The organism is Kribbella steppae, assembly GCF_004342025.1.
Lineage (GTDB): Bacteria > Actinomycetota > Actinomycetes > Propionibacteriales > Kribbellaceae > Kribbella > Kribbella steppae.
Map to the genome: position 1 here is coordinate 57,672 of NZ_SLWN01000019.1, position 53,626 is coordinate 111,297.

Sequence of the window (53,626 nt, forward strand, 5' to 3'; positions counted from 1 at the left end):
GGCGGTCTTCTTCCCGCGGGCGTGCTGCTTCTCCACCGCGCGCTCCGACCCGGCGTGCACGGCCTCGTCGAGTCGGTGCTCGAGGTCCGCGATCTTCCCGGCGGTGGTGTGGATGTTCACGGTCTCTCCCATAATCGGGCAGCCTAACCGGGTACGCGCCCCTACGTGCTGTGACGTCCGCCGCAGCTCCGCGGCTGAACCCGCGTCACGGGTAGGTTGCCGTGCGTGGCTGACCCGCATGTCGATGACCTCATCCGCACGATCAACCAGCTCGTCGTGGCGGACACCAACGGCCGGTCGATGGCCTCAGGCAACCAGTTGCCCGGGGTGACGAACAGCAACCAGAGGACGCTCAAGGCGCTCGCCGAGAGCCTCGACATCCCGGCGAGACTCGCGCCGAGCCCGGTGGCAGTGGTCAATCGAGGCTCCGGAGAGGCGTACGACCAGCGGCCGGCGATCCGGGCTGCCTTGACGGAGGTGGTGGCGAGCTGCGCCAACACGCTGGAGCCTCAGAGCCCGCCGCCCGAAGCGGCCGACCCGAACGACCGTAGCCGTCTCGGCATAGCCGTCAGCAGGGCGTATGCCGCGTCCGCGACGCCGCGGCTCTTCCCGAACGGAGGGCGGGACGACCTCGGAGTCTTCTCGCAGCCGGTGCTGGAGGGGGACACGGCCGCCGCGCGGGCGCTCGCAGTGGCGATTGGCGCGCGGACCGCGCAGCGCCACGAGAAGGTGCTGACCGCTCTCGTGGGCGCCGGCCGCGGTGCTGCGGCTCCGGCCGCCGCCCGGATGTTGCTGGACACGAAGCCAGGCTTCGCCACGCTGCCCGATCCCGAGCAGGAGGCGGTCGTGGGGCTGGTCGCTCAGCAGCTCGAGACCACCTTCGCCTCCCGCGACCAGCAGCGGGCCGCGGCGCGCGAGCTGACCGAGGAGCTGGAGAACCGGCGTGAGGACGTCACCGGCGGCGCGGGCGCGATCGACGTGGCGAGCAGGCTGGCCGCTGAGCAGGTCCAGGAGCTGCACGACTTCTTCGATCGCTTGCCGGAGTCGCATCCGGCCAACCAGGCCCGGGCTGAGAAAGTCGCCGGAGCACAGGTCGATCGGCCGGAGTCGGTCGACCAGCTGGTACGGCGGATCGAGCGGACGGTCGGTGAACTGACAGGGACGCGCCACTCGATGTGGAACACCGACATCCAGCCTCAAAACGGTCAGTCGCCCGACCTGACACTCCGCCTGACCGAGAACCAGGCCCTGGCTCTGCGGGAGCTGACCGAGAACGGCCAGGACGGTCCGCTGGCACCGGAGGATGTGACTGCCGCGCGGGAGGGGATCCTGGTGGCCACCTCGTCCCACACGCGGTGGGCCGTGCCGGACAGCTACTCCTTGCGGGCCGAGCAGGCGGCCCGGTCCGTCGCGCCGCGGTTCACCACGATCGAGCAGGCGGTCAGTACGGCGTTCGCCGAGGACCACTTCAACGAGATCGTCGACCGGAACCTGCCGGCCGGGCTCGCGGAGCAGGTACGGCTGCCGGAGGCGCCGCGGCTGGACGAGAAGTTCGCGCCGGCCGCGCGGGGGCTCGCGAACGCCATCGATGTGGCCACAGAGCGGCCGGCCGGTGAGACGTTGCGCCGGATGGCCGGCGAGGGCCGGGCCGGGATGGCGATGGCGGCGGCCGAGGTGGTCGTGGCCGACTCCGCCGTCGAGCCGGTCGAGCGGCCGTTCGCCGTACGGATGATCGCCGATGAGATCGACAAGAGGTTCGACGAACTGCCGGCGCAACTGGAGTCCTGGAGCGCAGGCGAGCAGACGGGGATGTGGGACCGGGACGTCGATGATCCGCACCTGTACGGGCAGCAGGTCGGGCGGCTTGCCCACCGGATGGCCGAGATCTACGGGGAGGACCCGGGACTGGCCCAGCGGGAGTCGGTCGCGGCCGACCGGGCGGCCGCGCAGCAGAACTCTTCGGCCAGGTTTGCTCCCGGCCACGACCCGGCTGCCGCCGGCTTCGGTGGGGTCAAGGCGCCGGCCAACTCGCCCTCGACGAGCCAGGCGGCCACCACCGAGCAGCCCAAGCCACGCGGCCTCGAAGGGCGCTGAACAGGCCGGCCGAAGGCCGCCGAACGGGCGCCGAACGGGCCGGATAAACGGGTGCTGAACTGGTCGGCCGAACGGCTTGTCAGGCCGGGCCGACGGCGAAGATCTTGGTCAGGCGGGCGGCCAGGGCGAGGTCGCCGCGGACCGAGAGGCGTTGTTTGAGGACGGCCGTGACCGGGTCCTCGTTGCCGGTGACGACGCGGAGCAGGGTGGCCGGATCGGTGCGGATGGAGATGTCGGCGTGCTCGGGCTGATCGTCGAGCAGGATGCAGCGGCCGTCGCAGACCCGGATCCAGAACTCGTCCACGTCGGCCGGACCACCAGTACGTCCTCCACCCGGCCCCGCCCCCGTGATCTGCCAGGCGACGACTGCGTCGAACCCGGCAGCCCGGGCCGGTCGGAGGTACTCCGGCATCCGGCGAAAGATCTCGCGCAACGCGATCTCCCGCACGCCCCCGATGAGCCGATGCCGAAGCTCCCGCTCCGACGTCCGGTCGACCAGCCGGGCCAACTCGCTCGCGTCCAGGGACGTCAAGCTGTCCGACTCCAGCCACCCGGCGGTGCCTCGCTCGGTCACTCGACCACCCCCGGGCAGCTTCCTACCAGACCGTAGGAATTTCCTACGATGAGGTAGGTTTGTCAAGTGGTGGACGACGGAGAACCGCGGCGCCGCGCGGCCCATCTGGGACCGGAGCGCCGGCGCCCGATGATCCTGGACGCCGCCCTGGAGGTCTTCTCCGCCAACGGCTACGCCGGTACGACGATGCAGTCGGTCGCGGATGCCGCCGGAGTGACCAAGCCGGTCGTCTACGACTGCTTCGCCAATCGCGACGAGCTGCTGCTGGCCCTGCTCGCCCGCGAGGAGCAGCATCTGATCATCTCGATCGTCGCCGCGCTGCCGGCCGATCCGAGCGTCGGCACTCCCGAGGAGCACGTCCTCGACGGCCTGACCGCTTTCCTCACCTCCGCCGCGAAGCATCCGCAGTCCTGGCGGATCGTCTTCGGGGCCCAGTACGGCGCCGCGCCGGTGGTGGCCGAGCGCGTCCGGGCCGCCCGCGCGTTCCTGGTCGAGGGCCTGCGGCTGACCCTGCTGAAGTCGTTGCCCGGTGTCACGGACCCGGACGCGAACCTGCCGGTCCTGGCCGAGTTGCTCGCGTCGATGACCGAGGCCTGTGCCCGGATGCTCGTCGTCGACGGCACCGACCGCAGCCCGGCCGAGTTGGCGAAGGTCGTGTCGCAGGTCGTCGGCGGCGGGTTCGGCAACGTCTGAGCGCCGTACTGAGAAGTAGCTGATTCGGTCTCTTTCCTTGGGGTCACGATCGGGCTTCCAGCAGGCGGACTATGCGGCGCGGGCGTGCGGCCGCCGATAGGGTGGGCGAACGTGACCGACACCGGTAGTGAGACCCGTACCCGCGCGCGGTTCGAGGTGCCCGAAGAACTTCGGGCCGACGTGCGCCTGCTCGGCGAGATCCTCGGCAAGGTGCTCGTCGAGTACGCCGGTCAGTCGCTGCTCGACGATGTCGAGAAACTCCGTGAGCTCACCATCGCCGGTGACGGCGCGGCGGCCGAGCAGCTGGTCGCGTCCTGGCCGCACGAGCGGGCCGAGGACGTCGCGCGGGCGTTCACCTGCTACTTCCACCTGACGAACCTCAGCGAGGAACTGCACCGGGCCCGGGTGCTGCGCGAGCGCGATCGGGTCGCCGGCGACAGCTCTGGGGCGCCAGTGGTGTCCGAGCTGGCCCAGGCCGTCGAGCAGATCGCCCAGGAGAGCGGCGAGCAGCAGGCCCGTGCGCTGCTGAACGGGCTCGAGTTCCGCCCGGTGCTGACCGCGCACCCGACCGAGGCCCGGCGTCGCGCCGTCCTCGCCACCATCCGCCGCATCTCGTCGCTGCTGGAGGAGCGGACCGACCCGCGGGCCGGCGACAGCGAGCTGGCCGAGAACCGGCGCCGCCTGATCGAGCAGGTCGACATCCTCTGGCGTACGTCGCAACTGCGCACCAGCCGGCCGTCTCCGCTGGACGAGGTGCGGTCCGCGATGGCCGTGTTCGAGGAGACGCTGTTCGATGTCGTCGGCAACGTCTACCGGCGGCTCGACGACGCGCTGGCCGGTGACGCGGCCGGCACGAAGCTGCCGGTGGTGGCGCCGTTCGTCCGGCTCGGCTCGTGGATCGGCGGCGACCGCGACGGCAACCCGAACGTCACCGCCGCGATCACCCGCGAGGCCATGCAGATTCAGGCCGACCACGTACTGCGTGCGCTCGAGCAGGCCACCGACGCACTCGGCCGTGCGCTGACCCTGGACGCGGCGACCACTCCGCCGTCCGCGCCGGTCCGCCGCATCCTGGAGGACGCCCGCGCGGTCAACCCGGACCTGATCGCCGACATCGAGACCCGCTCGCCGGCCGAACCACACCGCCAGCTCCTGCTCCTCGCAGCGCGCCGGTTGGCCGCGACGCGCTCCCGCGACGCCGACTTCGGCTACCCGAGGGCCTCTGACTTCCAGCACGAGCTCAAGGTGCTGCAGGACTCGCTGGTGACCGCAGGAGCTCCGCGGCAGGCGTACGGCGAGCTGCAACAGCTCATCTGGCAGGTGAACTCGTTCGGCTTCCACCTGGCCGAGCTGGAGGTCCGTCAGCACTCGTCGGTCCACACCAAGGCGCTGGAAGAGGTGCTGAGCGGTGGTGAGCTCTCCGACCAGACCGAAGAGGTGCTCGCGACTCTCCGGGTGATCGGTCAGATCCAGCAGCGCTTCGGCCCCGAGGCATGCCGCCGGTACGTCGTTTCGTTCACCCGCAACGCCGGGGACCTCGCAGCGGTCTACGAGCTGGCGGACGCCGCGATGGACGGTCGTCCGATCGAGCTGGACGTCGTACCGCTGTTCGAGACCGGCGAAGACCTGCAGAACTCGGTGGAGGTGCTGGACAACGCGATCCAGCTCACCCGGGTCCGGCACCGGCTCACCGCCAACGACAGGCGCTTCGAGGTCATGCTCGGGTACTCCGACTCCGCCAAGGACGTCGGACCCGTGTCGGCGACTCTCGCCCTGTACGACGCGCAGGCGCGGATCACCTCCTGGGCGCAGCGCAACGCGATCCGGCTGACGCTGTTCCATGGCCGTGGTGGTGCTCTGGGTCGTGGCGGTGGTCCTGCGAACCGCGCCGTACTGGCACAGGCTCCGGGTTCGGTGGCAGGGCGCTTCAAGCTCACTGAGCAGGGTGAGGCGATCCCTGCTCGCTATGGCAATGCGGCGATCGCGCAGCGGCACATCGAGCAGGTGACTGCGGCGACGTTGCTGGCGTCCACTCCGGCTGTGGAGGAGCGGGCGGCTGCGGCGGCCGAGCGGTTCGCGGTGGTGGAGAAGACACTCGACGAGGCCGCGCGTACGACCTACCACCGGCTGGTGAAGGCGGACGGCTTCGCGGAGTGGTTCGGCCGGGTGACTCCGCTGGAGGAGCTCGGGCAGCTGCCGCTCGGTTCGCGTCCTGCTCGTCGTGGTGTGGCGGTGTCGTCGCTGGAGGACCTGCGGGCGATCCCGTGGGTGTTCGCGTGGTCGCAGGCTCGGGTGAACGCACCCGGCTGGTACGGCCTGGGCTCGGCGCTGTCCGCGGTCGGTGACGTTGCCGTACTGCGTGATGCGAACCAGAACTGGCCGCTGTTCCAGGTGATGCTGGAGAACGCGGAGATGTCGCTGGCGAAGACCGACCGGCGCATCCTCAGCCGCTACCTGGAGCTGGGCGACCGGCCGGACCTGACCCAGCTGATGCTGGACGAGCACGCGCTGACGACCGCGTGGGTGCTCAAGGTGCTCGACCAGGACCGGCTGCTGGCCGGACGGCGGGTGCTGGGCCGTGCGGTCGAGCTGCGCAACCCGTACGTCGACGCACTCAGCTACCTGCAGTTGCGGGCGTTGCGGACCCTGCGGACGGATGACTCGGTGGACGAGGAGCAGATCGTCCGGACCAGGCGGCTGCTGTTGCTGACCGTGTCGGGTGTTGCGGCCGGCCTGCAGAACACCGGCTGATGTTCAACGACCTGGAGCGGCCCCCACTCGACGCACGCTTCCTGCAGGGACGACTGGTTCGACCTGGCTCGCTGTGGACGCAGATCGACGTACTGGCCGAGACCGAGTCGACCAACGCGGTCGTAGCAGCTGCAGCGAGTTCCGGCGCCGCTGAAGGACTGATCGTCACTGCAGAGCACCAGTCGTCGGGTCGTGGGCGGCTGGGGCGCACGTGGACCACTCCGGCCCGGTCTGCCTTGCTGATGTCCGTACTGCTGCGTCCGACAGCTGTGCCGGCAGCCCGGTGGCCTTGGCTGGGTCTACTGGTGCCATTGGCCGTTGCGGCCGCCGTACGACGGGTGGGGGAGATCCCGGCCCAGGTGAAGTGGCCGAACGACGTACTGGTCGAGGGCCGCAAGCTGGCCGGCATCCTGCTCGAGCGGGTGGACGGACCGGCTGCTGTGGTGGGGATCGGGCTCAACGTGACGCTGCGGGAGTCGGAGAAGCCGCACCCGGCTGCGACGTCGCTGGCGCTCGAGGAGGCGGCGACGACCGACCGGGCCACGGTGCTGGCCGCCGTACTGCGCGAGCTTGCCACTCGCTACCAGGCGTGGGTCGATGCCGATGGAGATCCGTCGACGATCCTGCCGGAGTACCGGGAGCACTCCGCGACACTCGGCCGCCTGGTCCGGGTGGAGCTACCCAACGGCACCTTCCTCGAGGGCAGGGCGCGCGATCTGGACGATGACGGGCGGTTGATCGTGGACACCCCCGACGGCCCTCGACCGTTGGCCGCCGGGGATGTCACGCATCTGCGCACCAGCTAACTGGTGAAGATCTTCGCGGCCGTGATGAGCGTCTGGATGATGCCGTAGCCGAGCAGTACGGCGACCAGCAGCCAGGAGATCACCAGGCGTGGGGTCTGGTTCATTTCGCCGCCTCCATCGTCGACTCGGACCGCTCGTGGAAGCGGGCGGCGACCGGACGGATCAGCAGGTTGGCGACGAAACCGACGGCCAGGACGCCGACCATCGTGAACAGGGCCGGCCGGTACGCCTCCGCCGTCAGCGTGCCCGGTTTCCCTTCCCGGTCGAGGAATCCGTTGATGATGAGCGGCCCGGCGATCCCGGCCGCCGACCACGCGGTCAGCAGCCGCCCGTGGATCGCGCCCACCTGGTAGGTCCCGAAGAGATCCCGCAGGTACGCCGGTACGGTCGCGAACCCGCCGCCGTAGAAGGACAGGATCACCGCGGCCAGCAGGACGAAGATCACCGTGCTGTTGTGGCCGACGGTGGCGAGCAGGAAGTAGGCGATGATGCCGACGCCGAGGTACATCGCGTAGATGGGTTTGCGGCCGATCACGTCCGAGGTACTGGACCACCCGAACCGGCCGGCCATGTTGAAGATCGACAGCAGGCCGACGAACCCGGCCGCCGCGGCGACCGCGACCGTCGACTTGCCGTCATCGCCGCGGAAGAAGTCCTGGATCATCGGGCTGGCCTGCTCGAGGATGCCGATGCCCGCGGTGACGTTGCAGAACAGGACCACCCACAGGCACCAGAACTGCGGGGTCTTGATCGCGTTCGCGGCCGAGACGGTGTTCGTGGTGACGAGTGCCTTCTGCTTGACCGTCGCCGGGTCGAAGCCGGCCGGCCGCCAGCTGTCGGCGGGCACCCGGATGTTGAACACCCCGAACATCATGATCACGAAGTAGCCGAGGCCGAGAGTGAGGAACAACGCCACCAGCGCCCCGCCGCCGGCCACCGACGCGCTGTTGCCGGGGTCGTAGTTGTCGTCGTACAGGCTGAGCAGTTGACGTGACAGCGGACTGGCGACGAGTGCGCCGCCGCCGAAGCCCATGATCGCCAGGCCGGTGGCGAGACCGGGCCGGTCCGGGAACCACTTGATCAGCGTGGAGACCGGGGAGATGTAGCCGATGCCGAGGCCGATCCCGCCGATGAAGCCGTAGCCCAGGTAGACGATCCACAGCTGGCCGGTGCCGATGCCGAGGGCGCCGACGAGGAACCCGGTCGCCCAGAAACAGGCCGACACGAACATCGCCTTGCGCGGCCCGTTGCGTTCCACCCAGGTGCCGCCGATCGCGGCGGACAGGCCCAGCATCACGATCGCGATGCTGAAGATCACCCCGATCGCGGTCTGACTGGTGTCGAAATGCTTCACCAGCGAGGTCTTGTAGACGCTCGTCGCGTACGCCTGGCCGATGCACAGGTGGACGGCGAGCGCGGCCGGCGGGATCAGCCAACGGCTGTACCCCGGCGGCGCGACGGTGTGCTCCCGATCGAGTACCGACAAGATGGCCATCACGGCTCCTTCTCTTGCCCCCCAGCTGTTACCCCTCGCGCATACTGGCGCACTGTATGCATTTTGTGAAGAGTTAAACCACTCTGCGGAAGACATCGTGTCCGCGCGGGCAATCGGCGTACGACGTACGTCGTTCCGGAGCCGCCGTGTCGGGACGGGACAAGGGAACCCGGGAACTGTGACACTGGTGGCATGGCGATCTCGGCGAAGTTGTTGGGTGAGGACGAGTACGTCGTCGTCAGCACCCGGACGCACTGGAAGGCGCTGATCTTCCCGGTGTTCGTGCTGCTCGTGGTGGCGGGGGCAGGTGGTTTCCTGGCCGCGATCGTGCCGACCGGCAGCATGCAGACCCCGGCCCGGATCGCGATCCTGGCCGTCGGTGTGGTGGTGCTGGTGACGTTCGCGGCCAAGCCGTTCCTGAACTGGTTCTTCTCCACCTACACGCTGACCAACCGGCGCCTGATCACCCGGCACGGCATCCTCACCCGGACCGGCCGGGACATCCCGCTGATGCGGATCAACGACGTCTCCTACGAGCACGGCCTGATGGACCGGATCCTCCGCTGCGGCACCCTGCACATCGAGTCCGCCGGCGAACGCGGCCAGGTCATCCTGCCCGACGTCCCGCACGTGGAACACGTCCACCTGCAGATGTCCGACCTGCTCTTCGGCGGCCCCGAAGGCAAACCCGGCGACGGCATCCTCGACGACGAGCAACCCCCGACCCACATGCGCCGCCGCGCCGAGCCGGAACCGGACACCGAGACGCTCTTCAGCTCCGACGACAAATAACCAACTCAGGTCATCTCGCAGAGTTGCTCGCCGTCGCGTTCAGCAGCATCTACTGCTGAGCACTGGACGGAGAAATGCTGTGGAGCAATGGGATTCGAACGCACCTGGGGTGTTGCGGCTGCCGTCTGGCCGGCTGGTTCGCGGCCGTGGTCTGCGCAACGGACTCCCGCCTGGCCAGACCCCTACCTTCGGCGTCTACCTGCTGGGCAAGAAACCGGAGCCGGTCAGCTGGGACGCCCGGTGGATCCACTGGCCGGACTTCCGTGTGCCCTCCGACCGGGAAGGCACACGGAAGATCTTGGCCGAGGCGCTGGACCGACTGGACCGCGACCGGGTCGAGTTCGCGTGCGGGGGTGGCAAGGGACGGACCGGTACCGCCCTGGCTTGTCTGGCGATCCTGGACGGCGTACCGGCGGACGAAGCGGTGGCGTTCGTCCGCGCGAACTACGACCGGCATGCCGTGGAAACCCCTTGGCAGAAGCGCTATGTCCGCAACTACTGACCCAGCCGCGCACACCATTCCGCCCGTCGGAAGCAGGCGCGGCCATGGCTCATCCACCACCGGAGCACGCGCGGCCATGGCTCATCCGCAGCAGTGTCCGCGCGGTGCGTCGGCGGATTCGTCGAGCGGTGCGGCGCCCGGCCTGGTCCACTGCGGGACGGGGCGTCCGTCCTTCTTCCACCAGGTGTACGTCCGATCCTGCGGCCAGCCCTCCGGCGAGTCTTCCCAGGCTTCCTGACGGCCGTAGACCGTGAGATCGAGCAGGTGGGCCTGCACCATGGTCGCTTCGACGCCGCGCCCGATCGTCTCATTGGTGAGGAACACACGGTCGCCGTCGCGCAGGTAGCAGGCGATGTTGCCCGGTTCGTCGATGAGCCCGGCACCGACGCCGTCATCCTCGACCCCGACCATCGAGTACCACGGCAGCGTGTAGCCCATGAATGCGCGGAACGGCGCGATCTCCTCCCACGGTCCCTCGCAGAAGACCGCGAAGGACACCCCGCGATGGTTCAGGTAGCTGGCGTCGTGCACGTCGAAGATGCTCGCCGTGCACCCCTCGCACTGGCCTTCGATCCCCGCACCGAGGTGCCACATGTGCTTGTAGGCAATGAGTTGGCCGCGGCCGTCGAAGACGTCCAGGAAGGGCACCGGCCCGTTCGGGCCGACCAGTGTGGCCGAGGCGTCGACCTCGGTCATCGGCAGCCGGCGCCGGGCCGCCGCGATCGCGTCTCCCTCGCGGGTGTGGGCCTTCTCCCGGCCGAGGAGGGCCCGGCGTTCACGGTTCCAGGTCTCTCGGTCGACGATCGGCGGCGATGCGGTCGCTCCAGTCATGGGGTTCTCCTTGTCGGTCTGAGCCCATGCAGGCTCGTGGTGTCAGAAATACCGACGAGCGACCCGGCGCATCGTCATCGCACCTTCTTGGCGACGGCGCCCAGAACGGCCAAGATACGGTGACGACCAGGTGATCCGGGAGGACCTGAGCGCATGACGAGCACCGCGGACGAGGCGTGGTTCCAGGACGCGTTCGAGGAGCACCGGCGCCCGTTGCATGCGCACTGCTACCGGCTCGCCGGGAACGTCGCCGACGCGGACGACCTGGTCCAGGAGACCTTCCTGCGCGGCTGGCGCTCCCGTACGCAGTACGAAGGCAGGGCATCGATCCGGACCTGGCTCTACCGGATCGCCACCAACGTCTACCTCGATCACCGCAAGGCGGCGGCGCGACGGACCGTACCGGTCGGCGACCCGATGGAGTGGTGCACCGAGATCGGCCCCTATCCCGACTCGCTGCTGGGTGAGGACCCGCCGTCGGATCTGGTCGCACGGGAGACCGTCGAACTCGCGCTGATCGCCGCGCTGATGTACCTGCCGCCACGGCAACGGGCGGCGTTCGTCCTGCGTGACGTCTCTGGCTGGACACCGGCCGAGATCGCCGACGGTCTCGGCCTAGCGGTGCCTGCGGTGAACAGTCTGATCCAGCGTGCCCGGAAGACCCTCCGTCACTATGCGCCAGGTGATTCCCGAGCCTGGCGCAGACCTGCGCTGACCAGCGAGGACGAGGAGATCCTGCGTCGCTATGCCGCAGCTACCGACCCCACGAGCTTCCTGGAGTTGCTGGCCGAGGACGTGCGCATCACCATGCCGCCGGACCCACCGGTCGTCGGGCGCGAGGCAGCGGCCGAGTTCCTGGGGAGGCCCCTGGACTGGCGCACATTCCCGTCCGCTGCCAACGGCCGGCCTGCCCTGATCTGCTATCTCCGTCGCCCTGGCAGCGATCAGTACGACGCAATGGTCGTCGACGTCCTCACGATCGAGAACGGCCGGATCGTGGAGAGCAACGCGTTCGTCGGAGCCCACCACGTCGCCGCCTTCGGCATGCCCGCAACCATCACGCAGCACGAAGCCTTCAGCGGCCCTCAGTAGCCGCGAATGCTAAAGCGGTTGGTGAGTGCCTGCCGGAAGCGGGTGCAGGCTGGGAAGAACACCCGGAAGACCACGTTTCCGGCGGACAGCGGCTGGTGGAGCACGGTGAAACGACCGCTGTGGCGGACCAGCGCCTGGCTCACCGCCGCCACTGGGTGGCCCCGAGGAGTCGTTGCAGGATCACAGGCAACCTGCGGGGTGCACGTGCACCGGCGATCAGCCGTTGACGGGGACGACGGTCCCGACCGTGGCGCTCGTCGCTGCGGGCGCCGCCGCCACGATGCCCGGTCTCGCGATCAGAAAGGAGGTCGAGAGCTTGTCGAACGGACCGTTGCGGAGCCGGACACAATTGACGCTGTTCAGCGGCCGGAACCGCTTCGGCCGCATGTACTGCCAGCATCGTCGACCCGATCATGGCCAACGCCCGGATGGCGGTGACCAGGAACTGGCCGGCGATGTCGGGCCGACACCGTTGAGCTCGCGCAAGTCGGATCAGTCCTAGCGCGAATGAGATCACTCAACAGGCAGCCACTGTGGTTCCGTCAGCCTGATCCCACGGGCTGGCGCCAGAGACTTGCATATATACGCCTGCCCGCGCGCATTGCGGCGCGTACAGCATATTTCCCCAAATCGGGGATCCGGTGCCGCTGAAAGTGAACTCGTTCCGCGTCCATCCCACCCCCGATGTACCGTACCAACGTTCGATCCATATCGTGCGGAACCAATGCCCAGGGTTGTTCGGGTTGGTCAGTACCAATTGACCCCAGTTTGCCTGGCAGCTCGGGGACCAGCGCAGATTGATCGTGCCATAGCGGATGCCGTACGGATATTGTGAAGACATTACCGGAGCGGAAGCGACCGTGCGGGCATCGGCGGCGCAACCCGTGGCAATCGGATCCCTTCCATCGCACCCGTATGCGCAGGCCGCCGCCGCAGTCGAGGCGGGAGCAACCAAAAGGGTGCTAACAGTCATGGGAAGAGCTATGAGTGCAGAAAGACGTCGCATGGCATACTCCCCGGGGTCGGTCTTCTGAACGGTGCCTCACTGTTTAGACAGCGTGCGCCATGAGTCCACCCGGCCGCCAGTAGACAAAGTCGGAACTTGCGTCACGGTTGCCGTACGACAAAGTCGTACACGCACGCTGGCATGTTCCCCTGTGGTCCATCGAATGGTGGACCGGAGGTTAGAGGGCCGGGGGTCACTAGCCGAACGGACGAAGCTTCGCCGCGACTGCGGAGCGTTGCCGTACAGAAAACTTCCTCAGGATGCGGGTCACGTGGGTCTTAACGGTCGGCTCCGAGATGGCCAGGCGGAGCGCGATCTCTTCGTTGGTGAGGTCGTTTCTAATTAGTTCCGCGATCTCTCGCTCGCGCGGCGTGAGCTTATCCAGCAGCGTCTGGGAATCGAGCGATGGCACCATGAAGAGTTCTGTCGTCTCGCCCTGCGCCCTCTCGCAAAGGTCCCGCAGAGCAGTTAGTTCATGTCGTATGAGCTCTGGATTCGATAGCTCACCTTTGAGGAGGTGGTCGATCTTATTGCGAAGACGTTCCAGTTTGTGTCCAAAGTCCTCGATAATGTCGACGACTGAAATCATAGATTTGGCACCTAGGGGGCCATCGGTGAATAGTGTGCTCTGCCGGGCAAGGTCTTCGCGTTCGCGTTGTAGCGCTGTTACCACGCTTCGTGCCAGGACCTGGAAGGCTTGCACAGTCTCCTCGGTGTAGACATTGGATCGATATGTCTGCATAGAAGCAATCCCGATAACGACGGATCGATCGGGTGGGCTCTGTAGGAGTGGAATTGCGATCGCGTCGCCAGAAAGGCGCTCCTCGTCCCCGAACGAATGGCCCTTGTTGAGGAGCTTCCCGCTATCCATGCTGTAAATGTATGGCTTGGCGTGGTTCTTTATCCAAGTTGCTAGCCCTTCCTGGCCATACATCTGGAAACCGGGAGGCTCATACTCCTCTAGTTCATCAAACATGTATGGAATCACAAGATACTGTTCGTCTCGAAAGAAGCCAATATAAAAGCTATCGACGGGACCAATCGTGCCCATCGTGACGCGCCATTGATTGTAAAGTCTGCGGTGCTCGCCGGGAGCCACGTACCGTATCGTTCGGTCCGCGTTGCGTACGATCTCAGCGATCTTCGGCGAGAATCCTTTGAAACCAGGCATCGATCCCTCCCCGGCATCGGCGACAATCATCCTCGATGGCGTGCCGATGTGTCGATCCTTCGCGACTCGGAGTCCAGGGATCCGAACATCGATGCTGCCTGCACATGCGGACAGGCATCGTCGTCGCCGGCGGTATCGCGCCGGCTCGTCCCATAGCTCGGGGTAAAGCAGTGCTTCCTAAACACTGTGCCGCACGTACGAATCCCGCGGCTGGGCAAGGCATGCCCGCCTTGCGAAGCGCCACTACGCCAGCGTGACGCTTCACGACGGAGTCAATATCAGGGAGCTCGCCGAGTACCGTGGCCGCCACGACCCCGGGTTCGCCCTCCGCCTCTACACACATCATCTGCCGTGGTCATACAACAGAGCACGGCAGGCCATCGACCGTCGGATGGCGCGACTCCGGCTGCGGCTGATGGAGCAGGGACGATTCAGCGGCGGCGTGACTCCCGTCGGCCGATCAGCCGACGGGAACTCGAGGGTGCCACTGACCTGTGGGACTGTCCCTAGCTGAGGCCCTTCAGGAGCTGGCGGGCCATGACGATGCGCTGCACCTGGTTGGTGCCTTCGTAGATCTGGGTGATCTTGGCGTCGCGCATCATCCGCTCGACCGGGTAGTCGTGGGTGTAGCCGTAGCCACCGAGGAGTTGGACGGCGTCGGTGGTGACGGCCATCGCGACATCGGAGGCGAAGCACTTGGCGGCGGCGCCGAAGTAGGTCAGGTCGGCGTCACCACGTTCCGACCGCGCGGCGGCGGCGTACGTGAGCTGCCGGGCCGCCTCGATCTTCATGCCCATGTCGGCGAGCATGAACTGCAGGCCCTGGAACTCGGCGATCGCCTTGCCGAACTGCTTGCGTTCCTTGACGTACCCGAGCGCGTAGTCGAGGGCGCCCTGGGCGATCCCGAGGGCCTGCGCGGCGATCGTCACCCGGGTGTGGTCCAGCGTTGCCATCGCGGTGCCGAAGCCGGTGCCGGGGTCGCCGATCAGCCGGGACGCCGGGATCCGTACGTTGTCGAAGTACACCTCGCGGGTCGGCGAGCCCTTGATGCCGAGCTTCTTCTCCGGCGCGCCGAACGAGACGCCCTCGTCGGACTTCTCCACCACGAAGGCGCTGATCCCCTTCGAGCGGGCGTCCGGGTCGGTCACCGCGAACACGGTGTAGTAGTCGCTGACACCGGCGTTGGTGATCCACCGCTTCACGCCGTTCAGCACGTAGCTGTCTCCGTCGAGCACCGCCCGCGTCTTCATCGAGACGGCGTCCGAGCCGGCCTCGGGCTCCGACAGGCAGTACGAGAACATCGCGTCGCCCGCGGCCACCGGCGGCAGGTACCGCTGCTTGACCTCCTCCGACGCGGACAGCAGCAGCGGCAGCGAGCCGAGCTTGTTCACGGCCGGGATCAGCGAGGTCGAGGCGCAGGCCCGGGCGACCTCCTCGATCACGATCACCGTCGCGAGCGCGTCCGCCCCGGCGCCGTCGTACTGCTCCGGGATGTGCGGGGCGTGGAAGTCGGACGCCTTCAGCGCGTCGTACGACGCCTTCGGGAACTCGGCCAGCTCGTCCACGTCACCGGCGTGCGGGGCGACCTTGGCGTCGCAGACGTCGCGGACCGCCTCCCGGATCGCCTGGTGCTCCTCGGACAGCGCGTACAGGTCGAAAGAGTTACTCACGAGTTGCACTGTACGACGCGACGCCCGCGCAACGGCACCCGTCGGACGCCGAAAGTGACCAACAGCGCACGCGGTGGAGGACCGGTGGACATGAGCCGGTCACCGGCTGATAACCGCGGTGGGTAGAGTCCCGGGCATGAGTGAAGCGACCTCCCGCCCCCTGCGGATCGCCGTGATCGGTACCAGCTACCTGGGCGCGAACACCGCCGCGGGGATGGCCGAGTTCGGGTTCGACGTGATCGGAGTCGAGATCGACGAGCACCGGCTGAAGCTGCTGAACGACGGCAAGGCGCCGCTGTACGAGCCAGGCCTGGACCCACTGCTGAAGAAGCACGTCGACTCCGGCCGGCTGCGGTTCACCAAGGACTACCGCGAGATCGCGGACTGGGCCGACGTGCACTTCATCGCGGTCGGCACCCCGCAGCTCGAGGGCAGCGAAGCGGCCGACCTGTCCCAGGTCAACTCGGTCGTCGACATGCTCGCGCCGCTGCTGACCCAGCCGACGCTGGTGGTCGGCCGGTCCACGGTCCCGGTCGGTACGTCGAAGCTCGTCGAGGCCCGGTTCCACGCCGAGGCCCCGGCCGGTACGGCGGTCGAGATCGCCTGGCAGCCCGAGTTCCTCCGCGAGGCGCACGGCGTGGAGGACACGCTGCACCCGGACCGGCTCGTGTTCGGCGTCGAGTCGGAGACCGCGGAGGCCCGGATGCGCGAGGTGTTCGCCACCCCGATCGCCGAGGGTACGCCGGTGGTCGTGTGCAACCGGCCTACCGCCGAGCTGGTCAAGGGCGGCGCGAACGCCTTCCTGGCCACGAAGATCTCGTTCATCAACGCGCTCGCCGAGATGGCCGACGCGTCCGGTGCCGACGTCACCCAGCTGGCGGACGCACTGGGGTTCGACAAGCGGATCGGCCGCGGCATGCTGAACGCGGGTCCCGGGTACGGCGGCGGCTGCCTGCCGAAGGACCTGCGTGCCTTCATGCACCGGGCCGGTGAGCTCGGTGTCGAAGAGGTGATCACGCTGCTGCGTGAGGTGGACGACATCAACCAGCACCGCCGGGCCCGGATCGTCGACCTCGCTCACGAGGTGCTCGGCGCGGAGTGGGTCGGCCGGAACGTGACCGTCCTCGGTGCCGCGTTCAAGGCCGGTACGGACGATGTCCGCGACTCGCCTGCCCTCGACGTGGCCGGCCGGATCCAGCTGCACGGCGCCAACGTCACCGTCTACGACCCGGAGGCGATGGAGAACGCTCGTAAGGTCCGGCCGACACTGCGGTACGCCGGCTCGGCCATCGAGGCCTGCGAGGGTGCGCACGTCGTACTGCATCTGACCGAGTGGCCTGAGTTCCGCCAGCTCGACCCGGTGGCACTGAAGCAGGTCGTCGCCACACCCGCCCTCATCGACGCCCGGCTGCTGCTGGACGCGGCCGTCTGGCGTGCGGCCGGCTGGACCTACCGGGCGCCTGGAAGGCCCTAAGTCACGGTCGCCGAGCGCAGGACGGGTCGACTCAGGACGACGAGACCCGTCAGCGCCGCGGCGATCGAGATGCCGAGACACACACCGGTGATGCCGACGCCCTCCAGTTCCGTGAGGCTGCCGAGGATCGGGTTCATCACGACGAGCGCCAGGCTCTGACACAGCACCACGACCGACTGCAGCCGCGACTGGTACTCACGCTCGACCGAGTTCATCAGCAGCGGCAGCACGTGCCCGGTGAAGGTCCCTACGCCGATTCCGCTGAGCACACCGGCCGCGAACGCCAGCGGCAGCGGTTCGAGAACCGACAGACCGAACAGCCCCACAGCAGCGACCAGCAGGCCGAGCGCGGCGAACACACCGGGCCGCGGGAACGCCCCACGCATGAGGATGCGCAGCGCGATCACGCCCACGCCCAGACTTCGGCTCGCCACCAGCAGGCCTGCATTCGCAGCGTCCCACCCGTGGGCCCTGGCCAGCAGGGGAAACAGCAGCGCGTCCAGCGGCATCAGCAGCCCGGCGGCGACCGTCATCGTGATCAGCAGCGCGCGGGTGAGCGGCCGGCCGAAGGCGACCTTGATCCCGGCCACGATCGACCGGAGCATGCCGGTCGGCATCTCGCCGGGCGGGCTGATCGTGTTCCGCAGCAGGATCAGTACGACGATCATCACGCCGAAGGTGATGGCATCGAACGCGGCCGCGGCGGCGAGGCCCTGCCAGCTGACCAGGACGCCGCCGACCGCGGTGCCGCTGACGGCGAAGACGACGCCGGTGACCTGGAAACTGGCCAGTGCCCGCGGCACCTGCTCCGGCGGGACGAGCAGCCGCGGCATCGAGCGCGACGACGGCAGGAAGAACGCGTCGATCACGCCGACCACGAGTGCCAGGGCGACCAGGAGCCAGACCGGCTCGCCCGCTGCCAGAGTGGCCGGGACCAGTGCGGTCGTCACGACGAACATCGCCGCACAACTGACCATCAGGACGCGTGGTGCGCCGAACCGGTCGCCGACCGCGCCGCCGACCAGCAGCAGGGCGGCGCGCGGCGCGGCGGCGAGGAGCAGGATCAACCCGGCGACTCGGCCGCCGTGTTGGCTGGCGGACCATCCGATGGCAAACGTCATCGTCAGGTCGCCGAGCAGGGACACGGCGGCGCCGAACAGCCAGATCCAGTAGCGGACCGGGATGCGCTGCGTATCCGATTCAGCGGGCGGAGTCACGATCGATGACCTTAGACGACATCGGTTGGGATCTCACGGCTACCCGGACACGCCCTGTGGAAAACCGGTCTAGCTCAGTCTTTACGGAGCTCTGCCGCGCCGTCACGCACCGTACTGCCCTTGGCCCGGGCGAGGTCGGCCAGCGACTCCTGGAACGCGACCATCCGGTCCCGCAGTTTCTCGTCCGAGGCGGCCAGAATCCGGACCGCGAGCAGGCCCGCGTTTCGGGCGTTGCCGATCGAGACCGTGGCCACCGGCACCCCGGCCGGCATCTGCACGATCGAGAGCAGCGAGTCCATCCCGTCCAGGTACTTCAGCGGCACCGGTACGCCGATCACCGGCAGCGGAGTCACCGACGCCAGCATGCCCGGCAGGTGCGCGGCACCGCCGGCGCCCGCGATCAGCACCTTGAGACCCCGCTCGTGCGCTGACCGCCCGTAGTCGATCATCTCGGTCGGCATCCGGTGCGCCGACACCACATCTGCCTCAAAGGGCACGTCGAACTCGACGCACACCTCGGCCGCGGCCTTCATCGTCGGCCAGTCGGAGTCCGACCCCATCACGATTCCCACACTCATGCAGCAGCCAGCCCTTACTCGTCGATGGTGCCGGTCAGGTACGCGGCCGCGTGCCGGGCGCGTTCACGGACGTCCTCGAGGTCATCGCCGTACGCCGTGACATGGCCGACCTTGCGCCCCGGTTTCACGGACTTGCCGTAGAAGTGGACCTTCAGCCCGGGATCGCGGGCCATGCAGTGCAGCAGCCCGCGGTGCATGTCCTCGACATCCCCGCCGAGCACGTTGACCATCACCGTGTACGGCGCTCGCGCGGCCGGCGATCCGAGGGGCAGGTCGAGCACCGCGCGGAGGTGGTTCTCGAACTGGGAGGTGACTGCGCCGTCGATCGACCAGTGGCCGGTGTTGTGCGGGCGCATCGCCAGCTCGTTGACCAGCAGGCGGCCGTCACGGGCCTCGAACATCTCCACCGCGAGGATGCCGATCACACCGAGCTCGCCGGCGATCTTGAGCGCGGTCTGCTGGGCCTGGGCTGCCCGGTCCGGGGCGAGACCGGGCGCGGGCGCGGTGACCTCGACGCAGATGCCGTCCCGCTGCACCGATTCGACGATCGGGTAGGCGACCGCCTGGCCGTGCGGCGACCGGGCCACGATCGCGGACAGCTCGCGGACGAAGTCGACCTTCTCCTCGGCCAGGATCGGTACGCCGGAGCCGAAGGCGGCTGTGACTGCCTCGTCGTCCGGACCGTCCACGAACCAGACACCCTTGCCGTCGTACCCGCCGCGGGTGGTCTTCAGGATGATCGGGAAACCGCCGACCCGCTTGGCGAAGTCCTCGACGTCGGCGGGTGACTCGACCACCTGGTGGGCCGGGGACGGCGCGTCGAAACTGTCCAGGCGGCGGCGCATGACCGCCTTGTCCTGCGCATGGACCAGGGCGTCCGGGCCAGGGTGAACCTTCACACCGTCCGACTCCAGGGTGTGCAGCAGGTCGGTGGGTACGTGCTCGTGGTCGAAGGTGACCACGTCACACTCAGCGGCGAACCGCCGTACCGTCTCGGGATCGCGGTAGTCGCCGACGGGCGCGTCGGCCACCGCCTGGGCCGCGGACACCGCCGGGCCCTCGGCCAGCACCCGGAGCTGGATGCCGAGCGCGACCGCGGTTTCCTGCGTCATCCGGGCCAGCTGCCCGCCGCCGACCATTCCGACCACCGGCGTACCGACGGGGAGGTCCTTCCGTTCGAACTTCACAGCCTGGAGCCTAATGTCCATACATCACCGCCGCGCAGCCGGCCGCAGTGACGCGCTGGGGCACGCGGGGGATTTCGGACTCGGCCCGGTCGCCGGGTACCGTGGGAAGCTGCCCTCCCGTTGCGGTGTGATCACAGAAGGTTCCGGAGACCGTTGAAGCTCGTCACCACGCTGTATCGCCAGGTCGAGCACCTAGTACACGAAGTGGCCAAGTTCGGTCTGGTCGGTCTGCTCGGCATGGTCGTCGATCTGCCGATCTACAACTGGCTGGTCTTCAACAACCCGCTGGTCATCGCCGACTCGGGCGTCGGCATGCTGCACCACAAGCCGCTGACCGCGAAGTTCATCTCGGTCACGGCCGCGACCATCGCGACGTACCTGGGTAACCGGCACTGGACCTGGCGGCACCGCGAGCGCACCGGGCTGCACCGCGAGTACGTGCTGTTCTTCGTGCTGAACGGCGTCGGCCTGCTGATCGCGGCCGGCTGCCTCGGCTTCTCCCGCTACGTGCTGGACCTGCACAGCTGGCTGGCCGACAACATCTCGGCGAACGTGATCGGCCTCGGCCTCGGCACGCTGTTCCGCTTCTGGTCCTATCGAAAGTTCGTCTTCCGCGAGGAGATCGAGCTCGACGAAGCCGAACACACCTCAGCCCCCGATTCCCCCGCCGAACTAGACGGCGAATCCACCGGCGACCTACCCGTCGTCCGCTGACACAGACTTACGAAGCGGCGCCACCCTTGTCGGGTGGCGCCGCTTTCTGTTGTGGCGGATCAGTGGGGCCAGAGGAGGGGTTGGACGGCGGGGTCGGTGTAGTCGGGGCCGTTAGTTGCCGGGTCGGTGCGGACAAGGGTGTCGTTGGGGTGGTTTGCGCCGGGGCGCCAGCGGTTGTCGGTGGGCTGGAGGTGGATCGCGAGGGACCGGCGTGGCGCGGTGCCGCGGTTGGCTGAGCTGCCGTGGACGGTTCGGCAGTGGTGGAAGCTGACCTGCCCTCTGCGCATCCGGGGCGTGAACGGGGTCGGATCGAAGCCCTGGGCGATGAGCGCGGCATCGAGGGCCGCACTGTCCTGGGAGAAGAAGTCCAGACCAGTGACGTCCCACTGGTGACTGCCGGGCAGGAACGAGACCGCGCCGTTGACCTCGTCGACGTCGTGGAAGCCGACCCAGGCGGTGAGCATGCTGTCCGACGTACAGGACTGCCAGTACTGCCGGTCGGTGTGCCAGCCCACCCGGGCCGTGCCGCCCGGCCGGTCGACCGGCTTCCTGAGGAGTTGGTCGTGCCACAGCCGGATCCCGTCCGCGCCGGACAGCGCGGCGGCGGTAGCACCGATCACCGGATGCCGCACCAGGGCCGCCAGTTCGTCGACCCGGAGCGAGGCGTAGTCGTTCTTCCGGAGTACGTCGCCATCGGACGGCTGCCAGCCCCGCGTCGAGGGCAGGTCAGGGAGCGCGTGATCGTGGTCGTCCGCGTAGAAGCGCTCCATGCCGCGCTCGGCCGCGTCGAGTACGTCGGGCGCCAGGATCACCGGCGAGATCCAGTAGCCGTGCTCACGATAGAAGGCGATGTCATCAGGTCCTGGCTGCATGCTCACACGGTAGGAAGCCGGCGACGGCTGACGCGTTGCCGATGTTCAGCAGACTGGACACAATCTTCAGGTGTCTCTGAGTCGACCCGACGGGCTACGTGCGGGCTTCCATGCCGACGTGCACGACCCGGTCAGTGGCCTCATGCATGCGGGTGAGCAGTGGGTGCCCGAACAGTTCCTGATCGAACCGCACGAGCATCCGGTCTGGGAGATCTACCTTCAGTTGCACGGTGTCACTCGCTGGGTCGCCGGCGGCCAGAGCTATCTCCTCCAGCCTGGCCACTTGTTCGCCGTACCGCCGAATCTGGTGCACCACCTGGCCGGGCGGTCGGGCAATCATCACTTCTACTTCGCCGCGGTCGATCTCGAACCCGTCGTACGGCGCCAACCGGTGCTAGCAACTGGATGGCCGTCGACAGTGGTGCATCGGGATGCTGGAGAGCTGGCCTACGCCTTCGCCCAACTCGTCCGGGAGCTGACCACGCGGCACGAGTACGCCGACGTCGGGTTGAGCCTCGCGGTCGATCACCTGGTGCTGGCAGTCGCTCGCGCGATGGCACCGACCGCCGCGCCGCAACTCGCGATGCACCCGGCAGTGCGGACCGTGAAACGCCTGCTGGACCAGGAGTTCCATGAGCGCTGGACCCTCCGCCAACTCGCCGACCGGGTCGGTCTCGCCCCGTCGTACCTGGCCGAACTGTTCGCGAACCACCTCGGCCAACCCCCACACCGCTACCTCAACGAACGCCGCATCGACCGGGCCCGCCAACTCCTCGACTCCACCGACCTGACCATCACCGCCATCGCCCACACCCTCGGCTTCAGCTCCAGCCAGCACTTCGCCCGAGCCTTCCGCCAACTGACCCGAACCACTCCGACCGCCTATCGCTGCATCCGACGTGTGGGTGACGACGGAAGACAGCAGTGAGGACTGGAGGAACATGATCAAGATTCAGCGGGTGATCACGGTCGGGCAGCCTGTGGGTGCGGTGTTTTCGTACCTCGCCGACTTCGAGACGACGAACGAATGGGATCCGGGGACGGTGCGGACCACGCGGATCGCCGGGTCTGGCGGGGTGGGGACGACGTACCGGAACGTGTCGAGATTCGCGGGGCGGGAGACTGAGTTGGAGTACACCGCGGTCGAGTTGCGTGAGCCCGGGCTGCTCCGGTTCCGCGGCGAGAACAAGACGGTCACGGCGCACGACACGATCAGGCTCGAGCCGATCGCGTCGGGCGGCACCGAGCTGACCTACCGGGCGGAGTTCGTCTTCAAAGGCGTCGCCCGCTGGCTGGCTCCGCTGCTGCGAAGGCAGTTCAGCAAGCTCGGCGACGACGCCGCCCGGCAGCTGCGCGCCGTTCTCCAGTAACGGTCGGCCGATCAGGACGGTGTTCCACGGGCCGAGTCCCGAGGTTTGCCTACCGACGACCTCTTCGACCAGCGCCTAACGGTCGTAATTCGGTGCCCGGTTGTCGGTGCGGCGTGTGAGGATGCGGAGATGACGGGATTCGACGTACGCACGGCGACGACTGAGGACTACGAAGAGTTTTTCGCCCTGTTCGGCGGGGCCATGATGTTCGATATGCAGGCGGACGACCTGGGCCGGCAGATGTTCGAGCCGGACCGGGCGCTGGTCGCAGTCGACAGCGACGAGATCATCGGCACGACCAGAGCGCTGACCCGCGATCTGTCCGTGCCTGGTGCTGTGGTGCCGGCCGCACACGTGACCGCGGTCGGCGTCAAGCCGACGCATCGGCGGCGCGGTGTCATGTCGGAGCTGATCCGCCGGCAGTTGCGCGAGGTGCCGGAGGCGATCGCGGTGCTCTGGGCCAGCGAGCCCGGGATCTACGGGCGCTTCGGGTACGGCGCGGCCGCCTGGGGAACGTCGTACGAGGTCGACCTGAACCGGGTCGGACCGCCCGCCGTGCGGACCCGGCCGGGTGAGCTCAGTGAGCTGGCTGTGGAGGACGCCGCGAAGCAGTTGGCGCCGCTGCTGAGAAGCCTGCAGGAGCATCGGCCGGGCGTTTCCGGCCGGACCGAGCTCGGCTGGCAGAGGCATCTGCGGGACAAGCCGGACGATCGCGGCGGAAAGACGGCCCGCCGGATCCTGGTGCATCGTGACGAGACCGGCGAGGTGGACGGATACGCGCTGTACCGGGGAAAGATGAACTGGGACGCGAGCGGACCAGCCAGCGAGGTGTCACTGCAGGAGCTGGTCGCGATCGAGCCGTCCGCGTACCAGGCCCTGTGGCAGCACCTGCTGACGATGGATCTGGCCGCCAAGCTCGAGTTCGGGCACGCCGCGATCGATGAGCCGGTGCAGCAGCTCGTCACCACCCCGACCGCTCTGAACCGACGAGTGAGCGAGTCGCTGTGGGTTCGGGTGACCGACGTCGTTCGCGCCCTCGGCGAGCGGCGGTACGCCGTTCCCGTCGACCTGGTGATCGAGGTTGCCGACGACCTGATCCCGGCCAACGCCGGCCGGTACCGGCTGACGGCTGACGGTCCGCTGGCGGAGGCGCGGTGCGAACGGACCGAGGACGCGGCCGACCTGAGCCTGACCGTGACCGAGCTCGGCGCGGCGTACCTCGGCGGCCGGCCGCTGGCCGAGTTCGCCGCCACCGGCCGGGTCACCGAGCACACCCCGGGCGCCCTGGCCACCGCCACCGCGGCCTTCGGCTGGCCCATCCTCCCGGTCAGCATCGAAATCTTCTGACCGCACCGCCCCACCAGTGGAAACAGTGGTGGGGCGGTCGCTTCAGATGGTTGCGATCGCGGTGACGCCGATCGTGATGCCGACCGCATAGGTGCCTAGGGCCCCTATGTCGCGGAGAGGGCCGTGCGAGGCGAGGGACTTCGAGGTGAGCATGCCGAGGGCATGCAGCGTGCGTACGACGAGGGCTGCAACCGCCAGTGCGCCGACGAGCCAGCTGTCGGACAGAGTGGAGCAGACGAGCAGCAGGACGATCATGGTCGGGATGTACTCGGCGGCGTTGCCGTGGGCGCGGACCGCGATCAGCAGCGGGTCGGCCGGATCGGTCGGTGCCTGGTTACCGCCGCCGCGCATCGCGCGATGACGGGTGACGTTGGCGCCCAGCAGGAACAGCAGGATGCCCATCAGGGCCATGGAAACGATGGTCACGGTGCTCATGCGAATACTCCTTCGCGATCAGGCGTGAGTCGGCGCACCATGGCTTCGCTGAGCCGGGTGCCGAGGAGGGCATCGGTCTTGTGCATCCCGCCGGGGCAGGTGACGTTGACCTCGATCAGCCGGCCGCCGATGACATCGGCACCGGCAATGGTCAGTCCGTATCGGATCAGCACTGGACGAAGCGCGGCGGCGATCGCAGCGTCGGCGTCCTCGATCGCGGCTGGTGCGACCGGCGGCCCGATCCGGAAGTCGTCGGCGCACGGCCGCCGCAGGACCGCGCCGACGATCTCGCCGTCGAGCAGGAACAGCCGTTTGTTGCCGTGCTCAACGGCCGGCAGGTACTGCTGCGCGATCACCTGCCGGCGCCCGCCGTGAGTGGCCGACTCCAGCAGCGCGACCGCCGAATGGTCGTTCTGAACCAGCCACACATCGATCCCGGCGAACCCGTCGACCGGCTTGACCACAGCCGTCCCGACCCGCGCGACGAACTCGCGCAGTCCGCTGAGCGACGTACCGACGTACGTCGGTGGGCACAGCTCCGGGAACCGCAGCGCGACCAGCTTCTCGTGCACCGCCCGAATTCCGTCGGGCCGGTTGACCACGCGGGTGCCGGCGAGATCGAGCAGGTACGTCGTATGCAGATACCGATCGTCGACCGGCGGATCGATGCGCAGGTGCACCACCTCGAAGTCGGCCGCATCGACGACGGCGACCTCGAGCTCGTCCCACCAGGTCGAGTCGACCACCCAGCGGTGGTCCACACCGGGCCGCCGCGGCCGCAGCCGGATCTTGTGGGCGTGCGCCAGAACCCGGCCGTCGACAACGGCGAGCTCCTCCGGCGCACAGCACCACACGTCGAGGCCGAGCTCCTGGCTCGCGTTCATCAGGCCGATCGTGGCGTCGATCTCGGCGTGCAGGCCGGCGAGCGGGTCGGTGATGAAGAGGACGTTGTTCATGCGACAAGCTCCAAGTCAGGAATGAGCTCGTAGCCACGAGCCGCGGTAACCGGATCTCCGTCAGCCGCTGAGCGCCAGTGCTCAGCCAAGTGGGCACGTTCAGGCTCCAGTGCGCGCAATGCGGTGCGCCGGCGATCGTCGTCGTACACCAAACTCGTCAGCGCGCTGATCACCCGGTCGAGCGCATTCGGCTCCTGTACGTCGAGGAAGCGGACCTCGAGGTACGTCGTCCGCGGCCGAACCGGCGGGAACATCGTGGTGAGGTGCTCGACCGGGCCGCCGGTCGTGAAGACCGTGGCTCCGGCGGCGAACGCGGTGTACGCAGCGACGGGGTCGTCGCCGTGCAGTAAGCGGTCGTCGAATCCGGTCCGCGCCGGGTCGGCCTCGAGCCACGTGGTGAGCCGCCCTTCACGCCCGACGCTGCGAGCGAACGCCGCGGCCAGGAACGGGCCGGCGAGGTTGAGGACGCGCCACTGCTCGGCGCCGGCGCGGCCGGGCCACCAGTCGAGGCATACCTGGGTGGAGGCGGTACGACGCATCATCCGGCGACCGGCCGGACCGATCGAGTCGAAGTGCCGGTGCATCGCGACGTACCTCGGGCTGGTCAACTGCAGCGGCACCTCGTGCTCGGGGCGCGGGTCCACCGGAAGTGCGTAGGTGCTGATGCGCGCGGCGCCGAGGTGGCGCTGCAGGTCGTCCGTGAGCGTCCGGACCTGGGCGACCGGGTCGAGGGTGCACGGCAGGCTCAGCTCGAGTTGGCCACCCGGTTCGAACCCAACGTACGGCGAGGCGAGCGCGGCTGCGGCTGCCCGCCGTACCCGCTCGATCGGTACGGCAGCACCCGTCGTGCTGTCGGCGACGAGGAGCTCCTGCTCCACGGCGACCCGGACGGTGCGGCGGCGGCTCTGGGCGAACAGGCCGGCGACGATCGGGTGTAGCTCCTTGGGATCCATCGATCCTCCTGATACCGTAAGGATGCCTGTCAAAATATTGAAAGGAATCCTTACGGATGTCAAGAGTCGATTTACCCCGGCTCGACCGCAAGCCGTTCATCGCACTGGTCGACCGGGCCAACCGGGCACTCCAGGCGGACATGGTCCGGACCGGGCACCGCGACGGTCATCCGGAGCTGAAACCGGCCCACAACGCGGTCTTCGGGACGCTCAGCCGCGACGGTTCGCGCGCCGCGGACATGGCCGTGCGGGCCGGGATCACCCGGCAGTCGATGGGTGAGGTGATCCGTGAGATGGTCGCCCTCGACATCCTCGAGATGCGCCCCGACCCCGAGGACGGCCGCGCCAAGCTGGTCACCTACTCCGACCACGGCCTCGAGGTCGCCTTCGACGGCTACACCCACCTCAAAGACCTCGAGGCTCGTTTCGCCGAGGAGTTCGGCGAGGAGGACTACGACACCGCCCGCAAGGTCCTCTCCCGAATCGCCGACCTCCTCGACCGCTGGTCCGCAGCGGAGGATGACGCTGTGTCAGCCCTTGACGGTGAAGCGGGGTAATGCGGCTGGGACTGGGGGTGGGGCCTTTGGGCACGGTGGGCTACGGGGCGGTCGGGCGGGGCTATCGTCGAATTGGGTCTGGGGTTGGGGAGGGTCTGATGGTGACGCGAGAGGTGAGCCGGTCGGCCCAGGGGGTGAGGGTCGGCGCGGGCAGGTTGGTTGCCTTTGGTGGCCTGTGCGGGTTGGCCTGGGCGGCTGGGTTGCGGGGGTTCATGGCGCAGGTCGCGGGTGAGGAGGCGGGGGTCGAATGGGTCGGGACCTTCGCCTGGATCTTGTTGCCTGGTGTGCTTGTCGGCGTCCTGTTGGGGTGGGCCGAGTTCCTTCGTCGTACTGGCGGACGTCCGCACTGGCGGTGGCTGGCTCTCTCGCCGTTGCTCTTCGCGGCGGTGCTCACACCTGATCCGCTCGGTGTGCTGGAGAGCGGCGTTGGCGGCGGCGCCATCGGTGTGCCGGTGTACGGCATGCTCGGCGGGTACGCCATCTCCGGCCGTGGCCGCCTGCTGCCACGCGTGATCGCCGGCGCTGTGGCGATGACGACCGTGCCGATCTGGGCGCTGACTGTCGGGTCCTTCGCGCCGCACCTCACGCTCGACACCCCGGCCGGCCTGTGGGTCGCGTTGTACTACTACTCCTTCATGGCCCTCCTCATGATCGCCTGCGCGATCCCGCACCGGCCGGTGGTTCAGTCGTCCTGAGGTGGTGGGAGCGTCGGGTAGTCGAGGATCGGGTAGAGGCCGACGGTGAAGCCGTACGTGGTGTCGCCGGTGCGGGGGAGCTGATCGAACGAGTGGATCAGCCGGTCGACCTGCTGCCAGAACTCGGCGGCGCGCTCCTCCGGGATCCGGGCGTGCCGGATGAAGGACCGGAGCTGGCCGGCGTCGTACGCGGGGGTCGACTCCTTCGCGGCGACCTCGAAGTCGTTGAAGTCCGGCGGTAGCGGTACGCCGTCCGGGCCGGAACGGCCGAGGCCGACGTAGAACATCCGAGCGGCGCGGCCGTAGAAGCGTTCCTCGATCGCCCGCACCCGCCGGGTCCGGACCACCCGCAGGATGCCGGCGTCCGCGAGCACCTTCACATGGTGCGCGACCGTGCTCTTCGGCCGCTTCACCGCGGTCGCCAGCTCGGTCACGGTCGCGGCCCGCTCGTGCAGCAGGCCGAGGATCGTCGTCCGCAGCGGGTCGCTGATCGCGCGGACCTGATCGGCGGTGGTGAGCTCGATCGTGTCCTCGAGCTCGTAATCCGGCACCGGAGTATTGATCGACATGATCGGATTAGACTAGCATCGCGGATTGTTCGAGATAATTGGATCATTGGAGCGGATCATGGCCGAGGTTGTGCTGTACCACCACGCGCAGGGACTCACCGAGGGAGTGAAGGCCTTCGCCGATGAGCTGCGGCGGGCGGGCCACACCGTCCACCTGCCCGACCTGTACGACGGGAACACCTTCGGCACCCTCGAGGAAGGGCTGGAGTACGCGCGGAAGACCGGCTTCGGTGTCGTCAAGGACCGCGGTGTCGCCGCCGCTGACAGGCTTCCGGAGGCGCTTGTCTACGCGGGCTTCTCGCTCGGCGTGATGCCGGCGCAGGAGCTGACCCAGACCCGCCCGGGTGCCAAGGGTGGGTTGTTCTTCGACTCCTGCCTGCCGGCCGAGGAGTTCGGCACCTGGCCCGACGGCGTACCGGTCCAGATCCACGGCATGGACGAGGACCCGTTCTTCACCGAGGAAGGTGGTGACCTCGACGCCGCCCGCGCTCTGGTCGCCTCCACCGACCAGGCCGAGCTGTTCCTCTACCCCGGCAAGGACCACCTCTTCGCCGACTCGTCACTCCCGGGTTACAACGCGGAAGCCGCAGCCCTGCTGACCAGCCGGACCCTGACCTTCCTGGAGAAGTTGGCCGATTGATCTCATCCGGGATCCGGGCGACAACCGCGTGAACGCGGTCCGGACGAAGCCCGGCCCGGTCGCAGTGACCGGGCCGGAAGTCGAAGGGGAGGAGGGGTAGGGGAGGGATTGTGGGGGCAGACGTCAGAGGGCGTGGAGCTTGGGGAACGGGGCCAGGATGCGCATGAGCTTCCCGTCGCCGAAGTCGACGACGACCGCGTGGCCGCCATCGACCGAGCTGACCCGGCCCAGGCCTTCCTTGTCATGGGACACCCGCTGTCCGACCTCGAAGACCTTGACCGGGTCCGGCACGCGGGGTTTGAAGGGGCTCGTGCTGAGGTGACGACGCGTCGTCGCGCGGAAGGAATCCATCAGGGTTCCAGTATGCGCCAAACCCAGCCGGTGAGAACCTGCTCGGTCAGGAAACCGTGGCGCGCGCGGCCTCCACCGGTGCCGGAGCGGCGGCGTGAGCCGGGCGGCGGATGGGGATCAACGAGGCGATCGCCAGGGCGGCCAGGGCGGCGGCAGCGCCGATGATCAGCACGACCCGGAAGCCGTTCTGCGATGGCAGAGCGTAACCGCCCAGGTTGATCGTCAGCTGGGCCAGGATGACGCCGGCGGCGGCGCTGGACACCGAGGTGCCGATCGAGCGCATCAGCGTGGTCAGGCTGTTCGCGGCCGCGGTCTCCGAGACCGGTACGGCGGCCATGAACTGCAGGTTGTCTACAGCACCCTCTACCGCCGCATTCCGACACTGCGCAGGGCGGCCGAGCTGGCCGAGATCCCGTTCAAACACGACGGATCCGTGTACGGCGTCCACTCGCTGCCCGTGACTTGGTAACTCCCTCTTCGGAATCGAGGCATCCCCATGAAGGTCATCATCGATCAGGACAAGTGCGTCGCCTCCGGCCAGTGCGTCACGGCCGCCATCGACGTCTTCGACCAGCGTGACGAGGACGGCATCGTCGTCCTGCTCAACGACAACCTGCCGGACAATCTGGCCGCCGACGTCCAGCAGGCCGCGGCCGTCTGCCCCGCCCTGGCCATCGTCATCGAGGACTGAAGGCACCCGACGTTCCCGGTGGCACCTGTCACGAGGATCATCTCTGGCACAACCCTCGTGCGGCGCAGGCGTATTCCGGGCCCGCGTAGGTTTCGGGGTATGCGAGAGTTCAGGATCCATGTGCCGGACGAGGCGCTGGACGATCTGGCCGAGCGGCTTCGACGGATTCGGTGGCCGGAGCAGTTGCCTGGTACCGAGTGGGAGCGCGGGGTGCCGGTCGAGTATCTGCGCCACGTCGTGGACCAGTGGAAGGCGTACGACTGGCGTGCGTGGGAGGCGCGGCTCAACGAGTATCCGCAGTTCACGACCCGGATCGATGAGCAGACGATCCACTTCCTGCACGTTCGATCGCCCGAGCCCAGCGCCTTGCCGCTCATCCTCACTCACGGCTGGCCGGGATCGGTGGCCGAGTTTCTGCCGGTCCTCGGCCCGCTCACCGATCCGGCGTCGTACGGCGGAGATCCGCAGGACGCCTTCCACGTCGTCGCGCCGTCGGTGCCGGGGCACGGGTTCTCGGTGCCGCTCGAGTCGTCAGGATGGAACCACCGGCGGATCGCCCACGCGTGGGCCGAACTGATGGCGCGCTTGGGCTACCAGCGGTACGGCGCTCAAGGCGGGGACACCGGGTCCGTCGTGTCACCGCTGCTCGGCCACGTCGACGGCTCGCATGTCATCGGCGTACATATCAACGGTGGGCTGGCGTTTCCGGCGATCGAGCCCGGCGATGTCGAGCAGCTGAACGAGGTCGAGCGGGCCCGGCTGGCGGCGGCCGAGCAGTTGCGTGAAGTGGGGACGGGGTACGCCGAACTGCAAGGGACGCGGCCGCAGACGGTGTCGTTCGGGTTGAGTGATTCGCCGGTAGGCCAGTTGGCCTGGATCCTCGAGAAGTTCTGGGAGTGGACCGATCCGGCGCGCGCGTTGCCCGAGGACGCGGTCGAGCTCGACCACCTGCTGACGGACGCGTCCATCTACTGGTTCACCAACACGAGCGCGTCGTCGGCCAACCTGTACTACGAGAATCGCGTGGCAGCCGATGATCCGGCCGAGCCGTCCGGTGTACCGACCGGGATCGCCGTGTTTCCGACCGATCCCGCGATCCGTCGGGTGCTAGAACGCCGGCACCGCATCGTCCACTGGTCGGAGTTCAGCCGCGGCGGCCACTTCGCCGCCCTCGAGGCTCCGGACCTGCTGGTCGACGACATCCGCGCCTTCTTCCGAACTCTGCGCTGACACCAGGAAGTTGATCAGCGCGCCGTCACGTTCGGCGGTGGCGTCCGGCCAGCGCCGGCGGATCATCCGGATGGTCAGCACGTTCGCCGGGCTGACCACGAACAGGAACCGCGTCATCCCGGCCGCGACGGCATCCGCGGCGGCGACCGAAAGCATCCGTACGCCGAGGCCACGCCGCTGCTCGGGTTCGCTGATCACCGCGGCAAGCTCGGCGGTCGTCCTACTGTCGTCACCGTAGGCACAGGCCCACATCGCGTGGCCGACGATCGTGTCGCCGCGGGTGGCGACCCAGGCGCGCCCGGTCGGGCAGAGCATGCGCAGCACCAGCGCGGGCCGCGGCGGTCGTCCGATCGCGGTCTGGAACCGGAAGTAGAGGCTGAGATCGGTCAGCCCGGAAAGCATCGTGGTCAGGTCCTCCGCGTCGGGTTCACCGGCCGGGCGGATCTGCAGCGGCTGAGTCTGGTTCACGGATTCAGCCTGGCCTGGCTTGGCTGAGTCTGTCAAGTGGACTTATCCTGGAGCTATGAGTGAGCAGGCGCCCGAGGCGATGCGCTGGTCGACGGAGAACTGCACGATCTCGCGGACGATGCAGATCCTCGGCGACAAGTGGACGTTCCATGTGCTGCGGGAGCTGTTCGTCGGCGTCCGGCGGTTCGAGGACATCCGGGCCCGGTCCGGGATCCCGCGGCAGGTGCTGACCGAGCGCCTCGCGGCGCTGATCGAGCGCGGCCTACTGCGGCGGCATCCGTACCGCCTGCCGGGTCAGCGGGAGCGCTATGAGTACCGCCTGACCCAGGCCGGGCTCGACCTCTACCCGGTGCTGGTGGCCATGATCCAGTGGGGCGATCAATACCTGCCGCTCGACGGCGGACCGCCGATCGTTCCGCAACATCGCGACTGCGGCGAGCAGGTGAGCGTCGTACTGCGCTGTGAGTCCGGCCATGAACCTGTTGCCCGAGAGATCGCGATCCGCCCCGGCCCCGGCGCCGAACCCCGAGCCCTAGCCAGCTAGCGCCGCCTCTCCCGCGCCAACCAGACGGCCGGGGTCAGAGGAGGTCGATGGCGTTGCGGATCAGGCGTTCGGTCTCGCGCGGCTGGGCGGCGGAGATCGACAGGGTGTCCATGGTGACGGTGTAGCCGTCCACCTCGTCGCGCTTGTCGACGTACACGGCACTGGTCAGGTGCTCGATGTAGACGATGTCCGGCAGGTCGGCGTCGTTGAACCGGAGCAACGTGAACGCGCCACCGGTCGCGCAGTACCCGCCCTTGTCGAACGGGATGATCTGCAGGGTGACGTTGTGCCGCTTGGACGCGACGATCAGATGCTCGAGCTGCGCCTTGAGGATCTGCTTGTTGCCGATCGGCCGGCGCAGGACGGCCTCGTCGATGACGGCCCACAGCCGGGCCGGGCCCTGCCGGGTGAGCACCTGCTGACGCGACATCCGCAACGAGACGAGGCGTTCCCGCTCGTCGGACGGCAACGGCTTGTCCCGGCCGAGCTGGAACACGGCCCGCGCGTACTCCGGGGTCTGCAGCAGGCCGGGGACGAACTGGAGCTCGAACGTACGGACCAGGTCGGCCGCCATCTCCAGGCCGAGGTAGGAGTGGAACCAGGTCGGCGTGACATCGTCGTACCGCTGCCACCAGCCGGGGTTGTTCGCATCGCGGGCCAGGTCGAGCAGGCGTTCGCGTTCGTCCTGGTCGTCGAGTTTGTAGAGCGTCAGCAGGTCGTCGACGTCGCGGACTTTGAAGCCGACCCGGCCGAGTTCCAGCCGGCTGATCTTCGACTCCGAGCCGCGGATCGCCCAGCCGGCATCGGTCCGGCTGATGTTGGCTTCCTCGCGGAGCCGGCGCAGGTGCGCTCCGAGCATGATGCGCAGGGCGGTCGGCCCGCCGTACGCGCCCGGCTCAGTCACCCTCGCCTCCCCAGAAGTCGCGGTGCAGCTCGACATCATGCAGCCGACCGATCATTTCACAACAGATTCTGGCCCAGTCCAACCCGACGCGCGTACACGACGTGTTCGCCGAGCCTTACGGTCAGTAGAGTCTGCCCCACAGACATCCCGACTCCTGCGAGGTTCGCTGATGCCCGATGCCACCAAGGCACCCAGTTCGATTCCGGTGGGCGTGGACACCACCCGGGCCAGCATCGCCCGGGTGTACGACGCCGCGCTGAACGGCAAGGACAACTACGAGATCGATCGTGAAGTGCTCCGCCAGGTCGCCACCGTGGCGCCACAGGTCAACGATCTCGCCTGGTCCAACCGGAACTTCCTGATCCGGGCCTGCCGCTTCCTGGCCGGCCAGGCGGGTATCACGCAGTACCTCGACTGCGGCTCCGGTCTGCCGACCGCGGAGAACACCCACCAGGTGGTGCAGCGGCTGAAGCCCGAGGCCAAGGTGCTCTACATCGACAACGACCCGGTGGTGCTCGCGCACGGCCGCGCGCTGCTGGAGGAGAACGACAACACCCTGTTCGTCAGCGCCGACATCTTCGAGCCCGACGAGGCGCTCGCGCTGGTGAAGGAGCAGGACTTCCTCGACTTCGACCAGCCGATCGCGGTGATCCAGAACGGCACGCTGCATCACTACATCGGCGACGACGGCCCCGCGATCATGCAGAAGTACGTCGACGCCGTCGTGCCGGGGTCGTACACCGTGGTCGCCCACTTCTACGACCCGCAGACCCCGGAGCATTCCGAGGTCGCGCGGAAGATGGAGGAGAAGTTCGTCCACAGCCCGATGGGCAGCGGGAAGTTCCGCACCCGCGATCAGCTTCTCGCGCTGTTCCCGGGCCAGGAGCTCGTCCCGCCGGGCCTGGTGCTGTGCGACGACTGGTGGCCGGACGGCCCGCGGGTCAAGCCGCTCAACCAGGTCGAGGAATGCATCGCCGGCGGGGTCGGCCGCAAACTCTGACCCTCGAGGAACGACGAGGCGCCCGGGACTGCTGGTCCCGGGCGCCTCGCCGTGTCAGGCCGGCACGGTCCAGCGCTGTGCTGCAGAGTTGTTGCAGGTAGCAACGGTGATCTGATTGCCCCAAGCAACGGGTGCGGTGAGGCAGAGTCCGGTCGAGCGGTTGCGGACGGTGCCGTCACCGGGCAGAGAGGTGAGCAGAAAAAGTCAGGTGTGCTCGGAGACCAGGACTGCGGTGGTGCCTTCTTCGAGGGCTTGGAAGATGTGCGGGAGGTCGCCGGGGTAGGCGAGGTAGTCGCCGGGCTTGAGTTCGATGGGGTCGTCGGCGGGGCCGACCAGGGCCAGGCCCGAGCTGAGTACGACGTGTTCGACGACGCCGGGCATATGAGGTTCGGACTTCCGGCCGGGGCCCGGGGCGGCGACGATGCGGTAGATGTCGCGGCGGGCGTTCGGCGGGCTGGACGCGACCAGGGTGGCGCTGTACTCGGCCTGGTCGGAGTAGATCACCGGGCCGTCGCCGGCCCGGATCACCTGGACCTTCGGGCGGGGTGGATCGAGCAACGCGGCGAACGGCGTGTCGAGGGCGACGGCCAGCGCCCACAGGGTCTCCACGCTCGGGTTGCCGGTGCCGGACTCCAGCTGGGACAGCGTCGACTTCGCGACGCCGGCGCGTTTCGCCACCTCGGTCAACGACAGTCCCGCGCGGGCCCGGTGGCGGCGCAGCGAGGCCGCGATCACGTCGAGCGGGGCCTTGGTGTCCATCAGTGTTCGCTCCATCGGTCTGGTCGTTCGGCTTGACGAACGGACGGCCTGCTGTTCATCATAAAGGCCATGCGTTCGATCTGGCGAACACTCGACCGAGGACTGGCCCGCGACATCGGGCTGGTCTGTCTGGCCGACGGCGTCGTCGGGCTCTCGTACGGCGCGATCAGCGTCGGCAACGGCCTGCCGCTGTGGGTGCCGGTGGTGTTGTCGATCGTGGTGTTCGCGGGTGCGTCGCAGTTCCTGTTCGTCGGGATCGTGGCGGCCGGCGGGAGCCCGATCGCGGCGATGATCGCCGGCCTGCTGGTGAACACCCGGCACGTCGCGTTCGGGCTCGCGCTCAGCGACGTGATCGGCGGCGGCTGGCGGCGCGTGCCGGGCAGCCACCTGATGACGGACGAGAACGTCGCCTTCGCCCTCGGCCAGGACGAGGTGCGGCAGAAGCGGGCCGCGTACTGGGCCGCCGGGATCGGGATCTTCGTCTGCTGGAACGTCGGCGTCCTGGTTGGCGGGCTGGCCGGGACCGTGATCACCGACACCGACGTCTTCGGGCTGGACGCGGCGTTCCCGGCGGTCCTGCTGGCGCTGGTGCTCCCGGCCTTGCGGGACAGATCGACGCGTACGGCGGCCTTGGCCGGGAGCGTGGTCGCGTTGGCGGCGACGCCGTTCCTGCCGGCCGGCCTGCCGGTGCTGCTCGCCCTGGTGGGGTTGGTGTTCTACCGCGCGGACAAGCCCGCGCTGGAGGTCGCTCGATGAAAAATTCGTCGCTGCTGCTGGCCGCCATCGGGATCCTTGCTGTCGGCACCTTTTCGCTCCGGTTCGCCGGGCCGCTGATGCGCAGCCGGTTCGAGGTACCGGAGCGGACCCAGCAGTTCGTCGGCGCTGCGGCGATCGTCCTGCTGGCCGCACTGGTCGCGACCGCCGCGCTGATGGACGGCGACGGACCCGCCGGGATCGCCCGACCGGCCGGTGTGCTGGTCGGTGGCATCCTGGCCTGGCGGAAGGCGCCGTTCGTGCTGGTCGTGGTCGCCGCCGCCGCGACCGCGGCCGGTCTCAGGTTGCTCGGCGTACCTTAGGCCGCGGTGGCGCTACCGTTCAGCCATGAGCACTTATCCCGGACAGGCGTCGCCGCGGAAGAATAAGACCCTGACCTGGCTCGCGATCGCGTGCTTCGTGGTCGGGCTCGGTCTGACCGGCTTCTTCACCTACCGGATCGTCGCGACGGCGCCGCGGACGCCGGAGCCGATCGAGGCGGGTGTCGTCCACCTGGACGCGGAAGGCCTGACGGTCTACGCATCGGTGCCGGTGCTCACGCCGCCGTGCCAGGCGAAGGACTCCAGCGGTGCCGACGTTCCGCTCAAAGCGCCGACCGGCTCCGAGCAGATCACGGTCAACTCCGAGACCTGGTATGTCGTCGCCCGGTCGGTGGACCGGGTGCCGGCGGGTGACTACACCATCTCCTGCACCGACGAGGAGAGCGGAGCGACGTACGCCGCCGGCCAGCACATGTCGGTCGGCGCGTTCGTCGTCTCGATCTTCGGCGCGATCGGCTCGTTGCTGATCTTCTTCGGCCTCGGCGTCGTCTTCCTGGTCGTCGGCGCGGTCAAGAACCGCCGCCGCAACCGCCCCGGCGACACCTTCCCCGGCAGCGGGCCGGGGCAAGGTGCTCCAGGCAACTACCCGCCACCTGGAAGCACCTTCCCGACCCAGCCGCCGGGGACCACGTTCCCGCCCTACAACCCCGGGCCGAACCCGGATCGCCCGCAGGACCGCTAACTTCGGACGACCGCACGGACCTTCGGCGTCAGCAGGAAGGCTCCCGCGTAGAGCAGTGCGGCGACGATCAGCAGCCCGTCGAAGCCGATCAGCAGCGCGGCGTACTCGAGGCAGCCGCCGAGCATCGCCCCGAGCAGGTTGGCCCCGAAGGAGGCGGTCCCGTCCGCGGTGTCGGTGAACCGTTTGGCGAAGATCACGTTCGCGGCGAAGATCGGCAGGAACGCGATCAGTACGGCGACCGCCGCGCGCGGGCCGACGGGCATCGAGAGCAGCCACTCGTCGGGGAAGATCCACGACAACGCCAGCCCGCCGAACAGGACGGCGTACATCACCTTCATCGGTGGTGTCTTGAACCGTCTGGTCACTTCGACCGCGGCCAGGACGGCGATCAGGACGCCGGCGAACACGATCGCGTTCACCACCCACGTCGTACCGAACAACAGGGCGAACCCGGTGATGCTCTTCGTCTCCAGCAACATGAAGCCGGCGCCGAGCAGGAACAGGTCTGCGTACGGACGCATCCGCCGGTACGACGACCCGCCGCCGGCGATCCCGACGCCGATCAGACCGGCGACCATGATCAGGCCGAGGGTGACCAGGTAGAGCGACGGAATCCGGTCGGTGAACAGGTACAGGAACGGCCGGTTGTCGGTCGCCGGCGGCGGCGTGATCGCCGTCGCACCGGCCCACGCCTTGTCGCCACAGGTCTGGTCGGCCTCGGTCAGCCCGACCGTCACCACAGCCTGCTGCAGGTCGTCACCGACCTGGTCGACACACGGCTTGTGCCCGAACGCCGTCTCCGCGGTCGACGCGAGCCGGTCGATCAGCCAGGTCTCGCGGTAGTAGTTGTACATCGCGAACGCGCCACCGGGGTTCAGGTGCTCCTTGGCGCTCTCGAACGCTTCCTGGGTGAACAGGTAGCTCTCCAGCCGCAGCGAGCTCGCGCCGTTCACCAGCGTCAGCGAGTCCGGCAGGGCCAGCAGGATCAGGTCGTACTTCTTGTCCGTCCGGGACAGGAACGCCCGGCCGTCGTCGATGTGCGACGACACCCGCGGGTCCTGGTACGGACGGTCCGGGTGCAGTTCCTTGCCGAGGTCGCGGATCCGCGGGTCGATCTCGACCGCGTCGACGTGCTCGGCGCCCTTCTTCAGCGCGATCGCGACATCCGAACCCGAGCCGGCGCCGATGATCAGCACGTTCTTCGGGGCCTTGCCGGCGTTCGCCCGCTCGTACGGCAGCCCGTACTGCGGCTCCCACTGCAGCCGCGAGTCGGCCGGGATCGCCTGCTGGTGCGGCACGCCGTTCACCGTGATCGTCAGCAGCGGAACGCCCTGCCAGGTGTAGCTCTTGGTCTGCACCTTGTAGTACGGCGACCAGCTGTTGTTCGGCTGCCTCGACTCGTGGAACAGCACCCCGACCATCACCAGCAGCGGTGACAGGACGAGCACCGCACTCAACCCGGTGGCGACGACCCTACGGCGGGACGGCGCACCGATCCCCGTCCGCGGGATCATCAGGGCGCCGAACATCCAGGTGACGATCGCGCCCCACCAGATCGGCGGCGCGCCCAGGAACGACAGCCCGGTGAACGCCCCGATCCCGATCAGGCTGCCGATCAGGTCGTACCGGTACGCCGTCAGTCGCGGCAGCTCGGCGAAGCAGCGGCCGACCAGCTCGGCCGGGCCGGCCAGGATCACCGCGGCCGCGATGAAGATGATCGGCAGGATCACCCAGACCGGCGGGCCGGTGGTGTTCAGGCTGGTGAAGTAGATGACGCTCTCGGAGCTGCCGCGGTTGACGGTGACCGGCTTCCAGGCGACGACCAGGACGAGCAGGCCGAGCATCAACGGTGAGTAGTACGGCAGTCGTTTCGCCCGGCTGGACCGGAGGATGCCGATGCCGATGCCGAGGAACGAGCCGAGGAGCACGAAGTTCGAGAAATAGCTCAGATGGACCACGTTGGAGCCGGTCCAGCGGATCAGCGCGAGCTCGAGGAAGAGCATCAGCGCACTGGACGCGACCAACCTGGTCCGGACCCCGAACGGGCTCGGCCATCGTGCATCGCTGACTTGGTCAGTGGAGGTATCGACTGCCATGCGCCGCGACGTTACCGGATGTTGAGTGTTACACGTCACTCGAACCCCATTTTGCCGGCTAACCACTCTGATTGTGGGTTGCGTACCGTGAGTGTGGTGCACAACCCACAACCTCGGTGGTCAGCCGGCGAAATGGGGCGGGTTGGTCAGTGGCGGCGGGCCGGTTTGGGGAGTTGGCAACCGGACTTGTTCAGGTCGATCGCCCGGGTCGCGGTCAGGCACGTGTAGATCCACCAGGTCTGCTGGCCGTAGGCCGCGCCTTGCTCGACGGTGATGTTGCCGTCGGCGTCGACCTCGCACGGGTTGTTCACCGTGCAGCGCTCGCCGTCCTCGTTGCCGGTGTTGTTGACGCCGATGACCTCACCCGACGACGTGCTCACCACCGGGGATCCCGACGTACCGCCGATCGTCTCGCAACCGGGCTGCTGGTACTTGATCGAGCTCTGCCAGGTCCAGTTGCCCTCGCGCAGTTGCGGGATCGTCGCCTGCACCGAGCAGGTGTAGATGCGCTTCCAGTAGCCGGACACGACCGCCATGCCGGCGCCGTCCGCCGGGCCTTGCTTGGCCAGGGTCAGCGGGGCGACGTTGAGCCGGGACTTGATCGACGCGTACGACTCGTTCACCTCGTAGACGAGCATGTCGGTCTTGGTCATGGTGCCGAAGATGATCCGGCTGGCCCGGACCGTGCCGGCGCTGCTCGAGTCCGGCCGGAGCAGCGTGATCGAGCGGCTCGAAGCGCGGTTCACCAGGACGACGCCCGGGTTCAGGAACCCGCCTTCGTAGCAGTGCCCGTTCGTGAGCACCAGCGCGCGATCGGAGTCGACCGACTCGGCGTAGCGGACGAGGGAGGCGGAGCAGTTGCTGAGCGCCGCGATCCCGGCGAAGTCGGCACCCGGTGCCTGGACGGCCGGCTTCGGGGCGGACTCGACTGCCTGAGCCGAACTCACGCCGACCAAGGTGGTGGTAACAGCCGCGGTGGCGGCCAGAAGCGTACGGAACAGTTTCATGGGCGGTTGTCCTGTCCTCACTGATTGTGTTTGCAGCACTTCGTAACGCATTCACCGGCCGCCTACCATCACAACTTCCTGAAACCGGCGGTCCACAGGGTGTCTGCACGGGTTTTCCTGCGCTGAGTGAGAAGGCTGCTACTCTTCGTCTCCGGTTCCGCCTCCGCTCGAACCATCACACCGCTCGGCACGTCTCATCAGTGGTGGAGGGACGACAAGGTACGGTCGACTACAGCTTCGGTCCGCCGTGCTGTGTGAGATCAGAGAACGGAAGGACGTCATGCCGCAGGAGAAGCCTGACCTGCGCAGTCTCAGCGAGCCGGTCCGATTCAAGCGGGCGTTGACGCTGGTGCTGATGACCCTGGTGCTGCCGGGGTCGGCGCAGATCGTGGCCGGCAGCAAGCGGGCCGGCCGATGGGCCTGGCGAGTGATCGCCGGGCTGATCGCGATCGTCGTCTTCCTGGTCGTGCTCTCGCTGATCTGGCGGTCCGGCACGATCAACCTGATGGCCCGGCCGGGCACCCTGCGGATCGTCCAGATCCTGCTGATCGTGCTCGCGATCGGCTGGGCCGCGCTGTTCGTGGACGCGTACCGCCTCGGCCAGCCGCTGACGCTGGAGCGCAACCACCGGCTCGCCACCAGCATCCTGGACGCGGTGCTGGTGTTCGCGGTGGTCGGCGCACTGATCTACGGCAGCGTCATCGTGAACACGCAGCGGGACTTCGTCGCCAGTGTGTTCGGCAGCGGCCAGAAGTCGAAGGCCGAGAAGGGCCGCTACAACGTCCTGCTGCTCGGCGGCGACTCCGGCGCCGACCGGATCGGCACCCGGCCGGACAGCATCACGCTGGCCAGTATCGACGCCGACACCGGCCGGACCGTCCTGATCGGCCTGCCGCGGAACATGGCCAAGGTGCCGTTCGGTGTCGGTACGGCGATGGGCAAACAGTTCCCCGAGGGCTTCACGTGGAAGGACTGTGCGTCGAACTGCCTGCTCAACGGCGTCTACATGTACGCCTCCGAGCACAAGAGCCTGTTCCCCGGCGACCCGAACCCCGGCGTGACCGCGACCCGGCAGGCGGTCGAGGCGATCACCGGGCTGAAGGTGAACTACTACGTGCTGATCGACCTGGCCGGGTTCCGGGACCTGCTGAACGCGGTCGGCGGCATCACCCTGGACGTCGGCAAGCGGGTCCCGATCGGCGGCGGCACTTCGCCGATCAAGGGCTATATCGAGGCCGGCAAGAACCAGCATCTGGACGGCTACCACGCGCTCTGGTTCGCCCGGTCCCGGGAGGGATCGACCGACTACGAGCGGATGACCCGGCAGAAATGCGTGATGTCGGCGATGCTGAACCAGTTGTCACCGCAGACCGTGCTGACCAAGTTCCAGGGCATCGCCAAGGCCAGCAAACAAGTGGTCCAGACCGACATTCCGGCCGGCGAGCTGGGCACCTTCACCGATCTCGCGCTGGACGCGAAGAAGCTCCCGGTGTCAAGCTTCTCCGCGGTCCCGCCGTTGATCCGCACCGGCGATCCCGACTTCGCGCTGGTCAGGACCAAGGTCGGCGAGGCGGTCGGGAAGTCCGAAGCGCTGGACAAGGCGGCCTCAGAAGGAGACGGTAAGACCTCGAGCACTCCGCGTAGTCCTACCAGCAAGCCCACCACCAGCACCACCAAGAAGACCCCGAAACCCAGCAGCTCACCGTCCAAACCCACCAACGACGTCGACGACGTCGCTTCGATCTGTAAGGCCTGACCTGATATGCCGTTGTCCCACTGGCCGCCCGTGTCCGTCGTGATGCCCGTGCTGAACGAGGAACGCCACCTCGAGGAAGCGGTCGGCCGCGTCCTCGACCAGGACTATCCCGGTGAGCTGGAGGTCGTGCTCGCCATCGGCCCCAGCAAGGACCGGACCCAGGAGATCGCGGAGAAGCTCGCCGATCGCGACCCGCGTATCGCGATCGTGCCGAACCCGACCGGCAAGACACCGGCCGCGCTGAACGTCGGCATCGCGCACGCCAAGCACGACATCCTGGTCCGCGTCGACGGCCACGGTGCGCTCACCGACGGCTACATCACCCGCGCGGTCGAGGTCCTCGACGAGAGCGGTGCGGACAACGTCGGCGGCGTGATGGCGGCCGAGGGCCGGACGCCGACCGAGATGGCGGTCGCCTGCGCGTACCGGTCCCGGCTGGGGCTCGGCGCGTCCACGTTCCACCAGGGCGGTCAGGCGGGTCCGGCCGACACGGTCTACCTCGGCGTGTTCCGGCGGGCCGCGCTGGAGCGGGTCGGCGGGTTCGACGAGACCATGCACCGGGCCCAGGACTGGGAGCTGAACTACCGGATCCGCAAGACCGGCGGCCTGATCTGGTTCAGCCCGGACCTGTCCGTCACCTACCGGCCGCGGTCGTCGCTGGCGGCGGTGGCGAAGCAGTTCTTCCACACCGGTCAGTGGCGCCGTGAGGTGATCCGCCGGCACCCGGAGACCGCGAACAAGCGCTACCTCGCGCCTCCGGTCGCGGTCATCGCGCTGGCGGTCGGGACCATCCTCGGCATCATCGGCCTGGCCACTGGGAACAGCTGGCTCGACCTCGGCTTCCTGGCCCCACTGGGCTACGCGTTGCTGCTGCTGGCCGGCTCGGCCTTCGAGGGCCGCTACCTGCCCTGGAAGGCCCTGTTCTGGATGCCGCTGGTGTGCGCCACCATGCACGTCTCGTGGGGTCTGGGCTTCCTGGTCGGTCTGCGGGAGAAGTCCACCCCTAGTGCGTAGCTGACCTGGCGTAGGCGGCCACGACCTCGTCGGCGGGGCCGTCGAGGCGGAGCGTGCCCTTGTCCAGCCAGATTGCCCGGTTGCAGGTGTCCAGGACGACGTCGAGGCTGTGGCTGACCAGGAAGACCGTGCCGGCCTGATCGCGCAGGTCGCGGATCTTGCGTTCGGACCGGACCCGGAACTCGGCGTCCCCGGTCGAGAGTGCCTCGTCGACGAGCAGGATGTCGTGGGTCTTCGCCGACGCGATCGCGAACTTCAGCCGGGCCGCCATTCCGGACGAGTACGTCGACATCGGCAGGTCGATGAACTCGCCGATCCCGGAGAACTCGACGATCTCGTCGTACCGCCGCTCGATCTCGGCCGCCGACATCCCCATCGCGAGACAGCCGAGGACGACGTTGCGGTCGCCGGTGAGGTCGTTCATCATCGCCGCGTTGACGCCGAGCAGCGACGGCCGGCCGCCGGTGTAGATGGCGCCGGACTCGGGTGGCAGCAGGCCGGCGATCGCGCGCAGCAGGGTCGACTTGCCGGAGCCGTTGCGGCCGATCACGCCGATCGCGTCGCCCTTGTAGGCGGTGAAGTTGACGTCCTTGACCGCGTGCACCTCGCGGATCGTCGGCCGGTCCTGACGCTTGAGGATGCGCCGGAACGCGGTGGCCGCCGTACCCTTGCCGCCCTGTCCGGCGATCACCTTGTAGACGATGTTCACCCGGTCGGCGATGACCGTTGGTTCAGCCCCGGAATCAGCCACGGCCATAACGGTCCTCCGCGCGCCAGAAGTAGACGAGTCCGCCGACGAGGACGACGACCGACCAGCCGATCGCGATCGGCCAGGCGTACGGCAGTTGGTTCACCTCGTGCTCGTCGAGGAGCGAACGCCGGACGATGTCGATGTACGCCGAGATCGGGTTGAACGCGAGGACGACGATCACCCACTCCGGCGCGTTCGCCTGGGCCAGCTTGGCCGGCAGCGAGAAGAAGATCCCGGACGCGTACAGCCAGGTACGGGTGATGAACGGCAGGAGTTGACTGATGTCGGAGATGAACGTGCCGATCCGCGCGAAGATCAGCGTCATCCCGATGTTGAACATGGTCTGCAGCAGCAACGCGGGGACGACGAGCAGCCAGCGCCAGGTGAACCCGTCGGTCGCGCCGACGATCACCAGCAGGAGGCCCATCGAGACGAGCATCTGGTTCAACTCGTTGAGCACGTAGGCCAGCGGGAGTGTCGCCCGCGGGAAGTGCAGGGTGCGGATCAGCGACAGGTTGAGGGCGAGGGATCGCGAGCCCTCGGTCATGCAACGCTGCGTGTAGGTGAAAACGAAGATCCCGCTGAGCAGGAACGCAACGTAGTTGTCGATCCCGTTCTTGGTGCCGAGCAGGACCCCGAACGCCAGGTAGTAGACGCTCGCGTTGAGCAGCGGGGTCAGCACCTGCCACAGCGAGCCGAGGCGGGCACCGGCGTACATGGCGTAGGTGCGCGCCCGTCCATAGCTGACGACGAACTTGCGGCGGCTCCAGAGCTCCCGCAGGTAGGCGCCGAGCGGCGGGCGGAGTGAGCTCTTGGTCAGCCCGTATCGTTCGGCCAGTGCCGCCGGGTCTGTCGCTCCGGTCGCCGTCACGGGGCCTCCCGGCATGGACTGAGGAGCGAAGGGAGCGAAGCGACCGCAGCGACGAGGGAAGGCCGGGTGCTTGGGCCCCGTGACCGCCGCGCCGGAGGTGCGGCATGCAGCACAGCGGCGGTCGGCATGTGCGCCAATGTACTGCGCTGGGTGATGCCGCTACGACTCAGGTCAGGCGCTTACGCAATCGATCGAGGTCGTCGGTGGTGAGGCCACCGTGGCGCAGGTAGGCCTCCGGGCCGCCGTACGTGTCGTCGAGGTGGCGCAGGATCGCGATCATCGACTCGGCCCGGGTGTCGCGGAACTCGATCATCTCCGGGTGCAGCGACGTGTCCGGCTCGTCGGCGAGTTGCTCCTCCAGCCAGGGGGCAAGCCGTTCCTGGGTGAGGAAGTAGTCGGCGACGATCTCTTCCTCGGGTACGCCGGCGATGCTGAGCGCCAGCGCGACGATCATGCCGGTGCGGTCCTTGCCGCCGTGGCAGTGCACCACCACCGCACCGTCGGGTGCGTCCGCGATCGCCTTCAGCGCGGCCGCGAACAGCTCCGGCCGGCGATCGAGCATCCACGTGCACGCGGCCACGATGGTCGCCTGCCCGTGCTCCGGATCCGCCGGATCCTGCAGCGCCTGCCGAACCCCCAACGGGTCGTCGGTGAACGGCGTCGGCGCCTTGGCCACCTCGCCGTCGCCCCGCAGATCCAGGATCCGCCCGACGCCGGCCCGCCGTACCGCCTCCACTCCCTCAGGCGTCAGGAAGTGCAGGCTCTCGGACCGAATCAGCACCCCCTCCCGAACCCGGCCACCGTCAGCAGTCGGCAATCCACCGACATCCCTTACGTTCCGGCACCCCGGCCACTCGAGATCCACACCACTTATCCAATCAGACGGAGGAGTCGAGGTTCCGGCCCTCGGGGGTGACTGGGGACTGGGTGCGGGCGTAGGCGTGGTCGTTGAAGTCGGCGACTTTGGCGGTGATGCGTTCGGGGGTGAGGGCGGCTTCCTCCAGGACGGTGAAGCGGCCCGGGCGGGTCTGTGGGGCGAAGCCGACGATGTCGGCGAACTCGTCCAGGCTGAACCCGAGCTGCAGCGGCGTCACCGGCAGGCCGTGGCGATACAGGCAGTCGACGGTGGCGTGGAAGCGGTCGAGGTCACCGCGCAGGAACCAGGCGAACGCCGCGCCCAGCCCCACCTGCTCACCGTGGAATCCGCGCCGCTCCGGGTACAGCAGGTCGATCGCGTGCGAGATCTCGTGACACGCCCCGGACGACGGTCGCGACGTACCGGCGACCAGCATCGCCACCCCGGACAGCACCAGGCTTTCGGCGAGCGTGGTCAGGAACCCGTCGTCGGCGAGTGTGCCGGGATGGTTCATCACTGCCTGCGCCGCGGTCCGCGACAAGGACATCGCCAGCCCGTCGATCGTCTCACCGCGCAGGCTGTGCGCGGCCTCCCAGTCGGCAGTCGCGGACAGGTTCGAGACGATGTCGCCGATCCCGCTGCGGACCGATCCGGCCGGTGCCTGGCCGATCAGGTCCAGGTCGACCAGGACCGCGATCGGTGCCGGCACGCTGTACGAGCCGCGGCCGGCGTCGTTGTCCAGCGTGCTGATCGGCGAGGCGATCCCGTCGTGCGCGAGATTGGTGGCGACTGCGACCATCGGCAGCCCGATCCGGGCGGCGGCGTACTTGGTCACGTCCAGGACGGTTCCGCCGCCGATCCCGACGATCGCGTCGTACTGCTGCGGCCGGATCTTCTCCATCAGCTTGATCGCGGCGTTGATCGTGCAGCCGCCCACGGTGAACCAGTCCGCGCCGGCCAGGCCGTCCTGGAAGGTCTCCCGGATCACCGGCCCGTGGGTGGCGCCGACCGCGATCGCGACCCGTCCGGACGGCGAGATCCGCTGGTCCGCAAGGATCTTCGCCAACTCGCCCAGGGCCCCACGCCGTACGTCGACCACCAACGGCGCGGGGATCATCCGGGCTAGGACGGGCATACGATCTCCCTGGCCCGGTCCAGATCGTCGTGGTTGTCGATCTCGACCCAGTCGACGGTGCCGATCGGTGCGACGTCGATCCGGAAACCCTTGTCCACGAGGACCTGGTACCCATCCTCGTAGTACAGGTGCGGATCGCGTTCCCAGGTCACGCGAAGTGCGTCGGTGAGGTCGGCCGCGGCGGTGGGCTCGATCAGGGTGACGCCGATGTACTCGCCGGTGGCGGAGGCCGGGTCCATCAGCTTGGTGATCCGCTCGATACCGGCGGACTCGGACCAGATCACCTTCATCTCCTCGTCGGCCAGCTTCTTCACGGTGTCCAGCGCGAGGACGATCTGCCGGCCGTCACCCCGCGCGTCGAGCAGCGTGTGCTGGACCGAGGCCGGATGCACGGTGTCACCGTTGGCGAGCATCACGCCGTTCGTCAGCAGGTCGCGCGCACACCACAGCGAGTAGGCGTTGTTCCAGGTCTCGGCCTTGTCGTTGTGGACGAGTTCGAGGTGTACGCCGTACCGCTCCTCGAAGCCCTTGACCCGGGATGCGACCGTCTCGGCGGCGTACCCGACGACGATGGCGACCTCGGTGATGCCGACCTCCGCGTAATTGGCCAGGGTGAGGTCGAGAACGGTGGTTTCGGCGTCGATCGGGACCAGTGCCTTGGGCAACGTGTCCGTGTACGGGCGGAGGCGGCGGCCGGCTCCGGCGGCGAGCACAAGTCCGATCATTGCCTGATGGTACGGGTTCGGCCCGTCCGCGCGCCCTTGGTTGCGGTGTGGTGGCAGGATCGAAGACATGACGTGGCTCGTGACTGGTGGTGCCGGATACATCGGGGCGCATGTGGTGCGCGCCTTCCTCGCGGACGGTATCGACGTGGTGGTGATCGACGACCTCTCCAGCGGGAAGGCCGAATTCGTCCCGGACGGCGTCCCGTTCGTGCAGTCGAACCTGCTCGACGGTACGGCGGTCCGCGACGCGCTCGACGGGGTCAGCGGGGTCGTCCACCTGGCCGGGTTCAAGTACGCAGGAGTGTCGGTGGACCGGCCGTTGCACACCTACACGCAGAACGTGACCGCCATGGTGTCACTGCTGGAAGCGATGGCGGACAAGGAGATCCGCAACATCGTCTTCTCGTCCAGCGCCGGCGTCTACGGGACGCCCAAGGACGAGGTGGTCACCGAGCAGACGCCGCCGGACCCGCAGAGCCCGTACGGCGAGTCGAAGCTGATCGGGGAGTGGTTGCTCCGGGACCAGTCACGCGCGGTCGACCTGAACCACACCTCCCTGCGGTACTTCAACGTGGTCGGCTCCGGCGATCCGTCGGTGTACGACGCCAGCCCGTACAACCTGTTCCCGATCGTGTGCGACCTGTTGACGCAGGGAAAGGTCCCGCAGATCTACGGCACCGATCACCCGACCCCGGACGGCACGTCGGTCAAGGATTACGTCCACGTCGCCGACCTGGCCCGTGCACACGTCGCCGCGGCCCGGGCGCTCGAGGCCGGGAAGACGCTGGAACCCGTCTACAACCTCGGCAGCGGCACGGGTACGTCGGTCCGCGAGATCATGGACGCCGCCCGCCGGGTGACCGGCATCGACTTCACCCCGGGTGAAGGACCCCGCCGTCCTGGCGACCCCTCCCGGGTCGTGGCCACCGGCGAACTGGCAACCCGCGACCTGGACTGGAAGAACAGCTACACGGTCGACGATATGTTCGCCACCGCGTGGGAGGCCTGGCCGAAGGGCTGACCCGGCCTACCATCTGGCCTATGACTGCCGAGCCTGGCAACCCGGGCGGATGGGCTCCCCCGGGAGCGCCCGACGCTCCGGTGGCGTGCCCGTGTGGGCTGCCCGTTCGCCAGCCGTGGCGGACGCGGGACGCGCTCTGGAGTCCGGCGTCATTCCTCGGCGGGCTGATCTGGCTCGCGCTCGGAGTCGGCTCGGTCATCGGTGGCTGGACGACCTTCGGCCTGATCCTGCTCGGAGTCCTGGCGGCGCTGACCCTGGGATCTCTTGTGCTGCAGGCGATCCGCCGTCATCGCGGCGGATGCCTGCTCGGTCGCGCGGGCTGGTTCGGCCTTGCTGTTCCCGGGTTGCCGCTCCGCGTGACCTTCTGGTTCAGCTTCTAGTACTCCTTACGGAAGTGGCCTGACGGCGACAGGTCGAACATGCCCGGGCCGGTGAGGACGCCGCCTTCGACCGGGAGGGTGTGGCCGGTGATCCAGGAGGCGTCGTCCGAGGCGAGGAACGCGACCGCGGCCGCGATGTCCTCGGGTTCGCCCACGCGGCCGAGTGGATACATCTTGCTGAACGTCTCGAGGGTGTCCGGCTGGTTGTCCCAGTTGGGGGTCCGGATGGTGCCCGGCGCGACCACATTGAAGCGGACGCCCAGCCCGCCGTACCGGGCCGCGTAGTTCACTGTCATCGCGATCTGGCCGGCCTTCGCCGCGGCGTACTCGATGTTGCCGAAAGCAGCGATGCCGTTCACCGAGCTGATCGTGACCACGTTGCCGCGGGTCTTCACCAGGTGGGGGAGCGCCGCCTGGATGCAGCGCGCCGCACCGACCAGGGTGAGATCCAGTTGCTTGTGCCAGTCCTCGGTGGTCGTGTCCTCGGGCACCGACGTCACGATGCAGCCGCCGGCGTTGTTCACCACCACATCCAGCCGGCCGAATCGCTCGACCGCGGCCGCGACCGCCGCGTCCACGTCGTCGCGGTTCGTCACGTCGACCCGGAGGCCGATCGCCTGCTCGCCGAGTTCCTTGGCGACCTCGGCGACCTTCTCCTCCTGGAGATCCGTCAGCACCACCGAGCCGCCCTCGGCCGCGATCCGCCGCGCCACCGCGGCACCGATCCCTTGCGCCGCCGCCGTGATCAGTGCAACTCGCCCCTCGAACCGCTTCACGTCAGTCCTCCACCACTCGATCGACCTTTTCGTCCGACAACCGCCGCTCCAGCTTCGACGCGTCCAGGTTGCGGCAGAGCACGATCGAACCACCTCCGGCGATCACCCCGACCAGCAGGCCGACGCCTTCGGGGCTGACCAGGTCACGCGTGACCAGGATCCGGTCCGCGACCGGTTCCGCCGTACTGATCAGGTCGTCGTGCGTCCGGTCGTCGTACGCCGGTGACGTCGGCGAGGGCGGATCGAACGGGACGAACACGTCCGGGTGGTTGTAGACCTCGGCGCCGTAGTCGTGGATGCCGTCCGGGAGCGGCTCGCGGAATCGGCCGCCGAGCGGCAGCAGCGCCGATGCGACGGTCTCCCGCTCGCCGCGGATCGCGAAATCCGGCCCGGTGATCGCGAGCGCGCCGGTGCCGCTGGTGAGCGAGGCGCCGGCCGACCAGGCCGAAAGCGCCCAGACGACGCCGAGCCAGTGCGGCGGGAGGCCGATCGCGACCGTCTCGCCGGACTCCAGGTCGTACTCGTCGACCAGCAGGTTGGCCGTCTTGGCGACCCAGTTCGCGGTGGTGACGGCGCTCAACTCGATCCGCTCACCGGTCGCGTCGTCGTAGTAGGTCAGGAAGGGAGCGCCACCGTCCCGGCGGACCGCGGCGGCGAAAAGTTCCGGCAGAACTCGTGACATATGGCCCACCCTACGGTTCGCCGGCCGACATACCGTGGCGGGGGATTTCCCTGGAAAGAGGACTGTCATGGTGCCACTGCTCGAGTTGCCGCAAGGCGGCGAATGGATCGTCATCCTGGTCATCGTGGTGTTGCTGTTCGGGGCGAAGAAGCTGCCCGAGCTCAGCCGGAACGCCGCCCGGGCCATGGTCGAGTTCAAGAAGGCCACCAGCGAGACCGAGGCGCCGGCGGTCGCGGCGACCGGACCGGCTCCCGCGGCCCAGGGCTCAATCGGGCCCGCCGACCTCGAGAGTGGCGGCGCGCAGGGCGTCGGCGAGGAGCGCCGCGGCGTCTGACTGCCGGCCGGGCAGCCGGGCCAGGATGGTCCGGCGTAGTTCTGCCGGTCCGCCGCGGACAGCGAGTACGCGGACGCCGGGTGGTGCGGCCGAGGCCATCGACGCGGAGATCGTGGTCAATCCCGCACCGGCAGCGACCAAGTGAAGTTTCGCCAGCCAGTCGCGGACGGTGTGGGCGATCTCCGGGCGTTCGTCGAGCCCCGGCCACACACCCATCAGGAACTCCTCGCCGGATAGCGGCCCGGCGATCCATCGCCGGCCGCGCAGCTCGGACACGTCCACCGAGTCGTGCGCGGCGAGCGGATGACCGGCCGGTATCGCCAGCCGCAGGCTCCGCTCCGACAGCGTCTCCAGGTTCAGCGCGGGCGTCTCGGCATCCGGCGGCCGGAACGGCGGCGCCGAGGCCAGCAACGCCAGGTCCACGGTTCCCGCCCGCAGCGCCCGCACCAAGGCCGGCGTCGAACCCTCCCGCGTCGTCACAGCGACCGCCGGGTGCGTCCGCCGCAGCGCGCTGATTGCCTGCGGCAACACCACTGCACCCGCGCTCGGGAACCAACCGAGCCGCACGGTCCCGCCCGTCACGGGCAGCCCGGCCAGCTCACGTGCGGTCGCGTCGATCTGATCCAAGACACCGGCGGCGTTCCGCAGTACCACCTGGCCTGCAGCCGTCAGCCGCACGCCTTCCCGTCGGCGTTCGAGCAACGGCGCACCCGCCGCCCGCTCGAGTGAGGCGATCTGCCGGGAGACCGCCGACTGCGTGTACCCGAGTGCCGTCGCCGCCGACGTGAACGTCCCGCGCTCCGCGACCTCGCGGAACACCCGCAACGCGACCAGGGAGACATCGGTGAAGTCCATGACGTTTACGCATACTACGTGTGCGAAAGTCTCGTTGGAGTCATGGGTGTTGCGAAACCTACAGTGGCCGCATGACAGCACCTCGCATCGCTCTCGTCACCGGCGCCAACCAAGGCATCGGCTTCGCCTTCGGCCAGGAGCTCGCCGCCCGGATGGACGCCGGCGACCTGGTACTCCTCACCGGCAGAGATCCCCGGCGGGTGTCGGACGCCGTCACCCGGATCGACGGCGTTGCCCGGGTCGAGGGGCGGGTGCTCGACGTGACCGACCAGGAAGCGGTCGCTGGACTCGCCGACGAACTGGGGGCGGTCGACATCGTGATCTCCAATGCGATCGGGCCGTTGGTGCCGGAGCGTCCCCAGAGCGAGCAGGTGGACGTGTTCGTGGATGTCGCCAATCGCGGCGCGCAGTACGTGCTGCGGTCGTTCGGGCCGATCGTCGAGCCCGGCGGCCGGCTGATCGTGGTGGCGAGTTCGCTGGGGACGCTCGATCACCTGCCCGAGCAGTTGTGGTCCCGGTTCGACGGCGTGACGTTGGCGGAGGTCGAGCAGGCCGTCGAGGACTGGCTCCGCTCGGTTCACGACGGTACGGCGGGGGAGCAGGGTTGGCCGGAGTGGATCAACCTGCCGTCGAAGGTCGCTCAGGTCGCGGCAGTACGGGCCGTCGCCGCAGTCCGCCGTACCGCGGATCTGGCCAACGGCACGTTGGTCGCGGCGGTCTGCCCGGGGCTGGTCGACACGCGCGCGTCGCGACCGTGGTTCGAGGACTTCAGCCAGGCGAAGTCGCCGGCCGAGGCGGTCACCCCGGTGGTGGACGTGATCCTGGCCGACCGCGTCGATCCGGCGATGTACGGCGAGTTGATCCGGGACGGCAAGGTCCTCCCCTGGAAGTAGCCGGTCCCTCCCCGCAGTACTCCAATCCCTGGAGTTCTCCTAGAGTCGGTGCATGCTGATTCTGGCCGGCCTGGGCCTCATCCTGGTGCTGACCATCGCCACCGGCTACTTCGTCGCGCAGGAGTTCTCGTACGTCGCGGTCGACCGCCACCGGCTGCACAAGCTGGCCGACGGTGGTAACGCAGCGGCCGCGCGAGCCCTGAAGGTGACGGCGCGGCTCTCGTTCGTGCTGTCCGGCGCGCAACTCGGGATCACCATCACCGCACTCCTGGCCGGGTACGTCGCCGAGCCCTACCTCGGTGAGGGCCTGGCCCGCGTCCTCGGCTCGGCCGGCGTACCGGACGCGGTCAGCCTGTCGATCGCCGTCGTCCTGGCGTTGCTCGCGGCAACGATCATCCAGATGGTACTGGGCGAGCTGGCACCGAAGAACCTGGCGATCGCGAAGGCCGAGGCGATCGCGCTGGGCCTGTCCCGGTCCACGCTGATGTACCTGGCTGTCGCGGGACCGCTGATCCGGGTCTTCGACACGGCCTCGAACCGGATTCTGCGCCGGGTCGGCATCGAGCCGGTCGAGGAGCTTCCGCAGGGTGCCACCGCACAGGAGCTGGACCGCATCATCCTCAGCTCGTACGAGCAGGGGCTGCTGGACGAGGACACCATGCGGCTGCTCGACCGCGGTCTCGACTTCCGCGGCCGGATCGCCGGCGAGGCGATGCGCCCGCGCCCGGAGGTGGTCACCGTGCACCAGGACGACCCACTGACCCGGGTGGTCGAACTGCAGGACACCGGGCACAGCCGGTTCCCGGTCATCGCCGACTCGGTCGACGAGGTGGTCGGGGTGGTCGCGATCGGCGATGTGGTCGAGGTCGAACCGGCCGACCGGAGCCACGTCACCGCGGGTTCGCTCGCCTCGCCGCCGGTCGTCGTACCGTTCACGCTGCCGCTGCCCGTCGTACTGGAACGGCTGCGGTCGGCGCATCGTCAGCTCGCGATCGTGGTGGACGAGTACGGCGGGTTCGCCGGGATCGTGACGCTGGAGGACATCGCCGAAGAACTGGTCGGCGAGATCCGCGACGAGGACGATCTGCCGGAGACGGGGCTGGTCCAGGGCACGGACGGGTCGTGGGTGGTGCCGGCGCGGTGGCGGCTCGACGAGGTCGCGGAGGCCACCGGCATCAACCTGCCGGAGGGTGACGACTACGAGACGGTGTCCGGCCTGATCATGGCTGAGCTCGGCCGGATCCCGGTGGTCGGTGACGATGTCATGGTGGAACTGCCCCGGCGGTTCGATCACGACGGCCGGCCGATCCCGCCCGAGGTCGTCCAGTTGACGGTCCAGACCATCGAGCGGCATGTGCCGGGGATCGTCGTGATGGAGCGGGTGACATGAGTACGGCGCTCGCCCTGCTCATCTCCGTGCTGCTGCTGATCCTGAACGGGTTCTTCGTCGCCGCGGAGTTCGCCCTGGTGGCGTCGAAGCGGCACCGGCTCGAGGAGGCCGCCGCGTCCGGCAGCCGATCCGCGCGGGCCGCGATCGCCGGAGTGAGCGAGTTGTCACTGATGCTCGCCGGCGCCCAGCTCGGCATCACCCTGTGCACCCTCGGCCTCGGATCGCTGGCCGAACCAGCGGTCGCCCACCTCCTGCATCCGCTCTTCGCGCTGATCGGCCTGCCGGAAGGCCTCGGCCATGTGATCGCGCTGATCATCGCC

General features: G+C 68.4%; 62 protein-coding genes and 1 pseudogene (2 of these 63 only partly in view). 30 read left to right on the forward strand and 33 right to left on the reverse strand.

Features of this window, described 5'->3' with window-relative positions:
- Nucleotides 1-132: the 5' end (the start) of an acyl-CoA carboxylase subunit beta gene (locus EV652_RS38810; protein WP_199238646.1), read on the reverse strand. The gene continues 1,446 nt to the left of window position 1, outside the view; the window shows 132 of its 1,578 coding nt (coding positions 1-132); the start codon lies at nt 130-132; its stop codon lies beyond the left edge, outside the window.
- A 93-nt stretch (nt 133-225) separates the two neighbouring features.
- Here EV652_RS38810 and EV652_RS38815 point away from each other — a divergent pair, with 93 nt between their 5' ends.
- On the forward strand, nt 226-2,094 hold the full coding sequence (locus tag EV652_RS38815) for a hypothetical protein (RefSeq protein WP_132215022.1): 1,869 nt from the start codon (nt 226-228) through the stop codon (nt 2,092-2,094).
- A 79-nt stretch (nt 2,095-2,173) separates the two neighbouring features.
- On the opposite strand, the gene EV652_RS38820 is transcribed toward EV652_RS38815, so the two are convergent.
- Nucleotides 2,174-2,668, reverse strand: a complete 495-nt coding sequence (locus EV652_RS38820; RefSeq protein WP_158441474.1) for an SCP2 sterol-binding domain-containing protein — start codon at nt 2,666-2,668, stop codon at nt 2,174-2,176.
- A 66-nt stretch (nt 2,669-2,734) separates the two neighbouring features.
- On the opposite strand from EV652_RS38820, the gene EV652_RS38825 reads away from it, so the two are divergent.
- From EV652_RS38825 to EV652_RS38835, 3 genes are all read left to right on the forward strand, one after another.
- The gene (locus EV652_RS38825; RefSeq protein WP_132215026.1) at nt 2,735-3,361 is read left to right on the forward strand and encodes a TetR/AcrR family transcriptional regulator; all 627 of its coding nucleotides are present in this window, start codon (nt 2,735-2,737) and stop codon (nt 3,359-3,361) included.
- Nucleotides 3,362-3,472: 111 nt separating this feature from the next.
- Nucleotides 3,473-6,112 (forward strand): phosphoenolpyruvate carboxylase, encoded by a 2,640-nt coding sequence (locus EV652_RS38830; RefSeq protein WP_132215028.1) that lies wholly within the window; start codon nt 3,473-3,475, stop codon nt 6,110-6,112.
- The gene (locus EV652_RS38835) at nt 6,112-6,918 is read left to right on the forward strand and encodes a biotin--[acetyl-CoA-carboxylase] ligase (RefSeq protein WP_132215030.1); all 807 of its coding nucleotides are present in this window, start codon (nt 6,112-6,114) and stop codon (nt 6,916-6,918) included. The genes EV652_RS38830 and EV652_RS38835 overlap by 1 nt, the downstream gene beginning before the upstream one ends.
- On the opposite strand, the gene EV652_RS46425 is transcribed toward EV652_RS38835, so the two are convergent.
- Both EV652_RS46425 and EV652_RS38840 read right to left on the reverse strand, forming a co-directional pair.
- On the reverse strand, nt 6,915-7,022 hold the full coding sequence (locus EV652_RS46425) for an MFS transporter small subunit (RefSeq protein ID WP_439649122.1): 108 nt from the start codon (nt 7,020-7,022) through the stop codon (nt 6,915-6,917). The two genes, EV652_RS38835 and EV652_RS46425, sit on opposite strands and share 4 nt — an antisense overlap.
- On the reverse strand, nt 7,019-8,413 hold the full coding sequence (locus EV652_RS38840; RefSeq protein WP_199238647.1) for an OFA family MFS transporter: 1,395 nt from the start codon (nt 8,411-8,413) through the stop codon (nt 7,019-7,021). Before EV652_RS38840 ends, EV652_RS46425 begins: the two co-directional genes overlap by 4 nt.
- Before the next feature lie 192 nt (nt 8,414-8,605).
- On the opposite strand from EV652_RS38840, the gene EV652_RS38845 reads away from it, so the two are divergent.
- Both EV652_RS38845 and EV652_RS38850 read left to right on the forward strand, forming a co-directional pair.
- Nucleotides 8,606-9,205 (forward strand): PH domain-containing protein, encoded by a 600-nt coding sequence (locus tag EV652_RS38845; RefSeq protein ID WP_132215032.1) that lies wholly within the window; start codon nt 8,606-8,608, stop codon nt 9,203-9,205.
- Between the two features lie 79 nt (nt 9,206-9,284).
- Nucleotides 9,285-9,707, forward strand: a complete 423-nt coding sequence (locus EV652_RS38850; protein ID WP_132215034.1) for a protein-tyrosine phosphatase family protein — start codon at nt 9,285-9,287, stop codon at nt 9,705-9,707.
- Nucleotides 9,708-9,788: 81 nt separating this feature from the next.
- Here EV652_RS38850 and EV652_RS38855 read toward each other — a convergent pair whose 3' ends face one another.
- Complete coding sequence (locus EV652_RS38855) at nt 9,789-10,538, reverse strand: DUF899 family protein (RefSeq protein ID WP_132215036.1); 750 nt, start codon at nt 10,536-10,538, stop codon at nt 9,789-9,791.
- 153 nt (nt 10,539-10,691) lie between these two features.
- Here EV652_RS38855 and EV652_RS38860 point away from each other — a divergent pair, with 153 nt between their 5' ends.
- Nucleotides 10,692-11,630 carry an RNA polymerase subunit sigma-70 gene (locus EV652_RS38860; protein ID WP_132215038.1) on the forward strand — a complete coding sequence of 313 codons (939 nt, stop codon included), beginning with the start codon at nt 10,692-10,694 and terminating at the stop codon, nt 11,628-11,630.
- Here EV652_RS38860 and EV652_RS44315 read toward each other — a convergent pair.
- From EV652_RS44315 to EV652_RS38880, 5 genes are all read right to left on the reverse strand, one after another.
- On the reverse strand, nt 11,624-11,773 hold the full coding sequence (locus tag EV652_RS44315; protein WP_158441476.1) for a hypothetical protein: 150 nt from the start codon (nt 11,771-11,773) through the stop codon (nt 11,624-11,626). The two genes, EV652_RS38860 and EV652_RS44315, sit on opposite strands and share 7 nt — an antisense overlap.
- Before the next feature lie 73 nt (nt 11,774-11,846).
- Nucleotides 11,847-12,017, reverse strand: a complete 171-nt coding sequence (locus EV652_RS44320) for a hypothetical protein (protein WP_158441478.1) — start codon at nt 12,015-12,017, stop codon at nt 11,847-11,849.
- Nucleotides 12,018-12,147: 130 nt separating this feature from the next.
- Nucleotides 12,148-12,636, reverse strand: a complete 489-nt coding sequence (locus EV652_RS46285; protein WP_132215040.1) for a DUF2690 domain-containing protein — start codon at nt 12,634-12,636, stop codon at nt 12,148-12,150.
- A gap of 196 nt (nt 12,637-12,832) precedes the next feature.
- Complete coding sequence (locus EV652_RS44895; protein WP_199238648.1) at nt 12,833-13,837, reverse strand: helix-turn-helix transcriptional regulator; 1,005 nt, start codon at nt 13,835-13,837, stop codon at nt 12,833-12,835.
- 476 nt (nt 13,838-14,313) lie between these two features.
- Nucleotides 14,314-15,477 carry an acyl-CoA dehydrogenase family protein gene (locus EV652_RS38880; protein ID WP_132215042.1) on the reverse strand — a complete coding sequence of 388 codons (1,164 nt, stop codon included), beginning with the start codon at nt 15,475-15,477 and terminating at the stop codon, nt 14,314-14,316.
- A gap of 136 nt (nt 15,478-15,613) precedes the next feature.
- Between EV652_RS38880 and EV652_RS38885 the strand changes: the two genes are divergently transcribed.
- Complete coding sequence (locus EV652_RS38885) at nt 15,614-16,951, forward strand: UDP-glucose dehydrogenase family protein (protein WP_199238649.1); 1,338 nt, start codon at nt 15,614-15,616, stop codon at nt 16,949-16,951.
- Here the strand turns inward: EV652_RS38885 and EV652_RS38890 are convergent.
- The 3 genes from EV652_RS38890 to EV652_RS38900 form a co-directional block, all read right to left on the reverse strand.
- Nucleotides 16,948-18,168 (reverse strand): MFS transporter, encoded by a 1,221-nt coding sequence (locus EV652_RS38890; RefSeq protein WP_132215044.1) that lies wholly within the window; start codon nt 18,166-18,168, stop codon nt 16,948-16,950. The genes EV652_RS38885 and EV652_RS38890 overlap by 4 nt on opposite strands.
- 74 nt (nt 18,169-18,242) lie before the next feature.
- Nucleotides 18,243-18,746 carry a 5-(carboxyamino)imidazole ribonucleotide mutase gene (purE, locus tag EV652_RS38895; RefSeq protein ID WP_132215046.1) on the reverse strand — a complete coding sequence of 168 codons (504 nt, stop codon included), beginning with the start codon at nt 18,744-18,746 and terminating at the stop codon, nt 18,243-18,245.
- 14 nt (nt 18,747-18,760) lie between these two features.
- Entirely contained in the window at nt 18,761-19,933 is a 1,173-nt protein-coding gene (locus EV652_RS38900) for a 5-(carboxyamino)imidazole ribonucleotide synthase (RefSeq protein WP_242002272.1), read from the reverse strand.
- Nucleotides 19,934-20,086: 153 nt separating this feature from the next.
- On the opposite strand from EV652_RS38900, the gene EV652_RS38905 reads away from it, so the two are divergent.
- Nucleotides 20,087-20,647 (forward strand): GtrA family protein, encoded by a 561-nt coding sequence (locus EV652_RS38905; protein ID WP_132215050.1) that lies wholly within the window; start codon nt 20,087-20,089, stop codon nt 20,645-20,647.
- A 59-nt stretch (nt 20,648-20,706) separates the two neighbouring features.
- Here the strand turns inward: EV652_RS38905 and EV652_RS38910 are convergent, their stop codons facing one another.
- Nucleotides 20,707-21,519, reverse strand: coding sequence for a phytanoyl-CoA dioxygenase family protein (locus tag EV652_RS38910; RefSeq protein WP_132215052.1), 813 nt, complete (start codon nt 21,517-21,519; stop codon nt 20,707-20,709).
- Nucleotides 21,520-21,589: 70 nt separating this feature from the next.
- Here EV652_RS38910 and EV652_RS38915 point away from each other — a divergent pair, with 70 nt between their 5' ends.
- The 3 genes from EV652_RS38915 (at nt 21,590) to EV652_RS38925 (ending at nt 24,236) form a co-directional block, all read left to right on the forward strand.
- The gene (locus EV652_RS38915; RefSeq protein WP_132215054.1) at nt 21,590-22,447 is read left to right on the forward strand and encodes a helix-turn-helix transcriptional regulator; all 858 of its coding nucleotides are present in this window, start codon (nt 21,590-21,592) and stop codon (nt 22,445-22,447) included.
- A 13-nt stretch (nt 22,448-22,460) separates the two neighbouring features.
- Complete coding sequence (locus EV652_RS38920; RefSeq protein ID WP_132215056.1) at nt 22,461-22,889, forward strand: SRPBCC family protein; 429 nt, start codon at nt 22,461-22,463, stop codon at nt 22,887-22,889.
- Between the two features lie 129 nt (nt 22,890-23,018).
- Complete coding sequence (locus tag EV652_RS38925) at nt 23,019-24,236, forward strand: GNAT family N-acetyltransferase (protein WP_132215058.1); 1,218 nt, start codon at nt 23,019-23,021, stop codon at nt 24,234-24,236.
- Nucleotides 24,237-24,278: 42 nt separating this feature from the next.
- On the opposite strand, the gene EV652_RS38930 is transcribed toward EV652_RS38925, so the two are convergent.
- Genes EV652_RS38930 through EV652_RS38940 form a run of 3 tightly spaced genes read right to left on the reverse strand, consistent with a single transcriptional unit; the run spans nt 24,279 to nt 26,580 of the window.
- A complete protein-coding gene (locus tag EV652_RS38930; RefSeq protein WP_132215060.1) occupies nt 24,279-24,671 on the reverse strand; it encodes an MAPEG family protein in 393 nt (130 codons plus the stop codon).
- Nucleotides 24,668-25,627, reverse strand: coding sequence for an ATP-grasp domain-containing protein (locus EV652_RS38935; protein WP_132215062.1), 960 nt, complete (start codon nt 25,625-25,627; stop codon nt 24,668-24,670). Before EV652_RS38935 ends, EV652_RS38930 begins: the two co-directional genes overlap by 4 nt.
- The gene (locus EV652_RS38940; RefSeq protein ID WP_132215064.1) at nt 25,624-26,580 is read right to left on the reverse strand and encodes a glutamate-cysteine ligase family protein; all 957 of its coding nucleotides are present in this window, start codon (nt 26,578-26,580) and stop codon (nt 25,624-25,626) included. The genes EV652_RS38935 and EV652_RS38940 overlap by 4 nt, the downstream gene beginning before the upstream one ends.
- A 56-nt stretch (nt 26,581-26,636) precedes the next feature.
- On the opposite strand from EV652_RS38940, the gene EV652_RS38945 reads away from it, so the two are divergent.
- Both EV652_RS38945 and EV652_RS38950 read left to right on the forward strand, forming a co-directional pair.
- Nucleotides 26,637-27,137, forward strand: coding sequence for a MarR family winged helix-turn-helix transcriptional regulator (locus tag EV652_RS38945; protein WP_132215066.1), 501 nt, complete (start codon nt 26,637-26,639; stop codon nt 27,135-27,137).
- 98 nt (nt 27,138-27,235) lie between these two features.
- Nucleotides 27,236-27,832, forward strand: coding sequence for a hypothetical protein (locus EV652_RS38950; protein ID WP_132215068.1), 597 nt, complete (start codon nt 27,236-27,238; stop codon nt 27,830-27,832).
- Here the strand turns inward: EV652_RS38950 and EV652_RS38955 are convergent.
- Nucleotides 27,820-28,401: an ArsR/SmtB family transcription factor gene (locus EV652_RS38955; protein ID WP_132215070.1), complete on the reverse strand. Its 582-nt coding sequence runs from the start codon at nt 28,399-28,401 to the stop codon at nt 27,820-27,822. The two genes, EV652_RS38950 and EV652_RS38955, sit on opposite strands and share 13 nt — an antisense overlap.
- A gap of 58 nt (nt 28,402-28,459) precedes the next feature.
- Between EV652_RS38955 and EV652_RS38960 the strand changes: the two genes are divergently transcribed.
- A complete protein-coding gene (locus EV652_RS38960) occupies nt 28,460-29,041 on the forward strand; it encodes a dienelactone hydrolase family protein (RefSeq protein ID WP_132215072.1) in 582 nt (193 codons plus the stop codon).
- Nucleotides 29,042-29,164: 123 nt separating this feature from the next.
- Here the strand turns inward: EV652_RS38960 and EV652_RS38965 are convergent, their stop codons facing one another.
- The gene (locus tag EV652_RS38965; protein ID WP_132215074.1) at nt 29,165-29,392 is read right to left on the reverse strand and encodes a hypothetical protein; all 228 of its coding nucleotides are present in this window, start codon (nt 29,390-29,392) and stop codon (nt 29,165-29,167) included.
- Between the two features lie 46 nt (nt 29,393-29,438).
- Nucleotides 29,439-29,816: a hypothetical protein gene (locus EV652_RS38970; RefSeq protein WP_199238650.1), complete on the reverse strand. Its 378-nt coding sequence runs from the start codon at nt 29,814-29,816 to the stop codon at nt 29,439-29,441.
- Nucleotides 29,817-29,888: 72 nt separating this feature from the next.
- On the opposite strand from EV652_RS38970, the gene EV652_RS38980 reads away from it, so the two are divergent.
- Both EV652_RS38980 and EV652_RS38985 read left to right on the forward strand, forming a co-directional pair.
- Nucleotides 29,889-30,083: a ferredoxin gene (locus EV652_RS38980; RefSeq protein WP_132215076.1), complete on the forward strand. Its 195-nt coding sequence runs from the start codon at nt 29,889-29,891 to the stop codon at nt 30,081-30,083.
- Nucleotides 30,084-30,182: 99 nt separating this feature from the next.
- Nucleotides 30,183-31,313: an epoxide hydrolase family protein gene (locus EV652_RS38985; protein ID WP_132215078.1), complete on the forward strand. Its 1,131-nt coding sequence runs from the start codon at nt 30,183-30,185 to the stop codon at nt 31,311-31,313.
- A 69-nt stretch (nt 31,314-31,382) separates the two neighbouring features.
- Here the strand turns inward: EV652_RS38985 and EV652_RS45925 are convergent.
- Nucleotides 31,383-31,715, reverse strand: a pseudogene (locus tag EV652_RS45925) (GNAT family N-acetyltransferase); the annotation flags it as partial.
- 121 nt (nt 31,716-31,836) lie between these two features.
- On the opposite strand from EV652_RS45925, the gene EV652_RS38995 reads away from it, so the two are divergent.
- Nucleotides 31,837-32,325, forward strand: coding sequence for a winged helix-turn-helix transcriptional regulator (locus tag EV652_RS38995; RefSeq protein WP_132215080.1), 489 nt, complete (start codon nt 31,837-31,839; stop codon nt 32,323-32,325).
- 34 nt (nt 32,326-32,359) lie between these two features.
- Here the strand turns inward: EV652_RS38995 and EV652_RS39000 are convergent, their stop codons facing one another.
- A complete protein-coding gene (locus EV652_RS39000) occupies nt 32,360-33,229 on the reverse strand; it encodes a Sco1979 family transcriptional regulator (protein ID WP_242002273.1) in 870 nt (289 codons plus the stop codon).
- Between the two features lie 169 nt (nt 33,230-33,398).
- Between EV652_RS39000 and EV652_RS39005 the strand changes: the two genes are divergently transcribed.
- On the forward strand, nt 33,399-34,229 hold the full coding sequence (locus EV652_RS39005; RefSeq protein ID WP_132215082.1) for an SAM-dependent methyltransferase: 831 nt from the start codon (nt 33,399-33,401) through the stop codon (nt 34,227-34,229).
- 204 nt (nt 34,230-34,433) lie between these two features.
- Here EV652_RS39005 and EV652_RS39010 read toward each other — a convergent pair whose 3' ends face one another.
- The gene (locus EV652_RS39010) at nt 34,434-35,003 is read right to left on the reverse strand and encodes a helix-turn-helix domain-containing protein (RefSeq protein ID WP_242002274.1); all 570 of its coding nucleotides are present in this window, start codon (nt 35,001-35,003) and stop codon (nt 34,434-34,436) included.
- 54 nt (nt 35,004-35,057) lie between these two features.
- Between EV652_RS39010 and EV652_RS39015 the strand changes: the two genes are divergently transcribed.
- From EV652_RS39015 to EV652_RS39025, 3 genes are read left to right on the forward strand one after another with little or no spacing between them, the layout of a single operon-like run.
- Nucleotides 35,058-35,744, forward strand: coding sequence for an AzlC family ABC transporter permease (locus tag EV652_RS39015; RefSeq protein WP_132215084.1), 687 nt, complete (start codon nt 35,058-35,060; stop codon nt 35,742-35,744).
- Nucleotides 35,741-36,064, forward strand: a complete 324-nt coding sequence (locus EV652_RS39020) for an AzlD domain-containing protein (RefSeq protein WP_132215086.1) — start codon at nt 35,741-35,743, stop codon at nt 36,062-36,064. The genes EV652_RS39015 and EV652_RS39020 overlap by 4 nt, the downstream gene beginning before the upstream one ends.
- A gap of 25 nt (nt 36,065-36,089) precedes the next feature.
- On the forward strand, nt 36,090-36,764 hold the full coding sequence (locus tag EV652_RS39025) for a hypothetical protein (protein WP_132215088.1): 675 nt from the start codon (nt 36,090-36,092) through the stop codon (nt 36,762-36,764).
- Here the strand turns inward: EV652_RS39025 and EV652_RS39030 are convergent.
- Both EV652_RS39030 and EV652_RS39035 read right to left on the reverse strand, forming a co-directional pair.
- Nucleotides 36,761-38,860, reverse strand: a complete 2,100-nt coding sequence (locus EV652_RS39030) for a spermine/spermidine synthase domain-containing protein (protein WP_132215090.1) — start codon at nt 38,858-38,860, stop codon at nt 36,761-36,763. The two genes, EV652_RS39025 and EV652_RS39030, sit on opposite strands and share 4 nt — an antisense overlap.
- Before the next feature lie 146 nt (nt 38,861-39,006).
- The gene (locus EV652_RS39035) at nt 39,007-39,867 is read right to left on the reverse strand and encodes a S1 family peptidase (RefSeq protein ID WP_132215092.1); all 861 of its coding nucleotides are present in this window, start codon (nt 39,865-39,867) and stop codon (nt 39,007-39,009) included.
- Nucleotides 39,868-40,147: 280 nt separating this feature from the next.
- Here EV652_RS39035 and EV652_RS39040 point away from each other — a divergent pair, with 280 nt between their 5' ends.
- Complete coding sequence (locus tag EV652_RS39040; RefSeq protein WP_132215094.1) at nt 40,148-41,623, forward strand: LCP family protein; 1,476 nt, start codon at nt 40,148-40,150, stop codon at nt 41,621-41,623.
- A gap of 6 nt (nt 41,624-41,629) precedes the next feature.
- Nucleotides 41,630-42,637 (forward strand): glycosyltransferase family 2 protein, encoded by a 1,008-nt coding sequence (locus EV652_RS39045; protein WP_132215096.1) that lies wholly within the window; start codon nt 41,630-41,632, stop codon nt 42,635-42,637.
- Here the strand turns inward: EV652_RS39045 and EV652_RS39050 are convergent.
- The 5 genes from EV652_RS39050 to EV652_RS39070 form a co-directional block, all read right to left on the reverse strand.
- Nucleotides 42,627-43,394, reverse strand: a complete 768-nt coding sequence (locus EV652_RS39050; RefSeq protein ID WP_132215098.1) for an ABC transporter ATP-binding protein — start codon at nt 43,392-43,394, stop codon at nt 42,627-42,629. The genes EV652_RS39045 and EV652_RS39050 overlap by 11 nt on opposite strands.
- Nucleotides 43,381-44,259 (reverse strand): ABC transporter permease, encoded by an 879-nt coding sequence (locus EV652_RS39055; RefSeq protein WP_242002275.1) that lies wholly within the window; start codon nt 44,257-44,259, stop codon nt 43,381-43,383. Before EV652_RS39055 ends, EV652_RS39050 begins: the two co-directional genes overlap by 14 nt.
- Nucleotides 44,260-44,425: 166 nt before the next feature.
- Nucleotides 44,426-45,124, reverse strand: a complete 699-nt coding sequence (locus EV652_RS39060) for a tyrosine-protein phosphatase (protein WP_242002276.1) — start codon at nt 45,122-45,124, stop codon at nt 44,426-44,428.
- A 13-nt stretch (nt 45,125-45,137) separates the two neighbouring features.
- Nucleotides 45,138-46,250, reverse strand: coding sequence for an iron-containing alcohol dehydrogenase family protein (locus EV652_RS39065; protein ID WP_132215104.1), 1,113 nt, complete (start codon nt 46,248-46,250; stop codon nt 45,138-45,140).
- A complete protein-coding gene (locus EV652_RS39070) occupies nt 46,238-46,975 on the reverse strand; it encodes a phosphocholine cytidylyltransferase family protein (protein WP_132215106.1) in 738 nt (245 codons plus the stop codon). Before EV652_RS39070 ends, EV652_RS39065 begins: the two co-directional genes overlap by 13 nt.
- A 67-nt stretch (nt 46,976-47,042) precedes the next feature.
- On the opposite strand from EV652_RS39070, the gene galE reads away from it, so the two are divergent.
- Nucleotides 47,043-47,996 carry a UDP-glucose 4-epimerase GalE gene (gene galE / locus EV652_RS39075; protein ID WP_132215108.1) on the forward strand — a complete coding sequence of 318 codons (954 nt, stop codon included), beginning with the start codon at nt 47,043-47,045 and terminating at the stop codon, nt 47,994-47,996.
- Nucleotides 47,997-48,016: 20 nt separating this feature from the next.
- On the forward strand, nt 48,017-48,376 hold the full coding sequence (locus EV652_RS39080; RefSeq protein WP_132215109.1) for a hypothetical protein: 360 nt from the start codon (nt 48,017-48,019) through the stop codon (nt 48,374-48,376).
- On the opposite strand, the gene EV652_RS39085 is transcribed toward EV652_RS39080, so the two are convergent.
- Both EV652_RS39085 and EV652_RS39090 read right to left on the reverse strand, forming a co-directional pair.
- Nucleotides 48,373-49,152, reverse strand: coding sequence for an SDR family NAD(P)-dependent oxidoreductase (locus tag EV652_RS39085; RefSeq protein WP_132215111.1), 780 nt, complete (start codon nt 49,150-49,152; stop codon nt 48,373-48,375). The genes EV652_RS39080 and EV652_RS39085 overlap by 4 nt on opposite strands.
- Before the next feature lies 1 nt (nt 49,153).
- The gene (locus tag EV652_RS39090) at nt 49,154-49,834 is read right to left on the reverse strand and encodes a TIGR03089 family protein (protein WP_132215113.1); all 681 of its coding nucleotides are present in this window, start codon (nt 49,832-49,834) and stop codon (nt 49,154-49,156) included.
- A 67-nt stretch (nt 49,835-49,901) separates the two neighbouring features.
- Between EV652_RS39090 and tatA the strand changes: the two genes are divergently transcribed.
- A complete protein-coding gene (gene tatA / locus EV652_RS46075; protein ID WP_132215115.1) occupies nt 49,902-50,168 on the forward strand; it encodes a twin-arginine translocase TatA/TatE family subunit in 267 nt (88 codons plus the stop codon).
- Here the strand turns inward: tatA and EV652_RS39100 are convergent.
- Nucleotides 50,100-51,023, reverse strand: a complete 924-nt coding sequence (locus EV652_RS39100; protein ID WP_132215117.1) for a LysR family transcriptional regulator — start codon at nt 51,021-51,023, stop codon at nt 50,100-50,102. The two genes, tatA and EV652_RS39100, sit on opposite strands and share 69 nt — an antisense overlap.
- A 71-nt stretch (nt 51,024-51,094) precedes the next feature.
- On the opposite strand from EV652_RS39100, the gene EV652_RS39105 reads away from it, so the two are divergent.
- The 3 genes in view from EV652_RS39105 to EV652_RS39115 are tightly spaced (at most 52 nt apart) and all read left to right on the forward strand, a layout consistent with a single transcriptional unit that may run on beyond the window.
- The gene (locus tag EV652_RS39105) at nt 51,095-51,916 is read left to right on the forward strand and encodes an SDR family NAD(P)-dependent oxidoreductase (RefSeq protein ID WP_132215119.1); all 822 of its coding nucleotides are present in this window, start codon (nt 51,095-51,097) and stop codon (nt 51,914-51,916) included.
- A gap of 52 nt (nt 51,917-51,968) precedes the next feature.
- Complete coding sequence (locus EV652_RS39110; protein WP_132215121.1) at nt 51,969-53,306, forward strand: hemolysin family protein; 1,338 nt, start codon at nt 51,969-51,971, stop codon at nt 53,304-53,306.
- Nucleotides 53,303-53,626, forward strand: the start of a protein-coding gene (locus EV652_RS39115; protein WP_132215123.1) for a hemolysin family protein. 747 nt of this gene lie beyond the right edge of the window; the window shows 324 of its 1,071 coding nt (coding positions 1-324); its start codon is at nt 53,303-53,305; the stop codon falls past the right edge of the window. The genes EV652_RS39110 and EV652_RS39115 overlap by 4 nt, the downstream gene beginning before the upstream one ends.

What these genes read in the sequence shown, in the direction of transcription:
- EV652_RS38940 (WP_132215064.1), bottom strand. Translation starts at nt 26,580, where the DNA reads ATGGATCCCAAGGAGCTACACCCGATCGTCGCCGGCCTGTTCGCCCAG.
- EV652_RS39035 (WP_132215092.1), bottom strand. Translation starts at nt 39,867, where the DNA reads ATGAAACTGTTCCGTACGCTTCTGGCCGCCACCGCGGCTGTTACCACC.
- EV652_RS38920 (WP_132215056.1), top strand. Translation starts at nt 22,461, where the DNA reads ATGATCAAGATTCAGCGGGTGATCACGGTCGGGCAGCCTGTGGGTGCG.
- tatA (WP_132215115.1), top strand. Translation starts at nt 49,902, where the DNA reads ATGGTGCCACTGCTCGAGTTGCCGCAAGGCGGCGAATGGATCGTCATC.
- EV652_RS39105 (WP_132215119.1), top strand. Translation starts at nt 51,095, where the DNA reads ATGACAGCACCTCGCATCGCTCTCGTCACCGGCGCCAACCAAGGCATC.
- EV652_RS38930 (WP_132215060.1), bottom strand. Translation starts at nt 24,671, where the DNA reads ATGAGCACCGTGACCATCGTTTCCATGGCCCTGATGGGCATCCTGCTG.
- EV652_RS38910 (WP_132215052.1), bottom strand. Translation starts at nt 21,519, where the DNA reads ATGCAGCCAGGACCTGATGACATCGCCTTCTATCGTGAGCACGGCTAC.
- EV652_RS39025 (WP_132215088.1), top strand. Translation starts at nt 36,090, where the DNA reads ATGAGCACTTATCCCGGACAGGCGTCGCCGCGGAAGAATAAGACCCTG.
- EV652_RS38925 (WP_132215058.1), top strand. Translation starts at nt 23,019, where the DNA reads ATGACGGGATTCGACGTACGCACGGCGACGACTGAGGACTACGAAGAG.
- EV652_RS39110 (WP_132215121.1), top strand. Translation starts at nt 51,969, where the DNA reads ATGCTGATTCTGGCCGGCCTGGGCCTCATCCTGGTGCTGACCATCGCC.
- EV652_RS39045 (WP_132215096.1), top strand. Translation starts at nt 41,630, where the DNA reads ATGCCGTTGTCCCACTGGCCGCCCGTGTCCGTCGTGATGCCCGTGCTG.
- EV652_RS44895 (WP_199238648.1), bottom strand. Translation starts at nt 13,837, where the DNA reads ATGATTGTCGCCGATGCCGGGGAGGGATCGATGCCTGGTTTCAAAGGA.
- EV652_RS38855 (WP_132215036.1), bottom strand. Translation starts at nt 10,538, where the DNA reads ATGACTGGAGCGACCGCATCGCCGCCGATCGTCGACCGAGAGACCTGG.
- EV652_RS39065 (WP_132215104.1), bottom strand. Translation starts at nt 46,250, where the DNA reads ATGCCCGTCCTAGCCCGGATGATCCCCGCGCCGTTGGTGGTCGACGTA.
- EV652_RS39005 (WP_132215082.1), top strand. Translation starts at nt 33,399, where the DNA reads ATGCCCGATGCCACCAAGGCACCCAGTTCGATTCCGGTGGGCGTGGAC.
- galE (WP_132215108.1), top strand. Translation starts at nt 47,043, where the DNA reads ATGACGTGGCTCGTGACTGGTGGTGCCGGATACATCGGGGCGCATGTG.
- EV652_RS39090 (WP_132215113.1), bottom strand. Translation starts at nt 49,834, where the DNA reads ATGTCACGAGTTCTGCCGGAACTTTTCGCCGCCGCGGTCCGCCGGGAC.
- EV652_RS39020 (WP_132215086.1), top strand. Translation starts at nt 35,741, where the DNA reads ATGAAAAATTCGTCGCTGCTGCTGGCCGCCATCGGGATCCTTGCTGTC.
- EV652_RS44320 (WP_158441478.1), bottom strand. Translation starts at nt 12,017, where the DNA reads ATGCGGCCGAAGCGGTTCCGGCCGCTGAACAGCGTCAATTGTGTCCGG.
- EV652_RS39070 (WP_132215106.1), bottom strand. Translation starts at nt 46,975, where the DNA reads ATGATCGGACTTGTGCTCGCCGCCGGAGCCGGCCGCCGCCTCCGCCCG.
- EV652_RS38980 (WP_132215076.1), top strand. Translation starts at nt 29,889, where the DNA reads ATGAAGGTCATCATCGATCAGGACAAGTGCGTCGCCTCCGGCCAGTGC.
- EV652_RS46285 (WP_132215040.1), bottom strand. Translation starts at nt 12,636, where the DNA reads ATGCGACGTCTTTCTGCACTCATAGCTCTTCCCATGACTGTTAGCACC.
- purE (WP_132215046.1), bottom strand. Translation starts at nt 18,746, where the DNA reads ATGAGTGTGGGAATCGTGATGGGGTCGGACTCCGACTGGCCGACGATG.
- EV652_RS38935 (WP_132215062.1), bottom strand. Translation starts at nt 25,627, where the DNA reads ATGAACAACGTCCTCTTCATCACCGACCCGCTCGCCGGCCTGCACGCC.
- EV652_RS38840 (WP_199238647.1), bottom strand. Translation starts at nt 8,413, where the DNA reads ATGGCCATCTTGTCGGTACTCGATCGGGAGCACACCGTCGCGCCGCCG.
- EV652_RS38845 (WP_132215032.1), top strand. Translation starts at nt 8,606, where the DNA reads ATGGCGATCTCGGCGAAGTTGTTGGGTGAGGACGAGTACGTCGTCGTC.
- EV652_RS38950 (WP_132215068.1), top strand. Translation starts at nt 27,236, where the DNA reads ATGGTGACGCGAGAGGTGAGCCGGTCGGCCCAGGGGGTGAGGGTCGGC.
- EV652_RS38860 (WP_132215038.1), top strand. Translation starts at nt 10,692, where the DNA reads ATGACGAGCACCGCGGACGAGGCGTGGTTCCAGGACGCGTTCGAGGAG.
- EV652_RS39050 (WP_132215098.1), bottom strand. Translation starts at nt 43,394, where the DNA reads ATGGCCGTGGCTGATTCCGGGGCTGAACCAACGGTCATCGCCGACCGG.
- EV652_RS39100 (WP_132215117.1), bottom strand. Translation starts at nt 51,023, where the DNA reads ATGGACTTCACCGATGTCTCCCTGGTCGCGTTGCGGGTGTTCCGCGAG.
- EV652_RS39015 (WP_132215084.1), top strand. Translation starts at nt 35,058, where the DNA reads ATGCGTTCGATCTGGCGAACACTCGACCGAGGACTGGCCCGCGACATC.
- EV652_RS38835 (WP_132215030.1), top strand. Translation starts at nt 6,112, where the DNA reads ATGTTCAACGACCTGGAGCGGCCCCCACTCGACGCACGCTTCCTGCAG.
- EV652_RS38945 (WP_132215066.1), top strand. Translation starts at nt 26,637, where the DNA reads ATGTCAAGAGTCGATTTACCCCGGCTCGACCGCAAGCCGTTCATCGCA.
- EV652_RS46425 (WP_439649122.1), bottom strand. Translation starts at nt 7,022, where the DNA reads ATGAACCAGACCCCACGCCTGGTGATCTCCTGGCTGCTGGTCGCCGTA.
- EV652_RS39030 (WP_132215090.1), bottom strand. Translation starts at nt 38,860, where the DNA reads ATGGCAGTCGATACCTCCACTGACCAAGTCAGCGATGCACGATGGCCG.
- EV652_RS39040 (WP_132215094.1), top strand. Translation starts at nt 40,148, where the DNA reads ATGCCGCAGGAGAAGCCTGACCTGCGCAGTCTCAGCGAGCCGGTCCGA.
- EV652_RS38995 (WP_132215080.1), top strand. Translation starts at nt 31,837, where the DNA reads ATGAGTGAGCAGGCGCCCGAGGCGATGCGCTGGTCGACGGAGAACTGC.
- EV652_RS38885 (WP_199238649.1), top strand. Translation starts at nt 15,614, where the DNA reads ATGAGTGAAGCGACCTCCCGCCCCCTGCGGATCGCCGTGATCGGTACC.
- EV652_RS38955 (WP_132215070.1), bottom strand. Translation starts at nt 28,401, where the DNA reads ATGTCGATCAATACTCCGGTGCCGGATTACGAGCTCGAGGACACGATC.
- EV652_RS38985 (WP_132215078.1), top strand. Translation starts at nt 30,183, where the DNA reads ATGCGAGAGTTCAGGATCCATGTGCCGGACGAGGCGCTGGACGATCTG.
- EV652_RS38965 (WP_132215074.1), bottom strand. Translation starts at nt 29,392, where the DNA reads ATGGATTCCTTCCGCGCGACGACGCGTCGTCACCTCAGCACGAGCCCC.
- EV652_RS39080 (WP_132215109.1), top strand. Translation starts at nt 48,017, where the DNA reads ATGACTGCCGAGCCTGGCAACCCGGGCGGATGGGCTCCCCCGGGAGCG.
- EV652_RS39010 (WP_242002274.1), bottom strand. Translation starts at nt 35,003, where the DNA reads ATGGAGCGAACACTGATGGACACCAAGGCCCCGCTCGACGTGATCGCG.
- EV652_RS38960 (WP_132215072.1), top strand. Translation starts at nt 28,460, where the DNA reads ATGGCCGAGGTTGTGCTGTACCACCACGCGCAGGGACTCACCGAGGGA.